This is a genomic window from Actinoplanes sp. NPDC049548, assembly GCF_040676695.1.
Lineage (GTDB): Bacteria > Actinomycetota > Actinomycetes > Mycobacteriales > Micromonosporaceae > Actinoplanes.
In genome coordinates, this window is record NZ_JBFAPM010000006.1 from 1 (window position 1) to 56,225 (window position 56,225).

The 56,225-nt window shown below is 72.0% G+C and carries 53 protein-coding genes (1 of these 53 running past the window's edge); 15 read left to right on the forward strand and 38 right to left on the reverse strand.

Translation table 11 applies throughout. The annotated features are described in order from the left end of the window. A partial coding sequence (locus tag AB0J80_RS13770; RefSeq protein WP_364704497.1) for a uracil-DNA glycosylase family protein occupies positions 1-389 on the reverse strand: 389 nt, incomplete at its 3' end. Positions 390-462: 73 nt separating this feature from the next. Beyond that, positions 463-1,809: an aminotransferase class I/II-fold pyridoxal phosphate-dependent enzyme gene (locus AB0J80_RS13775; protein WP_364704499.1), complete on the reverse strand. Its 1,347-nt coding sequence runs from the start codon at positions 1,807-1,809 to the stop codon at positions 463-465. Between the two features lie 46 nt (positions 1,810-1,855). On the opposite strand from AB0J80_RS13775, the gene AB0J80_RS13780 reads away from it, so the two are divergent. Both AB0J80_RS13780 and AB0J80_RS13785 read left to right on the forward strand, forming a co-directional pair. Further along, complete coding sequence (locus tag AB0J80_RS13780) at positions 1,856-3,094, forward strand: bifunctional pyridoxamine 5'-phosphate oxidase family protein/GNAT family N-acetyltransferase (RefSeq protein ID WP_364704500.1); 1,239 nt, start codon at positions 1,856-1,858, stop codon at positions 3,092-3,094. A gap of 345 nt (positions 3,095-3,439) precedes the next feature. After that, positions 3,440-4,246 carry a LysE family transporter gene (locus AB0J80_RS13785; protein WP_364704501.1) on the forward strand — a complete coding sequence of 269 codons (807 nt, stop codon included), beginning with the start codon at positions 3,440-3,442 and terminating at the stop codon, positions 4,244-4,246. A 424-nt stretch (positions 4,247-4,670) separates the two neighbouring features. Here AB0J80_RS13785 and AB0J80_RS13790 read toward each other — a convergent pair whose 3' ends face one another. From AB0J80_RS13790 to AB0J80_RS13820, 7 genes are all read right to left on the reverse strand, one after another. Then, entirely contained in the window at positions 4,671-5,468 is a 798-nt protein-coding gene (locus tag AB0J80_RS13790; protein ID WP_364704503.1) for a sporulation protein, read from the reverse strand. Between the two features lie 13 nt (positions 5,469-5,481). Next, positions 5,482-6,537: a hemolysin family protein gene (locus AB0J80_RS13795; protein ID WP_364704505.1), complete on the reverse strand. Its 1,056-nt coding sequence runs from the start codon at positions 6,535-6,537 to the stop codon at positions 5,482-5,484. Then, positions 6,534-7,829, reverse strand: coding sequence for a hemolysin family protein (locus AB0J80_RS13800; protein WP_364704506.1), 1,296 nt, complete (start codon positions 7,827-7,829; stop codon positions 6,534-6,536). Before AB0J80_RS13800 ends, AB0J80_RS13795 begins: the two co-directional genes overlap by 4 nt. Before the next feature lie 85 nt (positions 7,830-7,914). After that, entirely contained in the window at positions 7,915-9,420 is a 1,506-nt protein-coding gene (locus tag AB0J80_RS13805) for a M28 family peptidase (RefSeq protein ID WP_364704508.1), read from the reverse strand. Positions 9,421-9,527: 107 nt separating this feature from the next. Next, positions 9,528-11,216, reverse strand: a complete 1,689-nt coding sequence (locus AB0J80_RS13810; protein ID WP_364704509.1) for a protein kinase — start codon at positions 11,214-11,216, stop codon at positions 9,528-9,530. A 62-nt stretch (positions 11,217-11,278) separates the two neighbouring features. Then, positions 11,279-11,938, reverse strand: a complete 660-nt coding sequence (locus AB0J80_RS13815; protein ID WP_364704510.1) for a class F sortase — start codon at positions 11,936-11,938, stop codon at positions 11,279-11,281. Continuing rightward, positions 11,935-12,759 (reverse strand): DUF4397 domain-containing protein, encoded by an 825-nt coding sequence (locus AB0J80_RS13820; RefSeq protein ID WP_364704511.1) that lies wholly within the window; start codon positions 12,757-12,759, stop codon positions 11,935-11,937. The genes AB0J80_RS13815 and AB0J80_RS13820 overlap by 4 nt, the downstream gene beginning before the upstream one ends. 224 nt (positions 12,760-12,983) lie before the next feature. On the opposite strand from AB0J80_RS13820, the gene AB0J80_RS13825 reads away from it, so the two are divergent. Continuing rightward, positions 12,984-17,534, forward strand: a complete 4,551-nt coding sequence (locus AB0J80_RS13825) for an ATP-dependent helicase (RefSeq protein WP_364704513.1) — start codon at positions 12,984-12,986, stop codon at positions 17,532-17,534. A gap of 109 nt (positions 17,535-17,643) precedes the next feature. Here AB0J80_RS13825 and AB0J80_RS13830 read toward each other — a convergent pair whose 3' ends face one another. The 3 genes from AB0J80_RS13830 to AB0J80_RS13840 are packed head-to-tail and all read right to left on the reverse strand — an operon-like array spanning position 17,644 to position 19,306. Further along, entirely contained in the window at positions 17,644-18,411 is a 768-nt protein-coding gene (locus AB0J80_RS13830) for a hypothetical protein (protein WP_364704514.1), read from the reverse strand. Further along, complete coding sequence (locus tag AB0J80_RS13835) at positions 18,408-18,992, reverse strand: RNA polymerase sigma factor (RefSeq protein WP_364704516.1); 585 nt, start codon at positions 18,990-18,992, stop codon at positions 18,408-18,410. Before AB0J80_RS13835 ends, AB0J80_RS13830 begins: the two co-directional genes overlap by 4 nt. Continuing rightward, positions 18,989-19,306 (reverse strand): hypothetical protein, encoded by a 318-nt coding sequence (locus AB0J80_RS13840; protein WP_364704517.1) that lies wholly within the window; start codon positions 19,304-19,306, stop codon positions 18,989-18,991. Before AB0J80_RS13840 ends, AB0J80_RS13835 begins: the two co-directional genes overlap by 4 nt. Positions 19,307-19,396: 90 nt before the next feature. Between AB0J80_RS13840 and AB0J80_RS13845 the strand changes: the two genes are divergently transcribed. Together AB0J80_RS13845 and AB0J80_RS13850 are read left to right on the forward strand one after the other, a co-directional pair. Then, positions 19,397-19,525 (forward strand): hypothetical protein, encoded by a 129-nt coding sequence (locus tag AB0J80_RS13845; RefSeq protein WP_364704518.1) that lies wholly within the window; start codon positions 19,397-19,399, stop codon positions 19,523-19,525. Positions 19,526-20,099: 574 nt separating this feature from the next. Next, positions 20,100-21,593, forward strand: a complete 1,494-nt coding sequence (locus AB0J80_RS13850; protein WP_364704519.1) for an MFS transporter — start codon at positions 20,100-20,102, stop codon at positions 21,591-21,593. Here the strand turns inward: AB0J80_RS13850 and AB0J80_RS13855 are convergent. From AB0J80_RS13855 to AB0J80_RS13865, 3 genes are all read right to left on the reverse strand, one after another. Beyond that, positions 21,590-21,946 carry a VOC family protein gene (locus AB0J80_RS13855; RefSeq protein WP_364704520.1) on the reverse strand — a complete coding sequence of 119 codons (357 nt, stop codon included), beginning with the start codon at positions 21,944-21,946 and terminating at the stop codon, positions 21,590-21,592. The genes AB0J80_RS13850 and AB0J80_RS13855 overlap by 4 nt on opposite strands. A 6-nt stretch (positions 21,947-21,952) precedes the next feature. Next, a complete protein-coding gene (locus tag AB0J80_RS13860; RefSeq protein WP_364704522.1) occupies positions 21,953-22,486 on the reverse strand; it encodes a GNAT family N-acetyltransferase in 534 nt (177 codons plus the stop codon). A 96-nt stretch (positions 22,487-22,582) separates the two neighbouring features. Next, a complete protein-coding gene (locus tag AB0J80_RS13865; RefSeq protein WP_364704523.1) occupies positions 22,583-23,512 on the reverse strand; it encodes a TIGR03560 family F420-dependent LLM class oxidoreductase in 930 nt (309 codons plus the stop codon). 81 nt (positions 23,513-23,593) lie between these two features. Here AB0J80_RS13865 and AB0J80_RS13870 point away from each other — a divergent pair, with 81 nt between their 5' ends. Then, positions 23,594-24,379 (forward strand): SAM-dependent chlorinase/fluorinase, encoded by a 786-nt coding sequence (locus AB0J80_RS13870; protein ID WP_364704525.1) that lies wholly within the window; start codon positions 23,594-23,596, stop codon positions 24,377-24,379. A gap of 3 nt (positions 24,380-24,382) precedes the next feature. Then, complete coding sequence (locus AB0J80_RS13875) at positions 24,383-25,180, forward strand: DNA-formamidopyrimidine glycosylase family protein (protein WP_364704526.1); 798 nt, start codon at positions 24,383-24,385, stop codon at positions 25,178-25,180. On the opposite strand, the gene AB0J80_RS13880 is transcribed toward AB0J80_RS13875, so the two are convergent. Beyond that, positions 25,131-25,985, reverse strand: a complete 855-nt coding sequence (locus AB0J80_RS13880; RefSeq protein WP_364704528.1) for a helix-turn-helix transcriptional regulator — start codon at positions 25,983-25,985, stop codon at positions 25,131-25,133. The two genes, AB0J80_RS13875 and AB0J80_RS13880, sit on opposite strands and share 50 nt — an antisense overlap. A gap of 130 nt (positions 25,986-26,115) precedes the next feature. Here AB0J80_RS13880 and AB0J80_RS13885 point away from each other — a divergent pair, with 130 nt between their 5' ends. Next, the gene (locus tag AB0J80_RS13885; protein ID WP_364704529.1) at positions 26,116-26,847 is read left to right on the forward strand and encodes a dienelactone hydrolase family protein; all 732 of its coding nucleotides are present in this window, start codon (positions 26,116-26,118) and stop codon (positions 26,845-26,847) included. Continuing rightward, a complete protein-coding gene (locus AB0J80_RS13890; protein WP_364704530.1) occupies positions 26,844-27,251 on the forward strand; it encodes a carboxymuconolactone decarboxylase family protein in 408 nt (135 codons plus the stop codon). The genes AB0J80_RS13885 and AB0J80_RS13890 overlap by 4 nt, the downstream gene beginning before the upstream one ends. On the opposite strand, the gene AB0J80_RS13895 is transcribed toward AB0J80_RS13890, so the two are convergent. The 9 genes from AB0J80_RS13895 to AB0J80_RS13935 all read right to left on the reverse strand — a co-directional run bounded on the left by AB0J80_RS13895 (position 27,232) and on the right by AB0J80_RS13935 (position 35,940). Beyond that, positions 27,232-27,984: a hypothetical protein gene (locus AB0J80_RS13895; RefSeq protein WP_364704531.1), complete on the reverse strand. Its 753-nt coding sequence runs from the start codon at positions 27,982-27,984 to the stop codon at positions 27,232-27,234. The genes AB0J80_RS13890 and AB0J80_RS13895 overlap by 20 nt on opposite strands. 88 nt (positions 27,985-28,072) lie before the next feature. Next, positions 28,073-28,927 carry a PspA/IM30 family protein gene (locus AB0J80_RS13900; protein ID WP_364704533.1) on the reverse strand — a complete coding sequence of 285 codons (855 nt, stop codon included), beginning with the start codon at positions 28,925-28,927 and terminating at the stop codon, positions 28,073-28,075. Between the two features lie 411 nt (positions 28,928-29,338). Further along, positions 29,339-29,851, reverse strand: a complete 513-nt coding sequence (locus AB0J80_RS13905) for a helix-turn-helix transcriptional regulator (RefSeq protein WP_364704535.1) — start codon at positions 29,849-29,851, stop codon at positions 29,339-29,341. Between the two features lie 170 nt (positions 29,852-30,021). Further along, positions 30,022-30,519, reverse strand: a complete 498-nt coding sequence (locus AB0J80_RS13910; RefSeq protein ID WP_364704537.1) for a CinA family protein — start codon at positions 30,517-30,519, stop codon at positions 30,022-30,024. A 63-nt stretch (positions 30,520-30,582) separates the two neighbouring features. Next, positions 30,583-30,975 carry a PIN domain-containing protein gene (locus tag AB0J80_RS13915; protein ID WP_364704539.1) on the reverse strand — a complete coding sequence of 131 codons (393 nt, stop codon included), beginning with the start codon at positions 30,973-30,975 and terminating at the stop codon, positions 30,583-30,585. Then, a complete protein-coding gene (locus AB0J80_RS13920; RefSeq protein ID WP_364704540.1) occupies positions 30,972-31,238 on the reverse strand; it encodes a hypothetical protein in 267 nt (88 codons plus the stop codon). Before AB0J80_RS13920 ends, AB0J80_RS13915 begins: the two co-directional genes overlap by 4 nt. Positions 31,239-31,292: 54 nt before the next feature. Continuing rightward, complete coding sequence (gene pgsA / locus AB0J80_RS13925) at positions 31,293-31,889, reverse strand: CDP-diacylglycerol--glycerol-3-phosphate 3-phosphatidyltransferase (RefSeq protein WP_364704542.1); 597 nt, start codon at positions 31,887-31,889, stop codon at positions 31,293-31,295. After that, on the reverse strand, positions 31,886-33,355 hold the full coding sequence (gene rimO, locus AB0J80_RS13930; RefSeq protein WP_364704544.1) for a 30S ribosomal protein S12 methylthiotransferase RimO: 1,470 nt from the start codon (positions 33,353-33,355) through the stop codon (positions 31,886-31,888). Before rimO ends, pgsA begins: the two co-directional genes overlap by 4 nt. A gap of 26 nt (positions 33,356-33,381) precedes the next feature. Then, complete coding sequence (locus AB0J80_RS13935) at positions 33,382-35,940, reverse strand: DNA translocase FtsK 4TM domain-containing protein (RefSeq protein WP_364704545.1); 2,559 nt, start codon at positions 35,938-35,940, stop codon at positions 33,382-33,384. Positions 35,941-36,027: 87 nt separating this feature from the next. Here AB0J80_RS13935 and AB0J80_RS13940 point away from each other — a divergent pair, with 87 nt between their 5' ends. Next, positions 36,028-36,444, forward strand: coding sequence for a YbjN domain-containing protein (locus AB0J80_RS13940; RefSeq protein ID WP_364704547.1), 417 nt, complete (start codon positions 36,028-36,030; stop codon positions 36,442-36,444). On the opposite strand, the gene AB0J80_RS13945 is transcribed toward AB0J80_RS13940, so the two are convergent. From AB0J80_RS13945 to AB0J80_RS13970, 6 genes are all read right to left on the reverse strand, one after another. Continuing rightward, complete coding sequence (locus AB0J80_RS13945) at positions 36,373-36,777, reverse strand: DUF2784 domain-containing protein (RefSeq protein ID WP_364704548.1); 405 nt, start codon at positions 36,775-36,777, stop codon at positions 36,373-36,375. The two genes, AB0J80_RS13940 and AB0J80_RS13945, sit on opposite strands and share 72 nt — an antisense overlap. 75 nt (positions 36,778-36,852) lie before the next feature. Next, positions 36,853-38,208, reverse strand: coding sequence for a S1 family peptidase (locus AB0J80_RS13950; protein ID WP_364704550.1), 1,356 nt, complete (start codon positions 38,206-38,208; stop codon positions 36,853-36,855). A gap of 87 nt (positions 38,209-38,295) precedes the next feature. Continuing rightward, the gene (locus tag AB0J80_RS13955; RefSeq protein ID WP_364704551.1) at positions 38,296-39,984 is read right to left on the reverse strand and encodes a ribonuclease J; all 1,689 of its coding nucleotides are present in this window, start codon (positions 39,982-39,984) and stop codon (positions 38,296-38,298) included. A gap of 16 nt (positions 39,985-40,000) precedes the next feature. Then, positions 40,001-40,897 carry a 4-hydroxy-tetrahydrodipicolinate synthase gene (gene dapA / locus AB0J80_RS13960; RefSeq protein WP_364704553.1) on the reverse strand — a complete coding sequence of 299 codons (897 nt, stop codon included), beginning with the start codon at positions 40,895-40,897 and terminating at the stop codon, positions 40,001-40,003. A gap of 44 nt (positions 40,898-40,941) precedes the next feature. After that, a complete protein-coding gene (locus AB0J80_RS13965; protein WP_364704555.1) occupies positions 40,942-41,487 on the reverse strand; it encodes a DUF2752 domain-containing protein in 546 nt (181 codons plus the stop codon). Positions 41,488-41,518: 31 nt separating this feature from the next. Next, entirely contained in the window at positions 41,519-42,739 is a 1,221-nt protein-coding gene (locus AB0J80_RS13970; RefSeq protein WP_364704556.1) for a crosslink repair DNA glycosylase YcaQ family protein, read from the reverse strand. Positions 42,740-42,798: 59 nt separating this feature from the next. On the opposite strand from AB0J80_RS13970, the gene AB0J80_RS13975 reads away from it, so the two are divergent. From AB0J80_RS13975 to AB0J80_RS13985, 3 genes are read left to right on the forward strand one after another with little or no spacing between them, the layout of a single operon-like run. After that, positions 42,799-43,281: a GNAT family N-acetyltransferase gene (locus AB0J80_RS13975; RefSeq protein ID WP_364704558.1), complete on the forward strand. Its 483-nt coding sequence runs from the start codon at positions 42,799-42,801 to the stop codon at positions 43,279-43,281. 10 nt (positions 43,282-43,291) lie between these two features. Continuing rightward, positions 43,292-43,855, forward strand: a complete 564-nt coding sequence (locus tag AB0J80_RS13980; protein ID WP_364704560.1) for a GNAT family N-acetyltransferase — start codon at positions 43,292-43,294, stop codon at positions 43,853-43,855. 3 nt (positions 43,856-43,858) lie between these two features. Then, the gene (locus tag AB0J80_RS13985) at positions 43,859-45,811 is read left to right on the forward strand and encodes a glycogen debranching N-terminal domain-containing protein (protein ID WP_364704561.1); all 1,953 of its coding nucleotides are present in this window, start codon (positions 43,859-43,861) and stop codon (positions 45,809-45,811) included. On the opposite strand, the gene dapB is transcribed toward AB0J80_RS13985, so the two are convergent. The 6 genes from dapB to AB0J80_RS14015 all read right to left on the reverse strand — a co-directional run bounded on the left by dapB (position 45,800) and on the right by AB0J80_RS14015 (position 52,714). After that, entirely contained in the window at positions 45,800-46,558 is a 759-nt protein-coding gene (gene dapB / locus AB0J80_RS13990) for a 4-hydroxy-tetrahydrodipicolinate reductase (protein WP_364704562.1), read from the reverse strand. The two genes, AB0J80_RS13985 and dapB, sit on opposite strands and share 12 nt — an antisense overlap. Continuing rightward, positions 46,551-47,432, reverse strand: coding sequence for a phosphatase PAP2 family protein (locus AB0J80_RS13995; RefSeq protein WP_364705043.1), 882 nt, complete (start codon positions 47,430-47,432; stop codon positions 46,551-46,553). The genes dapB and AB0J80_RS13995 overlap by 8 nt, the downstream gene beginning before the upstream one ends. A gap of 86 nt (positions 47,433-47,518) precedes the next feature. Next, positions 47,519-48,853, reverse strand: a complete 1,335-nt coding sequence (locus AB0J80_RS14000) for a pitrilysin family protein (protein WP_364704563.1) — start codon at positions 48,851-48,853, stop codon at positions 47,519-47,521. 8 nt (positions 48,854-48,861) lie between these two features. Beyond that, positions 48,862-51,201, reverse strand: coding sequence for a polyribonucleotide nucleotidyltransferase (locus AB0J80_RS14005; RefSeq protein WP_364704565.1), 2,340 nt, complete (start codon positions 51,199-51,201; stop codon positions 48,862-48,864). 195 nt (positions 51,202-51,396) lie between these two features. Continuing rightward, positions 51,397-51,666 (reverse strand): 30S ribosomal protein S15, encoded by a 270-nt coding sequence (gene rpsO, locus AB0J80_RS14010; protein WP_364704567.1) that lies wholly within the window; start codon positions 51,664-51,666, stop codon positions 51,397-51,399. 115 nt (positions 51,667-51,781) lie between these two features. Continuing rightward, positions 51,782-52,714 (reverse strand): bifunctional riboflavin kinase/FAD synthetase, encoded by a 933-nt coding sequence (locus AB0J80_RS14015; RefSeq protein ID WP_364704568.1) that lies wholly within the window; start codon positions 52,712-52,714, stop codon positions 51,782-51,784. 81 nt (positions 52,715-52,795) lie between these two features. Between AB0J80_RS14015 and AB0J80_RS14020 the strand changes: the two genes are divergently transcribed. Next, positions 52,796-55,405, forward strand: a complete 2,610-nt coding sequence (locus tag AB0J80_RS14020) for a response regulator (protein WP_364704569.1) — start codon at positions 52,796-52,798, stop codon at positions 55,403-55,405. Next, a complete protein-coding gene (locus AB0J80_RS14025) occupies positions 55,402-55,812 on the forward strand; it encodes a response regulator (protein WP_364704571.1) in 411 nt (136 codons plus the stop codon). Before AB0J80_RS14020 ends, AB0J80_RS14025 begins: the two co-directional genes overlap by 4 nt. Here the strand turns inward: AB0J80_RS14025 and truB are convergent. Beyond that, a protein-coding gene (gene truB, locus AB0J80_RS14030; protein ID WP_364704572.1) for a tRNA pseudouridine(55) synthase TruB crosses the window boundary here: on the reverse strand, positions 55,809-56,225 show its end. It continues 465 nt past the right edge of the window; 417 of the gene's 882 nt are visible here — the last part of the coding sequence; its start codon lies beyond the right edge, outside the window; the stop codon is at positions 55,809-55,811. The two genes, AB0J80_RS14025 and truB, sit on opposite strands and share 4 nt — an antisense overlap.

Genomic DNA, 56,225 nt, shown 5'->3' on the forward strand with positions numbered 1-56,225 from the left:
CGCCCTCTCCCCGGTGACGAGAAAGCCGGATGGCACCTAGCAGTCGCATAGTTCTGTACGCTACCCTTCCAACAACGTCGGAACAACGTGACCGCGTTGGTGATGTACACGTTGCCGGGATCCATGCCGGCGTCGTCCACCGCCTCGCGCAACAGCCGGCCGGCCGGGCCGACGAAGGGCAGACCTTTCTGGTCCTCGACGTCGCCCGGCTGCTCACCGACGAACACGACGCGGGCGTCGGCGGCACCGCGGCCGAACACCGTCTGAGTCGCGTTCTGGTAGAGCTCGCAGCCTTCGCAGTGAGCAGCGGCGGACTTGAGCTCGTCGAGCTCGTGTGCGTTCGGCGGAACGAAATGCTGCGCCCCGATGGGAGCTTCGGTCCTCGGCATGTCACCGTTCTACCCGCTGCCCAGCCGTCCACGCCCGGCGGTATCCCCTGAACGGGGTGGAACAGGGGCGGCGTCATCGGCCCGGGCTGCTCACGGCAGGCGGGTGAAGGGCAGCGGCCACGGTCTCTGCCAGAGGCTCGATGGCGTCGTCGTCGAGCGGGCTCACAGTGATCCGTACTCCCGGTGGCGCGTCCATGCGGAACAGGGAGCCGGGAGCCACCGCATACCCCGCATCTCGGAGAGCGGTCACCAGACGGGTTTCGTCAGGAGTGCGTACCCATAGATTGATGCCGGTCCGACCGTGGACCTGGACCCTCCGGGAGGTCAGGGCGTCGTGCAGCGCGCGACGCCGACGGTCGTAGCTCTTGCCGGCGTCAGCGATCTGCGCCGCGACCGCCTTCTCCTGCCAGAGTCGGAGAAGCAGACGCTGCATCACTGTGGAGACCCAGCCGGTGCCGATCCGCATCCGGCCCTCCACGCGGGCGATGGTCGCCTCGTCGCCCGCCACCACCGCGACGCGCAGGTCTGGTCCGAAAGGCTTGGAAGCCGACCGGAGGAACGCCCACGATCTGGTTGCGCCGCTCAGGCAATGCAACGGTACGCCGGCGAGCTCGGCGGCGTGATCGTCCTCGATCAGGAGCACCTCCGGGCTGAGCGACAACGCCTTACGGATCGCGGAGGCGCGCTCGGCTGTCACGGCGGCGCCCGTGGGATTCTGGGCGCGGGCGGTGATGATGACGGCGCGCACGCCGGCCGCGAGCGCGCTGAGCAGACTGTCGGGAACCGGACCCTCGTCGTCGACAGCTACCGGCACTGCAATAAGGCCCAGCGCCGCGAGCAGGTCCTGGAGATTGGCCCAGCCCGGGTCTTCGATCGCGACCGGATCGCCCGGCCGCAGATGCGTCGTGAGCAGGCGCTCGATGGCGTCGAGGGCGCCGTTGGTGACGGTGACGGCCGCGTCGGCCACTGGGACGCCGTCGGCTTCGAGGCGGTCACGGGCCACGTCGATGAGCTCGGGCATGGCGCCGGCTGCCGCGTACCCGAAAGGGGAGCCGACCACATCGGACAGTGCGCGAAGATGCGGACCCAGAGCAGGCAAGAGGCGGACGTCAGGGTCGCCGGACGAGAGATCCAGCGCGCCGTCGGGGACGGGCAGTCGCATCGCCGCACGCGGGCCGGCGACCGGAGGCCGCCGCCTGATCCTGGTGCCACGCCGTCCGGAGGTCTCCACGATGCCTCGCTGGCGCAGGTCCTGATACGCCTTCGAGACCGTGGCCGGGCTGACGTGCAGCTCATCGGCGAGAACCCGGATCGGCGGGAGCGCATCTCCCCAGACCCAGTCGCCCCGCCGGACGCCCGCCTCGATGCTCGCCGAAATCGAAGCGGCGGTCGAGCCACTGACCTGATATTGTTCTGCCACAGCGATGATTCTGTACTAGTACAATGGCTTTGGCAAGGAGGCACCGGTGACCGACCTCTACCAGCCCACGGCGCGGACGACGGCGACCCGCTACCGCGATCGGATGCACTATGAACGCGACGCTGCGCACAAGATCTTGGACGAGGCGTACGACTGCACGGTGGCATTCGTGGTCGACGGGGAGCCCCGCGTTCTGCCTACGCTGCACGTTCGGGTCGGCGAGACGATATATCTGCACGCCTCGACCGGGGGCCGCCTCGGATTGACGGCACGTGCCGACGGCATCCGGGTCTGCGTGTCCGTGACCCTGTTGGACGGGCTCGTCTACGCGCGCTCGCAGTTCCATCACAGTGCCAACTACAGGTCGCTGGTGGCACACGGCACCGCGCACCCCGTCACGGACACCGGCGAGAAGGCCACCGCGATGACCGCCCTGGTGGAGAAGCTAGGAGCGGGGCGGGCGGCCGACAGCCGCCCACCCACAACCCGGGAGTTGGCCAGCACCGTCGTTCTCGCACTGCCGTTGGCTGAGGTTTCGGTACGGGCTCGCGCGGGTGGAGTGGCCGACGATCCCGAAGACCTCACGCTGCCGCACTGGGCGGGAGTGCTCCCGTTGCAACGCATCGCCGGCCCGCCTCAGCCGGATGCCGGAGTGAGCACGCCCCCGCCGGCTTACCTCGCCCGCCACCCGTCGCCGTGGACCACGGCGGAGCCGATGCGCGGGCAGCACGTCGCGCTGGAGCCACTCGCGCCCGGACACGTCGACGGACTACTGAACGCGCTTGCGGACGACGACGTCTGGCAGTTCCTGCCGTCGCCGAAGCCACGGACCCGCGAAGAGATGGCCGAGCACGTCGAGAGCGCTGCGCGCGGGCAGTGGGCAGGAGAGCGCGTCGCCTGGGCACAGTGCGACCCGGCCACCGGCGAAGTCATGGGAATGACCAGCTATCACGACGTGGACGAGGAACGAGCCTCACTCGGCATCGGACACACGATTCTCGGCCGCCGGTGGTGGCGCACCGGCGTCAACACGGAGGCGAAGCTGCTGCTGCTGGAACGGGCCTTCGAGGTGCTGGGGGCGGAGCGCGTGTTCTGGTACACGGACATCCGCAACGAGAGGTCGCAACGGGCGATCGCCCGGCTGGGCGCCAGCCGAGACGGGTTGATCCGGCGGCATCGGCTACGGCCGGACGGGACGTGGCGGGACTCGGTGATGTTCGCAATGACGGCGGACGAATGGCCGGGGGCCCGCGAGCGACTGCGGACCCGGCTGGCGGCTGCCTGACGGGCCGAGCAGACGGCGAGAAGCGCGGAGGGAGGCGAGGCGCGCCGAGCGGAACAGCAGGCGGACTGGCAGAGGTTGCGGCGGAACGGGCCTCGGGCGAAGCGCGACAGGCAGAATGCGGCCTGCTCGAAGCGCGACAGAGCGAACGGGTCCCACGCGAGGCGCGACAGGAAGAACGCGCCCCGCGCGAGGCACGACGAGCAGGAGACGCCCCACGCGAGGCACGATCCACGAGACCCCGCCGCACACCTGATGCCTGACTTGGGCAGCTCCGTGGGGAAGACCACAGCGTATTGGCCGAGCGGACCACTGCTGACCCGATCGCGGCGAACCGAGGATTAGAGCGTGCTGGGTATCACCGGATTCTGGACGTACGTGTTGGGCACCGTGGCCATCGTTCTGCTGCCCGGGCCGAACTCGATCTTCGTGATCTCCGTTGCCGCCCAGCGTGGCGTGCGGGCCGGGTATCGCGCCGCTTGCGGGGTGTTCGTGGGCGACACCGTTCTCATGGTTCTCGCCGCGGCGGGGGTTGCTTCACTGCTGAAGACATACCCGCCGATCTTCATGGTCGTGAAGTACGCCGGTGGCGCCTATCTCGCCTGGGTGGGCGTGGGCATCATCAGAAGTGCCTGGCGAATGGTGCGAGCCCGGGGCACGGCCACCGGCCGGACCGACGCGGCGGCCAGGGGCGCGGACCCTGCGGTCACGAGGCCTGCGGCCGACGGAGCTGCCGTAGCCAGCCAGGCCACCCCGGCCCACCCAACCAACAGGCCCGCGGCCGACGGAGTCGCCGCAGCCAACCAGGCCACCCCGCCCGCCGGGGCTCAGTCCGGCAAGACCCCCGGAACACAGAGGCCGTTCCGGCGGGCAGTGATCGTCAGCCTGCTCAACCCCAAGGCGATCCTCTTCGTCGTCTCGTTCTTCATTCAGTTCGTCGACCCGGGGTACGCGCATCCCGCCTTCTCTTTCCTCGTGCTCGGTGCGGTGCTGCAGTTCTTCAGCGCGCTGTACCTGAGTGGGCTGATCTTCGGGGGGCAGTTCCTGGCCGGGCAGTTCCGGCGGCGGCGCCGGCTGTCGGCTGCCGCTTCCACGGGGATCGGGATGCTGTTCGTCGGCTTCGGGATCAAGCTCGCTACCGCTAGTGCCGGCTGAGCGCGATGGGGCTGCCCGCCCCAGAGTGCGTCGAACACAGGCTGCACGCTGGCGCTGACGACCTTGACTGGTCGTTGACCCGCCTCACTACGCGGGGCAGTCACCAAACTCGCGCACACACAGCAGTTACAAACGTTGGAGACCAGACACGGCAGACGCAAATCCGGACGCGGCAGGCACCGGCGCAGACACGGCGGGCCTAAACGCTGAAGATCCAGGACCGCGTGGCCGAGCTCTTCGAGCTCGACCACCTGGCCAACGCCGCAAACGCTGGACACCCGACGCGCAGACGCAGACTGCGGAGACGGGGCCGCGACAGCCGCGTGGCACAGGTCGTGACACGGCGGCCGCCCAGCACAGGCCATCACACGGCGGCCGCCCGGCACAGGCCATGACACCGGCGGGCGCGAACGCCCGACTCCCCCTACCCCGCGTGCATTCCCCCGGCCTCCGGCAACCCGGGCGCCCCCGCCGGCAACGCCTCGCCGATCGCCCGCCGTACCTCCGCCTCCCAATCCCTCGCCGCCACCTCGAGGTGCCCGACCCGAAAGCTGGCGTACCTGTCCTCCGCCCGGTGCAGCAGCCCGCCGTGCTTCTCCAGCTCGAGAATCACCTCCACCCCCTCCGCATCCGTCACGAAGGTCAGCTCCATCTCATCCATCCCGACACCGCGCGGCGGGACGAAGGCGATCTCCTGGTAGAACGGCAGCTCCTGGCGTACCCCGTAGATCGCTCCTCGTTCGACGTCGGCGTGCCGGAAGGTGAAGCCGAGGCGGTGGACGGCGTCCAGCACCGCCTCCTGCGCGGGCAGCGGATGCACGCACACCACATTCACGTCGCCGTTGTCGACCGCCTTCTCCACCGTCAGCTCAGTGCGCAGGCCCAGGGACATTCCGCTGAGCTTTTTCCCGTACGCGTGGGTCAGGGGCGTCTCCCACGGCAGCGTGATGCTGAACGGGATGTCCTGGTGCTGCCCGGCCGCGAGGGTGAAACCCGCGGCGACCCACGCGCGGTGGAACTCGATGAGGGCGTCGCCGTCCTCGGCCTCGACGCGTGTCACGAGGCCCACCGCGAGGGTTTCGACCGCCACGTCGTAGTCCCCGCCGGTGAGGCGGACCGCTCCCAGGAGCTCGCCGCCCGGGTACGCGTCGGGGGTGGCGAGGGCCGTGTCGACGGTCGGGCCGCCTACGCCGAAGGCGCGCAGCACCTTTTCGAAGACCATCCCCGCACCCCTCTCAGCGCATGCGCCTGCCTACCGGTACGGGATCAGTCTCGTCGTCGAACTCGCCGATGACCTGCTCCAGCAGATCTTCGAGGGCCACGAAGCCCACTCTTTCCCCGCGACGGGTGACCATGGCGAGCTGCGCGCGGGCCGCTCGCATCGCCGTCACCGCGTCCGTGACCGTCGTGCCGGCGTCGAGGACGAACGGGGGGTCCATCAGGTCCTCGGCTGTCGCCGGGATTCCGGTGGTCGTGGCGCGTACGGCTTCGCGGACGTGGACGACGCCGACCACCTCGCCCGGGGGTGCGACCACCGCGAGCCGTGACCGTCCGCTGCGCAGGGAGGCTTCCTCCACCTCTGCCGCCGACGAGTCCGGGGCGACCGTGACGAGCTGCTCGTCCGGGATCAGCAGGTCGCGGACCTTCATCTCCTGCAGCTTCAGCATGCTGGTCAGCAGCTCGGTCTGCTCGGCTCCGATGAGACCTTCCGCCCGTGACCTCTCGAGCAGGATGTTCATCTCCTCAGGGCCGTGCGCCTGCGCGAGCTGGTCCTGCGGGTGCACGCCGAACGGCTTGAGCGCCAGGTTCGCCAGGGCGTTGAGGCCGAGCAGCGCCGGGCGGGCCAGCCGGACGAAGCCTCGGAACGGCAGGGCCAGCAGGGTCGCCGAGCGTTCCGGGTCGGTGATCGCCCAGCTCTTCGGCATCATCTCGCCGATGACCAGGTGCAGGAAGGTCACGACGACGAGCGCCACCAGGAGGGCGACGGCCGCGCTGGGGACGTCCGGGAGGCCGGCGGCGTGCAGCGCGGGGTGGAGCAGGTGTTCGATGGCGGGTTCGGCGAGCGCGCCGAGGCCGAGCGAGCACAGGGTGATGCCGAGCTGGGCGCCGGCCAGCATCAGGGACAGTTCGCGGCTGCCGTCGAGGGCGGCGCGGGCGGCGCGGCTGCCTTCCGACGCGGCGTGTTCGAGGCGGTAGCGCTTGCTGGCCACCAGGGCGAACTCGGCGGCCACGAAGAAGCCGTTGCCGATCAGCAGCAGCAGGGAGCAGATGACGGCCCAGGTGGTGCTCATGAGACCACGATCCGGACCGACTCGGGGACGTGGCGGTCCACGGAGAGCACCGCGAGGTCCGCTCCGGAGTCGAGCGACACCGAGTCGCCGACCTGCGGGACCCGGCCGAGGTGGGACATCACCAGGCCGGAGATGGTGTCGTAGTCCGTGCCTTCCGGGAGGTCGACGCCGGTGGCGTCGGCCACCTCGTCGATGCGCCAGCGGGCCGGGACGATCCAGGAGCCGTCGTCCTGGCGGGCCGGGGCGGGCTCCGGGAGGTCGTCCTCGTCGCGGATGGGGCCGACGAGCTCCTCCGCGATGTCCTCGAGGGTGATGATGCCCGCGAAGCCGCCGTACTCGTCGACGACGCAGGCGAGCTGGCGGTGGCCGGCGCGGAGGCGGTCGAGGACCGTGGGCAGGCGCAGCGAGGCGGGCACGAGCAGGGGCGGCACGGCGAGGGCCGAGATCGGGGTGGTGGCGCGGTCGGCCGGGGGGACGGCGAGGATGTCCGCTATCCCGACGATGCCGATGATCTCGTCCACGCCCGTACCGGATCGGACCGGGAAGCGGGACCGGCCCGTGCGCAGGAGGTGCACGACCTGCGATGCCGGGTCGGAGGCCTGCACGGTGTGGACGTCCACGCGGGGCACCATCACCTCGGAGGCCGTCCGGCGGCGGAAGTCGAGGCCGCGGTCGAGCAGGGCGGAGAGCTCCGGGTCCAGGTGACCCTCGGCGCGCGACTCGGCGATGATCTGCTCGAGGTCCTCCTCGGTCGCGCCCTCCGGCAGCTCCTCGATCGGCTCGATGCCGACGCGGCGCAGGAGCTTGGCCGCGGCCGCGTCGAAGAGCTTGATGACCGGGCCGAACACCTTCAGGTACAGCAGGGTCGAGCGGCTCAGCGCCTTGGCGATCCCTTCGGCGCGGGCGATCGCCAGGTTCTTGGGGGCGAGCTCGCCCAGGACCATCTGCACGACCGTCGCGATGACCAGGGCCAGCACGATGGCGACCGGCATGCTGACGGCCGCCGGCACGCCCGCCACGCCGAGCAGGCCGGCCAGGCCCTCGCCGAGGAACGGCTCGGCCACATAGCCGACGATCAGGGCGGTGACGGTGATGCCGAGCTGGGCGCCGGACAGCACGAACGAGAGACGCTCGGTGACGGCGAGGGCTCGGCCGGCGGCCTTGTCGCCCTGCTCGGCCTGCTGACGCAGGCGGCTGCGGTCGACGGCGACGTAGCCGAACTCCTGGGCGACGAAGTAACCCGTCACGGCCGTCACGACGACGACCAGCAGAAGGCCCACCAGGATCAACATGGCGGGGCCGGGAACCGGGAAGGCCGGGCATTGCCCGGCCTCATACTGCCACTCATCAGAAAAAGGGTAACAGCCCGGCGGAACCTCAGGACTGGGTGATCACGATGTCGTCGACGGCCGCCTCGACCAGGCTGGCGGTGCCCGCGTCGGCGGCCTCCACCTGCAGGCGGATGGTCTGACCTGCGTACGCGGCGAGGCTGACGGTCGCCTTCTGCCACGAGGCGGCCCGGTCGGCGGCAGCGCCGGCCTGGCTGAAGACCGTGGTGGCGCTGGTGCCGGAAATCACCTGCACGCGGAAGTAGTCGGCGCTCGTGGCGTTGTTCAGGTGCGCCAGGTACCAGGAGAAGGACAGTGACGATGCGCCGCTCGGCAGGGTGATCGCGGGTGAGCGGATCGTCGTGGTGCCGCCGTCGACGTCGTTCGCACCCGCGCTGGAGCCCGCGGAGGCGCCGGTCACCAGGTCGTTGGTGCCGTTGACCGTGGTGCCGAGCTGGGTGGCGACGCCGGACGAGGTTGCGGCGGGATCTCCCCGCTCCCAGGCTCCGGTCGTGGCGGTGTCTGTGCCCGCGGCGTTGGTGGTCCAGCCCTTGGCGGTCTCGAAGTCGTCGGCGAACACCGACGGGCCGGGCGGTGTCACCGTGCCGGCGGCCAGCGTCCAGACCGCGTACGCGATGGCGTCCGAGTTCCGGTCCAGCGCGGTGTCGTTGATGTTGGCACTCGTGTCGCAGGAGCGGTGGTAGCAGGCGTCGAACGCGGCCTGCGTACCGCCCCAGAGCTGGACCTGCGCGGCGGTCTTGCGGCCCTCGGCGCCGGTGAAGATGCCGCCCGCCGGGATGCCGGCCGCGATGAACGGGCCGTAGTCGCTGCGGCCGTCGAAGTCGGTGCCGCGGGTCGGTACGCCGATCGACGTGAAGTACGCCTCCAACGTGTCCTCGATCTCCGCCGAGCCCGCGGGCCCGGGGCCCGAGCCGGTGCCGTCGGAGTTGTCGCCGTCGTAGAGGAAGTAACCGGGGTTCGGCGAGCCCACCATGTCGAAGTTCAGGTAACCGGTGATGGCGGCCTTCTGCGCGGAGCTCAGCGAGTTCACGTACGCGGTCGAGCCGCGCAGCCCCAGCTCCTCGGCACCCCACCAGCCGAACCGCAGGTGGCGGCTGGGCTGGAAGCCGCTGCGGGCCACGGCGAGGGCGACCTCGAGGTTGGCGGCGGAGCCGGAGCCGTTGTCGTTGATGCCCGGACCCGCCGTGACGCTGTCGAGGTGCGCGCCGACCATCAGCGTGTCGTTGGTGTCGCCGCCCGGCCAGTCGGCGATGAGGTTGTAGCCGGTGGCTCCGCCGTACGTGAAGGACTGCTGCTGGGTCTGGAAGCCGGCGGCGTCGAGCAGGCCCTTCACGTAGGTGACCGATGCGAGGTAGCCGGGGCGGCCGTGGGCGCGGTTGCCGCCGTTGGCCGTGGCGATCGACTGCAGCTGCGCCAGGTGGTTCTTGACGTTCGCGAGCGGGATGTCCGGGGGCGCCACGGCGGCGGCCTGCGCCGGGGCCGCGGCGACGGTGACCAGCAGGGCCGTCGCGCCGATCAGGGGTAGTGCTCTCACAGGAGTCCTCCGCGGGCTCGGGTCGCCGTCGCCGAGGGTGTGGCGGCGGCCACGCCGAGCATTGCAGAGGTCACGGTCTATGAACTCATACCGTCTGGCCCATATCGCTAAGCGTCGGTGTAGAAGGTGCTGACGATCATCCCCCAGGTCGCGAAGTTTGCCGGCCAGTCGAGGTCGCGGGTCATCAGACCGAACGCGTAGCCCCGGCCGTCCGAGGCGATCCAGCGGGTCATCGCGTGCATGCGGACGCCGGTCGGGCCGTCGTACGCGTACTCCCAGTCGGCGGCGCGGGTGAGCGACGGCACCTTTCTGAGGGCGTACTGCTGATAAGCCGGCAGGTCACCGGCCGCCTTGAGCCGGGTGACCTCGGCGCGGCAGGCTTTGACCGGGTCACCCTTGGCGTTGCGTTCCGGGTCGACGCTCAGCACCCGCAGGTTGTCCGGGTCGCGGAAGCAGAGCGTGGTGCCGATCCGCTCGTAGGTCCAGCCGTCCGGCACCGCGATGTGGAAGTCGTCCTGGGTGAAGTAGGACCAGCCCTGGTAGAGCGCCCAGCCGTTGCGCAGCTTCTCCGCTCCGGACTGCGGGGTCCTGGGCAGTCCGGGCGTGGCCGGGCTCAGGCAGTTGACCGGGCTGAAGCCGCCCGCGCTGCCGCCGACGCCGGAGCGGGACGTGCTCTCGGGCAGGGTGGTGCCGGTCGCGCTGGGCGGTGCGACCGGGTCGTCGTCGCGCAGGACCAGGCCCGCGACCACGCCGCCCGCGCCGAGCACCGCCGCCGCTGCCACGCTCGCGACGAGCACCCGCGACCGGGAGCGGACCGGCACCTCCGGCGGGCGGGTTCGCTGCGCCGGAATCAGCGGTGCGCTGGGATGCGTCTCCACCCGCGCAGCGGCAAGCGTCGCGGCCCGCTGCAGCGGCGCGGCCTCGGCGTCGGGAGACCTCCTCGGCGACGGTACGACGGGAGCAAGCGTGACCGTGTCCTCCGGGGCGAGCACGGCGCGCAGCCGCTCCCGCACCTCCTCGCCGGTGAGGCGCTCCACCGGCTCGCGCCGCAGCAGGCCCATCAGCACCGGGCCGAGCGGGCCGGCCCGGGTCGGCGGATCCGGCTCCTCGGTCGCGAGCGCCATCAGGGTCGCCATCGCGCTCTCCCGGGCGAACGGCGAGCGGCCCTCGACGGCGGCGTACAGGGTCGCGCCGAACGACCACAGGTCCGACTCCACGGTGGACGCACCGTCGCGGGCTCGTTCGGGTGAGACGTACTGCGGGGAGCCGACGACCAGGCCGGGTCCGGTCACCGAGCCGTCGTCGACGAACGTCGCCAGGCCGAAGTCGGTGAGCACCACCCGGCCGTCGGTGCCGATGAGGACGTTGTGCGGCTTGACGTCGCGGTGCAGCACGCCGGCGCGGTGCGCGGCGGTGATCGCCTCCAGCACGTCGAGGCCGATACGGGCGGCCGCCAGCGGCGGATAGGGTCCGTCCTCGCCGATCACCTGGTGCAGGGAGCGCGACGGCACGTACTCCATCACGATCCACGGCAGATCCTCCGCGTGCACGACGTCGTAGATCTTGACCACGTGCGGGTGGTTGAGCCGGGCCGCGCTGCGGGCCTCGCGCAGCGTCCGGGTGCGCAGCCGGGCCTTCTCGTCGCCGGTCATCCAGTCCGGCGGGACGAACTCCTTGACCGCGACGTCACGGTCGAGCATCTCGTCGCGCGCCAGCCAGACCCGGCCCATACCTCCGGCACCGACCGGCTCGTGGAGACGATACCGACCGGCGATGAGCATCCGCCTGACCGCCATCGGCTCCCACCCGTCGCTTCGTATTCAGGATAGTCGCGGCGTACGGACGTCGGGAACCTCGATCACCCGGCCACCGCGTACACCACTAGATTGTCCCGGTATGACCGCAGGCTGCGGTCGAAGACTCCCCCGCACGTGATGAGCCGCAGTTGCCGATCCGGCGTCGGGCCGTAGACACGGTCGGTCGGGAAGTCCCTCTTCGGATACCAGGCCGTCCCGGTGACGGTGAACATGACCTTCGCACCGCCGCGGTCCACCTCGATCCGGTCGCCGACGTCGAGCTCCCGCAACCGGTAGAAGACGGCCGGCCCGCTCCTGGAGTCGACGTGTCCGGCCAGCACCGCCGGGCCGACGTCGCCGGGCACGGTGCCGTCGGCGTACCAACCGGCGCGCTCGTCGCCCTTCGGGGGCACCAGTTCGCCGTCCGCACCGAGATGCAGCGTCTCCAGCGCCGTGTCGATGCCCAAGGCCGCGACCCGCAGGCGGGTCGGTGGGCCGCTCAGCTGCGGCTTCGCGGTCCGGAAAGGGTCCGGCAGGCCTTCCGGTTCCGGCCAGTTCGACGGTACGCGCACAGCAGGCGCGACTGAATCAGGAGTGGTGTCGCCCCGCCGCCCCAGCTCGGCAGCGGGACGCGGCTCGCGCACGATCAGGTAGCCGGCCGCGACGACGAATCCGGTCAGCACGGCGACGGCCACGGGCAGGAGTGCACGCCGTACCGTCATCGCACCGTCCGCGGGCGCCGCCTGAGCACCACCACCACGCCACCGGCGAGCACGGCCGAGACGCCTGCCAGCAGCAATGCCATCGGCAGGGGCGAGCCCGGCCGGGTGCCACCGGCGCCCGTGGCCACTCCGCCCTGCGGGACGCCGCCCTGACGCGCCGCGTCGATGTGGAGCTCCGGCTTGAGGCCGCCGTTCTTGTCGTCGAGCACGAGCAGGGAATAGACGTTGCCCGCGCCGAGCGTGCACGGCAGGTCGCTGGCCCTGCCCCCACCGGAGGGCTGCACCTTCACCGTCCACTTGCCCGGGTTGACCTCGCGGTACGCGGTGGTGGTGGCGAACGCTACGCCGTCGGCGATGGACCTGCCGTTGGCGCCGCCCACGTCGAGCACGGGTGCGCGTACCGAAGCCTGAATGATCCTGATCTTCGACTCGTCCCGGCCGGGCAGCCGCAGGTCGTCCTTGAGCACGCGCAGGCCCAGGTCGGCGTAACGGCCCACACCGGCCACCGTGTACGCGGCGCCGTCCTCGACCGTGACCTGCGTGGTGAGCACCGGCGGCGTGCTCGCGGCGGCACCCGCCTTGCGCATCGCCACCGAGTAGGTCCCCGCCGGCAGCCGCAGATAGTCCGACATGGCGCCGTACGCGACGCCGTCGAACCGCTGCTGCTTGACGGTGCCGCCCTTGAGGTACACATCGACCGCCGGCGTGTCCGGCGAGAGATGCGCCAGGCGGACGTATCCGGCTCCGGCAGCCGCCGCGGGCGTCGCCGGTGCCAGGAAAGCGGCGAGCATGACGAGTGCGGCAGCGATGCGCTTCACCACGGAGCCTCCGTTCGGTCTCAGCGTCCGGCCTCAATGTGCTCTCCGTCACCAGACGCGCACCATGGTCCATCCGGCCGGGCCTCTCCGCCGGTCGGGCGCCCGGACTGTGACCCGGCGTCCGATTGATGCCCGTCGTGCCTGCCTGGTGCGCATCCCCGATTCGAAGCAGCGGCGCCGATGGATGTCCTCGACGTCGCGCATTTCTGTCACACCCCCGGGGCACCATGAGAGGCGTGTCAGACGTGCTGGAGCAGTTCGGCCTCGCCACCCGGGAGTGGTTCAAGGCCGCCTTCGCCGCGCCCACCGCCGCCCAGGCGGGGGCATGGGCGGCCATCGGGGCACGCCGCAATGCCCTCGTGGTCGCTCCGACCGGCTCCGGCAAGACCCTGGCGGCGTTCCTGTGGTCGCTCGACCGGCTCGCCCACGAGCCCGCGCCCGAGGACCCGAAGCACCGCTGCCGCGTCCTCTACGTCAGCCCGCTCAAGGCGCTGGCCGTCGACGTCGAACGCAACCTGCGGGCCCCGCTGACGGGCATCCGGCAGGCGTCGGGCCGGCTCGGCGTGCCGCCGCCGGACATCACCGTCGGCATGCGCACCGGGGACACGCCGGCCGACGAGCGCCGCAGCTTCGCGCGCACGCCGCCGGACATCCTGATCACCACGCCCGAGTCGCTCTTCCTCATCCTGACCTCCGCCGCCCGCGAGTCGTTGCGCGGCGTCGAGACGGTGATCATCGACGAGGTCCACGCCGTGGCCGCCACCAAGCGCGGCGCCCACCTGGCGCTGTCGCTGGAACGCCTCGACGCCCTGCTCGGGCGACCCGCCCAGCGCGTCGGCCTGTCCGCGACCGTGCGGCCCATCGAGGACACCGCCCGTTTCCTCGGCGGGGCCCAGGACGTCCAGATCGTGCAGCCCCGCAGCGCCAAGACCATCGAGGTCACCGTCCAGGTCCCGGTCGAGGACATGACCCGCCTCGACGAGGTGCCCGACACCGACGCGGACGATCCCGGCGCGGGGCGCCACTCGCCGTCCATCTGGCCGGCGGTCGAGGAGCGGGTGCTCGACCTCATCCAGGAGCACCGCTCGACGATCGTCTTCACCAACTCGCGGCGCGGCGCCGAGCGCCTCTGCGCGCGGATCAACGAGCTGGCCCTGGAACGGGCCGGCGGGGAGCTGACGCCGGCGCCACGGCCGCCGGCGCAGGTCATGGCCCAGTCCGGTGAGGCGGGCGGGGCGCCCCCCGTCGTCGCCCGCGCCCACCACGGCAGCGTGTCGCGCGAGGAGCGCAAGCAGATCGAGGAGGCGCTCAAGTCGGGGCAGCTGCCGGCCGTGGTCGCCACCTCCAGCCTCGAGCTGGGCATCGACATGGGCGCGGTCGACCTGGTGGTGCAGATCGAGGCGCCGCCGTCGGTCTCCGCCGGCCTGCAGCGCATCGGCCGGGCCGGGCACCAGGTCGGCGCGATCTCCCGCGGCGTGGTCTTCCCGAAGCATCGCGGCGACCTCGTCTCGTGCGCCGTCGTCGCCGAGCGCATGGGCGAGGGCGCGATCGAGGAGCTGCGCTATCCCCGCAACCCGCTCGACGTCCTCGCCCAGCAGGTCGTCGCCATGGTGGCGCTGGACGAGTGGCACGTCGACGAGCTCGCCGCTCTCGTCCGCCGCGCCGCGCCCTATGCCGAGCTGCCCGACTCGGCCCTGCACGCGGTGCTGGACATGCTCTCCGGGCGCTACCCGTCCACCGCCTTCGCCGAGCTGCGCCCCCGGCTGGTCTGGGACCGGACCACCGACCGGCTCACCGGCCGCCCGGGCGCCCAGCGCCTGGCCGTCACCAGCGGCGGCACCATCCCCGACCGCGGCATGTTCGGCGTCTTCCTGGCCGGCTCGGAGCGCGCGTCGCGCGTCGGCGAGCTCGACGAGGAGATGGTCTACGAGTCGCGCGTCGGCGACGTGTTCCTGCTCGGGTCGACGTCGTGGCGGATCGAGGACATCACCCCGGACCGCGTGCTCGTCTCCCCCGCCCCCGGAGCGCCCGCGCGCATGCCGTTCTGGAAGGGCGACGCCCTGGGACGCCCGGTGGAGCTGGGCCGCGCCATCGGGGCCCGGTTGCGGGCGCTGACCCGCGCCGACGACGACGAGGCCACCGCCTCGCTGCGCGACTCCGGCCTCGACGAGTGGGCGGCGAACAACCTCGTGGCCTATCTGCGCGAGCAGCGGGAGTCGACCCGCAACCTGCCCGACGACCGCACCGTCGTGGTCGAGCGCTTCCGCGACGAGCTGGGCGACTGGCGCATGACGGTGCACTGCGTCCTGGGCGCCCGGGTCAACGCGCCCTGGGCCCTGGCCATCGGCCGCCGGCTCGGCGAGCGGTACGGCGTGGACGGCCAGGTCATGCCCTCGGACGACGGCATCGTGGTGCGTCTGCCCGACACCGCCGAGGAGCCGCCGGGCGCCGATCTGGTGGCGTTCGACCCGGAGGAGATCGCCCAGCTGGTCGAGGAGTCGGTCGGCACGTCGGCGCTGTTCGCGTCCCGCTTCCGCGAGTGCGCCGCCCGGTCGCTGCTGCTGCCCCGCCGCGACCCGCGCCGCCGCCAGCCGCTGTGGCAGCAGCGGCAGCGCTCGGCCCAGCTTCTCGACGTGGCCCGCGAGTTCGCCGACTTCCCGGTGACGCTGGAGGCGGCCCGCGAGTGCCTGCAGGACGTGTTCGACGTGCCCGGCCTCGTCGGGCTGATGCGCGAGATCGCGGGCCGCAAGGTGCGCCTCGTGGAGGCCGAGACCCCGCGCCCGTCGCCGTTCGCCCGCTCGCTGCTCTTCGGATACGTGGGCGCGTTCCTCTACGAGGGCGACGCGCCGCTGGCCGAGCGCCGCGCCGCGGCCCTGGCTCTCGACTCGACGCTGCTCGGCGAGCTGCTCGGCCGGGTGGACCTGCGCGAGCTGCTCGACCCGGCGGTGGTCGCCGAGAGCGAGAGCCAGCTGCAGTGGCTGACCACCCAGCGCACCCCGCGCGATGCCGAGGACGCGGCCGAGCTGCTGCGCCTGCTCGGCGACCTGGCGCCGGAGGAGCTCACGGCCCGCTCGGTCGACCTCGCCTGGCTCGACGAGCTGGCGGCGTCGCGCCGCGCCATCCGCGTGCGCATCGCCGGCCAGGACCGCTGGATCGGTGTGGAGGACGCGGGCCGCTACCGCGACGCGCTCGGTGTCGCCCTGCCGGTCGGGGTCGCCGAGGCCTACCTCGAGCCGGTCGCCGATCCGCTCGGCGACCTCGTCGCCCGGTGGGCCCGCACCCACGGCCCGTTCGCGGCGGCGACCTGCGCGGCCCGGTTCGGCCTCGGCGTCTTCGTCGTCGAGCAGGCCCTCAAACGGCTCAGCGCGACCGGCCGGGTGGTGTCCGGCGAGTTCTCCCCCGGCGGCGCCGGCAGCGAATGGTGTGACGCCGAGGTGCTGCGGCTGCTGCGCCGGCGTTCCCTGGCCGCGCTGCGCCGCGAGATCGAGCCGGTGGCACCGCGGGTGCTGGCCGCATTCCTGCCCCGCTGGCACCAGATCGGCGGGAACGCCCGCGGCGTCGACGCGCTGGCCGCCGCGATCGAGCAGCTGCAGGGCGTCGCGGCGCCCGCCTCCGCGTGGGAGCGCCTGATCCTGCCGGCCCGCGTCGCCGACTACGCACCCCCGCAGCTCGACGAGCTCTGCGCCGGCGGCGAGGTGCTCTGGGCCGGCTCGGGCAGCATCGCGGGCGGCGACGGCTGGGTCACCCTGGCCTACGCGGACAGTGCCCCGCTGCTGCTCCCGCCCCCGGACGAGGAGCTGGCGCTCACCCCGCTGCACCAGGCGATCCTCGACGCCCTCGGCGAGGGCCAGGCGCTGTTCTTCCGTTCGCTCTCCGACCGCGTCGGGTCCACGGACGACACCGCCCTCGCCGCCGCGGTGTGGGACCTCGTCTGGGCGGGCCACCTCACCAACGACACGCTCGCACCGCTGCGGGCGCTCCTCGGCGGCAGCGGCGCCCACCGCGCCAAAGCCGCCCCGGCCCGCACCCGCTTCCGCCGCCCCGGACGGCCCACCATGCCGTCCCGCAGCGGCCCACCGGCCATGGCGGGTCGCTGGTCCCGCCTCCCGGACCGCGACCTCGACCCGACCCGCCGCGCCGCGGCCCTCGCCGACCTCCTGCTCGAACGCCACGGCGTCGTCACCCGCGGCGCGGTGATGGCCGAGGGTGTCACGGGCGGCTTCGCGGCGGTGTATCCGGTCCTCGGCGCCCTCGAGGAACGCGGAGCGGCCCGCCGCGGCTACTTCGTCGAGGGACTCGGCGCCGCGCAGTTCGCCGTCCCGGGCGCGGTCGACCGGCTCCGGGCCCTGTCCGAGCCGGCCGAGCTGACCAAGCGCGCCGGCACCACGGCGGTGGTCCTGGCCGCCACCGACCCGGCCAACCCGTACGGCGCGGCTTTGCCCTGGCCGGACCGCGTCGTCGACAGCGGCAACGGCGAGACGGTCCCGGCCGCGGGCCACCGCGCGGGTCGCAAGGCGGGAGCCCTCGTGGTCCTGGTCGGCGGTGACCTCGTCCTGTACGTCGAACGCGGCGGCCGCACCCTCCTGTCCTTCACCGACGACACCGAGGCGCTCGCGGCTGCGGGCCAGGCCCTGGCGGCCTCGGTCCGGTCGGGCGCCCTGGGACCGATGTCGGTGGAGCGGGCGGACGGGGAGTCGGTGCACTCCTCACCGTTGCGCGACGCCCTGACGGCGGCGGGCTTCCGGGCCACACCTCGGGGGCTGCGCCTGCGCGGCTGAGAACCCTTTGCAAACCAACTATCTGATGGTCATGACGCGTTTTGGCGTGCACGACGACGCTGTCGCGCCGCGCGGAGTGCAGCGTGACAGCGTCGACCCTTGGATCTCGCTAAATCACGCGATCATCGACCCGGTCGTCCGGGCGCTTCAGTCTCGCCTCCCTAAAGAGAAGGATGCGGAGAACGCGTTCAGCGTCGCGCCTGCGGCGGTAATCGCCCTCACCTGTCGCCGCTTTGATAGCGATCTGAACCATCGCGAAGTAGGAGGCGACCACCGTGATGAAACCGAGGCCCAGGATCAAGGTTGTCGTGCCGCTCCCGCGCAGGATGGACAAGCTGAACCCGATGAGCCACACGAGTGAGGTGGACGCAACCGCGATCGCCTGTCCCAGCTTGTGCCGACCTGTCACCCGCAGCTCGTAGCTGAGTGCTTGCTGTTCTTCGACGCTCGCAGCGTGCCGTAGCGCAAGTTCCCGTTCATGAGCCATGGTCAGCGCTTGCTGTTCGAGATTGTGACGAAGAGCGGTAGCTTCGAGTTCCAGGCGCCTTTCTTGAAGGGCCATGTGACGCTCTTGCAGGTGTAGCCACTGAGCGGCCAGTTCGGGAGAAAGCTCCCGCGCCGCTTGAAGGATATGCGCTTCCGCAGGTGCGGGGAGGAGACCGTCAGGTGTCCGCGCAGGTTCCGTGTCGCCCGGTGCCGCCTCGTCCTGCGCGGCGCGCGCTTCGTGTTCGTCGATCCAGGCGTCCAGTTCCGCAAGACCGGCTTCGACGTCGAACCGCTCCGCCGTCTCCGCCAGGTAGTCCGGCAGCGCCTGGTAGAGCTCGGTGAGGGAAATCCGGTCAACGGGCTGAGGGGTTTCATGCTGTTCGTCGCTCATCGTTCTGTCCCGTTCTCGTCGCCGTCCTCCAGGTCGATGAAGATCTCCCGCGCCGGGCCGACCTTCGCGGTGAGCTGCTTCAGGCCCGCTCGAACGTGCTCTCGGACCGTCGACTCGTCAATACTCAGTTCCTCGGCGATCTCGGTGATCGTCCACTCGTCGGCACGCAGGAAGAAGATCTTCCGGCGCCTCGGCGGCATCTCCGCGATCACCGCCCAACTCTGAATGAGAAGTTCTCTCAATAGAACACCCCGAAGGGAAGCCGCCGGCCTAGGTTTGCCCCCGGCAAGCTCGAGGTCAGTGTCGTCGGCCGGCCTCTCGAACCTGCCGGCGCCGCGGCTGAAGGTGTTCGCCACTTTTCGGTGGAGGACTCTGAAGAGCCATCGCCGCTGGTGCTCGGCGCTGAGACTCAGGAACGAGCTCCGCCTTTTCCACGCGTCGTGGAACGTCTCCTGGACGGCCGCCCACGCCAGCTGGTCGTCCTTGTTCGTACCCGCCAGCGCGACATTGCGCATGTGTTCGGCATGCTGCTCGAACAGCTCATGGATCTGCTGACGTTGCTCGCCCGAGGTGCTGCTCACCGGTCACCGCCCCGGAGCAGCTCCCGCTGGGTGCGAAGATCGTGGACGACGAGGTGGACCGTGGTCGGAGGTGGGTAGGGGCCGGCGCCGACCCAGATCGACATGGCGGGCCCCGCCATGCTCTTGTCCTGGAAAATCACGCTGCCTCCTGGGGCGTGAGCGAAGATGTGGTCGACGGTGATGCGGCGTTGCCATTCAGCAAGGAGCCGGTAAATCATCGAGAGGGTCATGAGGACGCCGAAGGCCCAAATTGCCTGAGCGCTCGGCAGCGCCATGAAGACCTTGTGGAAGAGCTCGGTGTTGGGGACCGTCATGCCACTACTTCCCGCGATCTTGTAAATGGCGGGGGTTCCTCCGGCAAGATTTTTACAGCTTCCCAAGCGGCGGCAGGGAGACGGGGCGCCGTGTCCAGTTGGTCCCTGGCGTACGGGATCCCAGGTCTGGACTTCGCCGCAGGTGCGGTGCTCACACCCATCTACGGTCCTACCCACCATGACGCCCAGCAGAGCTGGTTGCGGGCCGAGGTGCCGTAGGTGTCGATCTCCCGGGTACTCGCCGCCGCGGTCAGGTAGTCCTCCGAATGGGGGGCGGTTATCGCTGCGCCGATGGGTGCACCGCAGGCCGAGCTTCCGAAGTGGAACTGATCCGGATTCTGCGCGCGCCGAGGCGGAGTACGACGCCGTGAAGAGAGACGTCCGTGTGGCGTACAGGCTGTGGTGTCGTCGGCGTCCTGGGCGGTCGCCGCTTTTGCCTTTGGCTACACCGCCCGGTCGATCGCCATGCTGTTCACCTTCGGCGGCCTTGGCCTGTAGGCCCTGCTCAACGTTCTCTTCATCGCCCGCCGAGTAGGGGCGGTCAACCGGTCGCGCCCGGCCGCGGTCCGGTCGGGCGCGTCGGGACCGACGTCGGTGGAGCGGGCGGACGGAGAGTCGGTGCTCTCCTCGCCGCTGCGGGACCCCCTGACGGCGGCGGGCTTCCGGGCCACGCCCAGGCGCCTGCGCCTGCCCGGCTGAAACCGTTTGACGGCATCGATAGTCTGATCCTCCGTATCTCCGGCGGACCGTGAGGCGCGAGGGGGCCCTGCCCTCTCGAGTCTCAGGAGCCGTCATGCGCCGGGCGTCCGCCCTCTCCTTCCTCCTCGTCACCGTCTTCCTCGACATGCTCGGGCTCGGCCTGATCGTGCCGATCGTGCCCGCGCTCATGACCGCCGTCGCCGGGAGCGCCCGCGACGCCGTCCTCTGGTCCGGGCTGCTCGGCTCGGTCTACGGCATGCTGCAGTTCGCCATCGCCCCCCTGCTCGGGTGTCTGTCCGACCGGTACGGCCGACGGCCCGTGCTGCTCGCCTCGCTGGGCTGCCTCGGTGTGGACTGGCTGGCCCACGCGGTCTCCCCCAGTCCGTGGATCCTCCTGGTGTTCCATGCTCTCGCCGGCGCGTGCGCGGGAACGGGCACGGTGGTCAACGCGTACATCGCTGACGTCACCGAGCCCGGGGCGCGGGCTCGCGCGTACGGGCTGATCGGGTCCGCGTTCGGGCTCGGCTTCGTCGCCGGCCCCGCCATCGGTGGCCTGCTCGGCGGCGTCGACGTACGCCTGCCCTTCTTCGCCGCCGCCGCGCTGTCGTTCGCCAACGTCGCGTACGGCTGGTTCCTGCTGCCCGAGTCACGGCCGGGCGACCGGACGACCCCGCTCGCCTCGCGGGTGGCGAACCCGTTCGGCGCGGTCGCGGCGGTGCTGCGCCGGCCGGTGCTCGGGCCGCTCGCCTGGGCCCGCTTCTGCTCCGACGTCGCCCGCATGACCCACCAGTCGACGTGGGCGTTCTTCCTCACCTACCGGTTCGCCTGGAGCACCGCCCACATCGGCGTGGTGATGGCGGCGGCCGCGCTCGCCGGCGCGCTCGTGCAGGCCCGGGCCGTCGATCCGATCGTCCGCCGGCTCGGCGCCAAGCGTGCCGCGGTGACCGGCGGCGTGCTCGGCGTCGCGGCGCTCACGGGCACGGCGTTCGTGTCGGCGCCCTGGATGCTCCATGTCCTCCAGGCGGTCGGCGTGCTGGGCGCGATCGGCGGCACGGCGGCGCAGTCGTGGGTCTCTCGCACCGTCGGAGCCGACGAGCAGGGCACCGTGCAGGGCGCATTGACCGGGATGAGCGCCGTAGCGGAGGCCGTGGTGCCCGTTGCCGCCGGCACGGTGTTCGGTTGGTCGTTGGCGCACGGGTCACCGGGTCTGGTCTTCGTCGGTGCGGCCGTGTTCGCGGCGCTGTCAGCGCTCCTCCTCGCGGGCACGAGCTATGGTTCGCCGATGAGCGCGGGGCAGACCGAACTCCCGAAGTGGCAGAAGATCCGGATGCTGCGCGCCGAGGCGGAGTACGACGCCGTCAAGAAGGACGTGCGGGTGGCGTACGGGCTGTGGTGCGTGGTCGGCATTCTCGGCGGCCACCGCTTCTACCTCGGTGACACCGCCCGGTCGATGGCCATGCTCTTCACCTTCGGCGGGCTCGGCGTGTGGACGCTGGTCGACGTCTTCTTCATCGCCCGCCGGGTGCGGACCGTCAACCGTCGCCGCCGCGCCGCGGTCATGGCCCGATACGGCATCGTGGACTCCTAGCGGGTCACACAGAACTCGTTGCCGGCCGGGTCCCGCAACACCGCCCAGCCGGCACCGTCGGGCGAGCGACGATCGTCCATCATGGTCGCGCCGAGGCCGAGGAGGCGGTCCACTTCCGCGTCCCGGTCCCGGTCGCCCGGCTGCAGGCACACGTGCACCCGGTTCTTCACCGTCTTCTCCTCCGGCACCGCCTGGAAGAACAAGCGTGGCCCACCCGGCGGTTCGATGACGACCTCCTCGTCGCCCGGGGCGCACTCCGGGTGGACGGGGTGGCCGACCACGTCACTCCAGAACAGCGCCAGGGCGTACGGATCGGCGCAGTCGAACGACACGTTGCGGATGAACGACACCATGACGGGTCAGCGTAGGTCAGAAGTCGACGGCCAGCGCAGCGTGTACATCCAGTCCGGGCCGTCCTCGCCGGGTTCGTCCAGCTCTTCGCGGCGGCTCAGTCCCGCCCGGAGGGCGACCCGCTGGGAGGCGACGTTCCCGGGTCGCACGCGGGCCAGGATCGGCCAGTCGGCCAGGTGCTCGCCGGCCCAGCCGACCACGGCGGTGGCGGCTTCCGTGCCGAGCCCGTCGCCCCACACCGACGGGTCGAAGCGGTAGAAGAGGTTGAGCACCTCCCGGTCCCGGAACCGGACGATCTTGAGACCGCAGAAGCCGAGCGTGGTGCCGGACTGTTCCGGATGACGGACCACCCAGTAGCCGAAACCGTGCCGCCGCCAGTGCTGGTCCCATTTCGCGAAGAGGTCCTCGGCGTCCGCACGGCTCGCGAGCAGGTCCGACGGGTTGTGGCGGCAGCAGTCCGGGTCCGAGTGGATCGCGAAGATCGCGTCGATGTCGGATCGGACCGGTCGGCGCAAAGCGAGGCGTGCGGTGACAATCTCCACGGTTTGCGACTTTACGATCTAGCGCGGCAAGCCCACCAACGCGACACATACCGGCCGCGTCCGGTTGAGTAGCCGGACGGGGCCGAATGAGCAGGATCAGGCCAGCTGAGGCGCCACGGTGGCGGCTACCAGCTCGACGTGCCCCAGGTCGCTCAGGTCGAGCAGCTGGAGGTACATCCGCGACGCGCCGGCCTCCGCGTACCGGCCGAGGATGTCCACGACCTGGTCCGGGGTGCCCACGATGCCGCCGTTGCCGCGCATCTCGTCCACCTCGCGCCCGATCGCCGCCGCCCGGCGCGCGACCTCGGCGTCGTCGCGGCCCACGCACAGGACGGCGGCCGCCGAGAACTCCGGCGGGGTCTCGCGGCCGATGGCCCGGGACGCCTCGCGGACCCGGTCGTACATGGCGGGAAGGTCCTCGATCTTGCTGAACGGGGTGTTGAACTCGTCGGCGTACCGGGCGGCCAGGGCCGGGGTGCGCTTCTTGCCCTTGCCGCCCACGATGACCGGCGGGCGCGGCGACTGCGCGGGCTTCGGCAGCGCCGGGGAGTCCGACACCTGGTAGTGCTTGCCGTCGAAGCTGTAGCGCTCGCCCTGCGGCGTGGCCCACAGCCCCGTGACGATCTCCAGTTGCTCCTCGAGGCGGTCGAAGCGCTCCCCGAGCGGCGGGAACGGGATCCCGTAGGCGCTGTGCTCCGCCTCGAACCACCCGCCGCCCAGGCCGAGCTCGACCCGCCCGCCGCTCATCGCGTCGACCTGGGCGACGCTGATCGCCAGCGGGCCGGGCAGGCGGAACGTCGCCGAGGTGACCAGCGTGCCGAGCCGGATCCGCGAGGTCTGCACGGCGAGCCCGGCCAGCGTCACCCACGCGTCGGTCGGGCCGGGCAGGCCGTCACCGCCCATGGCGAGGTAGTGGTCCGAGCGGAAGAAGCCGTCGTAGCCCGCGTCCTCGGCGAGCTGGGCCACCCGGCGCAGGTCGTCGTACGAGGCGCCCTGCTGGGGTTCGGTGAAGATGACGAGACGCATGCCTCAACCCTGCCAGAGCCGGCGACGCGCCCAGGAGGCATGCCCGGCACAAAGCGTGCCGGGGCAGTAACGTAACTCCCCATGGGCTCCTATGGATGGATCAGCCTCACCACCGACTACGGCACGTTCGACGGTTTCGCCGCCGCCTGCCACGGGGTGATCGCGCGCCTGGCTCCCGCCGTACGTGTCATCGATGTCACACACCACGTGCCGCCGGCGGACGTCGCCCGCGGGGCCGCCGTGCTGGCGCAGACGGCGCCGCACCTGCCGCCGTCGGTGCACGTCGCCGTGGTGGATCCGGGGGTCGGCACCGAGCGGCGCGGCATCGCCGTCGGCACCCCGAACGGCCTGCTCGTCGGCCCGGACAACGGGCTGCTGGTGTGGGCCGCCGAGGCGCTCGGCGGACTGGACACCGTGGTGGAGCTGACCAACCGCGACTGGTTCCTCGGCGACATCTCCCGCACCTTCCACGGCCGCGACATCTTCTCCCCCGTCGCGGCGCGGCTGGCACTCGGCGAGCCGCTGACCGACGCCGGGCCGTCCGTCGACCCGAAGTCCGTGGTACGCCTGCCCGACCCGGTCGTGGCGATCGGCGACGGCTGGATCGAGGCCGAGGTCGTGACGGTCGACCGGTTCGGCAACGTGCAGCTCGCGGCCGGCGGCAGCATGCTCAGCGGCCTCGGCCCCGAGCTGGTGGTCGGCGGGGTCAAGGCGCGCCGCGCCCAGACGTTCGGCGACGCCGGCCCGGGCGAGCTCATCGTCTACGAGGACTCCGCCGGCCGGGTCGCCATCGCCGTCAACGGGGGCCGGGCCGTCGTTGTCCTGTCCGTGCGCCCCGGCGACGTGGTCCGCGTGGCGGAACGCTGAGACATGCCCGAGGGTGACACCGTCTGGAACACCGCGCGCGTCCTCGAGAAGGCGCTCCTCGGTGACGTCCTCACCGGCTCCGACTTCCGGGTGCCGCGGCTCGCGACCACCGACCTGACCGGCTGGACGGTCGCGGAGTCGGCCAGCCGCGGCAAGCACCTGCTGCTCCGCCTCACCCGCGACGACCGGGCCATGACCCTGCACTCGCACCTGCGCATGGAGGGCGCCTGGCGGGCGTACGCCCCGGGCGAGCGCTGGACCGGCCGCCCCGCCCATCTCATCCGCGTCGTGCTCAAGACGAAGCGGGCCGTGGCCGTCGGCTACCACCTGCACGAGGTGACGCTGGTCCCCACCGCCGAGGAGGACTCGCTCGTCGGGCACCTCGGCCCGGACCTGCTCGGCGACGACTGGGACCCCGCCGAGGCCGTGCGCCGCATCGCCGCGAAACCGCAGGCCAGCATCGCCGAGGCACTCCTCGACCAGCGCAACCTCGCCGGCGTCGGCAACCTCTACAAGGCCGAAACCCTGTTCCTGCGCGGCCTGTGGCCGTGGACACCGGTGGCCGACGTGCCCGACCTCGACGGCACGGTCCGGCTGGCACAGAAGCTCGTGGCCTCCAACCGGGGCCGCTGGACGCAGACGACGACGGGCTCCCTGCGCCGGGGCCAGACCAGTTACGTGTACGGCCGCAGAGCCCAGCCCTGCCGCCGCTGTGGCACCGCGATCGAGAAGGCGGACCAGGACGAACGCGTCACGTACTGGTGTCCGCACTGTCAGCCGAAGCCCGCCACATCGCCATGAGCTCGAGCGCCGCCTGATCCGGGCCGGCCGGGTCGGCGGAGAAGGCGACCAGCCGCTGCCCCGAGGCGCCCGGCACGTCGAAGTTCTCGTACCGCAGGGTCAGCTCGCCGACGAGCGGATGCCGGAAACGTTTCCGCCCGTGCGTACGCTCGCGGACGTCGCGCCCGGACCACAGCTCCCGGAACGCCTCGCTGCGCAACGTCAGCTCACCCACCAGCGTGGCCAGCGGCTCGTCGCGGGGATGACGCCCCGCCGCCAGCCGTAGCGCCCCGACGGTCGCGCGGGCGACATCACCCCAGTCGACGAAACGCTCGCGGGCAGCCGGGTCCAGAAAAGCGAACCGAGCAAGGTTGCGCTCGCGCGCGGACACCGCGTCGAAGTCGAAGAACAGCATCGCCGCCAGCCGGTTCCCGGCGAGCACGTCCATCCGGTAGTCGATCAGCAGAGCCGGCGTCCGTTCCATCAACGCCAGCAACTGGACGAGCTCGGGGCGGGCCCGCCCCGGCCGGGCGGAACGCGGCGCCGCAGTGGTGTACCGGGTCAGGTCGTGCAGGTGGGCGCGTTCCGTCTCGTCCAGCTCCAGGGCCCGGGCCAGCGCCTCCAGGACCTGCCCGCTCGGCCGGGTCGCCCGGCCCTGCTCCAGCCGCACGTAGTACTCGACGCTGATCCCGGCAAGCTGCGCCACCTCCTCGCGCCGCAACCCCTGCACCCGCCGGCGTGGGGAGACGTGCAGCCCGGCCCGCTCCGGACTCGTCCGGGCCCGGCGCGACCGCAGGAAGCGGCCCAGTTCACGGCGGTCATCCATGACGGACAGTATTCCCGCCCCCGGCCGCCCGAGGGTGGCCCTGCCGTTACCGGTAAAGCCAGGCTCTGGCCCGGCCTCCGACCTCGTCCCCAGCATGGTGTCCACCGCTCGAGACCGAAGGAGCTCCACCATGTGCCACAGCACCGACAGCCGGCCACCGGCCGGTCCGATCAGCGGCGGGGTCAGGGAGGGCGGCGGCGTCACGCTCACCTCCGCCGACGGTACGCGCTTCGCCGCGTACCAGGCCCTGCCCGAGCAGCCGAACGGCCGGAACGTCGTGATCCTGCCCGACGTCCGGGGCGTGCACGCGTACTACCAGGACCTGGCCTGCCGCTTCGCCGAGGCCGGTTTCGGGGCGGTCGTCGTCGACTACTACGGCCGTACCGCCGGCGTCGGCGGGCGCGGCGACGACTTCGCCTGGGAGCCGCTGCTCCCCCAGGTGCGCCCGGACGAGGTGGCTGCGGACGTACGCGCGGCAGCCGACCACCTGGCGGCCGCCAATCCCGGCGCAACCTTCACGGTGGGTTTCTGCTTCGGCGGCGGCCAGTCCTGGCGCCTCGCCGCAAGCGACCTCCCGGTTGCGGGGGCGATCGGCTTCTACGGCGACCCGGCGCACGTCGAGGACGTCGTCGACCAGATCTCGTCGCCGCTGCTCCTGCTCGTGGCGGGCGACGACGTCGCGACCACGCAGGAGCGGTTCCACCAGCTCGACGCCCAGCTCACCGACGCCGGCGTGCCCCACGAGATGTACGTCTACGACGGCGCCCCGCACTCGTTCTTCGACCGCTCGGCCGCCGCCTGGCGCGACGCCTGCGACGACGCATGGCGCCGCATCCTCGCCTTCACCGGCGTCGCGGCATGAGCGAGCGCCATACCCGCGGCGCCGCGCGGATCGCTGAGCTCGACGGAAACCACCCTCAGCCTCGCCAGGAGGCCTACCGGCTCCTCGCCGAGGTGTGCCCGGACCTGCCACGCCTCGCGGTCGAGTTCGCTTACGGCGACATCCATTCCCGGCCCGGCCTGTCCGCCGCGCAGCGGGAGCTCGTCACCATCGGTGTGCTCATCGCGCTGGGCGACACGGAGCGTCAGCTCGCCGCCCACCTGTCCGGCGCCCGCACCGTCGGCCTGGAACCGCACCAGCTCGTCGAGGCGGTGCTCCAGGCCCTGCCCTACGCCGGATTCCCCCGGACGGTGAATGCGATGGCCGTCGCGCGGCAGATGCTGAAGGACCGTGGAGAGCTGCCCGTCACGCCGCCGGGCGCTTGAGCTCGGACAGCCCCTCGGCCAGGCCGCGCAGCCGATCCGTCGCGTCGATGAGGCTGGTCAGGGCGGGATGCTGGGCGCTCACCGGGTGGCCGTCCTCGGCGACGTAGCTCGCCGCCGCGGCGACCAGCCGCTCGTAGGCGGACACGCCCTCGGTGAACTGCTTCGCCAGGCTCTCGTGGGACTCCTCGAGGACGGCGCGGCGGTCCGCCGGGGTCAACGGGAGGGCCCGCTCCACGCTGGCCACGCGCTGGCCGAGGTCGCGCAGCCACTGCTCGGCCACGGTCGCCTCGAGGACGGCGCCCTCGCCGGGGCCCGTCAAGCGGCCGGCGAGCCCGGCGAGGGTGGCGGAGGCTCGGTCCAGGCGGTCCCAGGCCTGCGCGACGGCCGAGCCGCGTAGCGCGTACCGGTCGCGCTGCCGGCGGATCTCCTGGACCATCTGGCGGCCGGCCGGGAAACGCTCGACCGCGGCGACAAGGCGCTGGCCGGGGAGGGCCGGCGGAGGCGCCGGCGGGGGTGGGACGGCGGCGAGCTCCCGATGGTCGCTCCACCGCCACCAGGCCAGCGCCACGGAGGCCCCGGCGGAGGCGGCCCAGGCGGCGTCGGCGATCCCGATCCCCGCGTACGGCGTGAGCACAGCGGTGGCCGCGGTCAGCCCACCTCCGATGACGCTCCACCGCCGCGCCGAGCCGCGCAGGCGCTTGAGCCGCCGGAAGTACCTGGTCCTCTCGTCCACCGTCCGCTCCCGTCTTCCGCTCGTGGGGCACCCGGCCCGGCCGGGCCTGACTGGGTCCGATGGCCGGGCCGGACAGCGTTCGGCGGGGTCAGCCTGCGGCTGTGGTGTCCCCGCGCTTGCTGTTCATGCTGGCCCGGATCTCGTCGAGGCGGGCGACACCGGCCGGGTCGGCCGCCGGCGCCTGCTCGACCGCCGGCTGGGCCGGGGCGCTGCCGAGCTTCTCGCCGGCCATGCTGGCCCGGATCTGCTCCAGGCGGGAGGAGCCGGCCATGTCGAGGCTCGACTTCTGCACCTCCAGCATGCGGCCCTCGACCGAGTTCGAGGCGAGCTCGGCGCGGCCCATCGCGTTGGCGTACCGCTGCTCGATCTTGTCGCGGACCTCGTCCAGGGACGGGGTGTTGCCCGGCGCGGCGAGCGACGACATCGACTCGAGCGACTTGGCGACGGTCTCCTGCATCTTGGCCTGCTCGAGCTGGCTGAGCAGGCGGGAACGCTCGGCGATGCGCTGCTGGAGCACCATCGCGTTGTTCTCGACCGCCTTGCGCGCCTGCCCGGCGGCGGCGAGCGCCTGGTCGTGCAGGGTCTTCAGGTCCTCCATCGACTGCTCGCCGGACACCAGCTGGGTGGCGAGCGTCTGCGCCGTCGACTCGTACTTCTGGGCCTCGGCCTCGTCGCCGCCGGCCCGGGCGCGGTCGGCCAGGACCAGCGCCTGCCGCGCCATGCCCTGCAGCTTCTCGACCTCGGACATCTGCCGCGACAGCTTCATCTCGAGCTGACGCTGGTTGCCGATCACGGCCGCGGCCTGCTGCACGAGCGCCTGGTGCTGCCGCTGGGCATCCTCGATGGCCTGCTGGATCTGCACCTTCGGGTCGGCGTACTCGTCGATCTTCGCGCCGAAGAGCGCCATCACGTAACGCCAGCCCTTGACGAACGGGTTCGCCATATCCGCGGTATCCCCTCAATGTCGCTGCATCGGACGCGCCACCGACGCGGGCCCGAGGGGTCTTCACGATGGCGCGGGCTCCATCGTGTCAGCTCCACGCCACCGGCGTCACGTGACCTCGGGGGGATCTCAGGGTGTTACCGGGGGATCCCCCACAACGAGGCTACGCGCCGATCGGCGTTCCGGCGACGCCACGGTCGGGCCGGTCGTGAGCAGCCCGGCCGGCACACGCCCGCCCGGCGCGGCGAGCGGCAGGGCCGGGACAGGAAAGACCGCCCAAGGAAGCCGAAAGCCCGCACACCCCACGCCGCCCGGCCGGCCTGAAGAGGGCCGCCGGGAAAGGGAACCGCCTGAGGAGCGCCGCCGGGCGCCGGCCCCACCCCGCCCCCGGGGAGAAAGGCCGGCGATGACTCAGGCGGCGTAGATCACGTCGCGCTCGCGCTTGCGGCGCGTGCGCAGGGTGGCCTTGAGCGGCGTGTCCTGGCGCACCGACACCGACACGGTGCCGTCGGTGGTCACCTGGCGCACCGGTGCCGCGTCCTTCGCCTGCTGCGCTGCCTGCGCCCCGGCGGACGCGGCCTTCATCGCGGCGGTGGCGGCCTTCACCGGCGTTTCCGGCGCCGATGCGGCGGCCGAGCCGGTCGACTGGGTGGGCGCGGTCTCCACGGGCACGAGCACGCCCTGCATGCCCTCCGCGAGCGCGAGGGTGTCGCTCACCTCGCCGAGCACCTCGGACAGGCGTGCGCCCAGGGCCTCGCAGATGGCGGCGAGCAGCTCGCTCGACGCCTCCTTCTGGCCGCGTTCGATCTCGGAGAGATATCCGAGGCTGACGTTGGCGGCGGTCGACACCTCACGCAGCGTGCGGTGCTGTCCCTGCCGACGCGCCCGAAGTGCGTCACCGATAACCCGGCGTAGCAGGACCATGGCACCTCCTCCTGCGGCGGGGCCGCCGGCAGCCGCCGGAGGCTTCCCGCAACCGTACCCGTTGCGGGCCACGCCGACATCCCGCCCCGCCGAATTCCGGGACGCCCGGGAAGCGCCGACTGCCCGCGGCGTAACTGACAACGATCATGACGTACGGGGAACGCGGACGCTCACGCCGATGTTCCCTCGCCGGATTGCCGCAGCTCATCGACCAGAAGCGAGAGGGCGGAGGTCATCGTCTCGTGCCGGATGTCGTCCCTGGAGCCGGCCAGCTTGAGCTCCTGGACGGTGGTGCGGGTGGGGCCCGCCACGGCGACGAAAACCATCCCGACGGGTTTACCGTCCTGCGGCTCGGGACCCGCGACACCGGTGGTGGCGAGACCCCAGTCGGCCCCGCAGCGCCCGCGTGCGCCCTCGGCGAGGGCCTTGGCGACGTCCGGGTCGACCGGGCCGCGGTCGGCGAGCAGGTCCTCCGGTACGCCCGCGAGCGAGTGCTTGAGCTCTGTCGCGTACACGACGAGCCCGCCGCGGAAGACCGAGCTGACCCCCGGGATCTCCACGACGGTGGCGGCGAGGAGCCCGCCGGTCAGCGACTCCGCCACCGCCAGGGTCTGCCGGCGTTCGACGAGTGCGTGTACGGCGGCTGCCGCGGCTACCCCGGTGTCCATGTCCCTCCTTGTGTTCGTGAGACACCGTCATATGCCCACATTCCACGCGAGTAGTCGGCCGGCTCACAGCCGGCGAATGACGATTCCCGGCTTGACCTGCGAGGCGAGGGAAAGGCGTGCGATGTCATCCGGATCGCTGGTGAACACGATGGCGCCACGGCTGAGCGCGAGGGCGACCACGACCGCGTCGACCACGTCCTTCGTCCCCGCCTTACCGCACAACACGCCGGCCGCCTTGGCCAGCTCCGATCCGACGGGGACGACTTCGCAGCTCTGCAGGAACCGGCCGAGCTGAACCTGACGGCGTGGATGGCGCCAGGCCTGGCTGACCACCACGGCCGGCACGAGAATCTGCCGCCCCTCCTCGATCGCGAGATGATGGATCGCCCACATCCTCCGGTCGTTGCCGTCGATCGCGATCAGTGCGCCGGCGTCGTAGACGTAGGGGAAGCTCACGCGGCCGCCGTCGCGGAACCGCTGTGTGCTTGGCTGTCGGCTGCGGCCATCTCCGCCTTGGCGGCGGCGAGTTCCTCCGCCGTGAAGGCGCCTTGTTCGGCTTGCCATTCGGCGACCAGTCGCTGCCCGATCCGCCGCCGCAGTTCCCTCTCGGCCGCACTCGCCACGAGCCTGGACAGCGGAATCCCATCCTCGAGCGCGGCTACCCCGAGAGCTTCGACAAGTTCCTCAGGAAGGGTGACCGTGACCTTCTTCGTCGCCATACGGGCACCATACATCGGTATGGCGATCGTATGGCAGGTCACCTTATCGGCCGGCTAGCCTCCGGCGGTGGCCTTCCGGCGGATGCGCACCGCCTGCAGGACGTAGTCGGCGCCGGTGATGAGGGTGACGATCAGGGCGGCCACCATGAGCCAGACGCCGATGACGTCGAACGGCTCGGGCACCGGCCACAGGAACCAGGCGATGGCCGCGATCTGCAGGGCGGTCTTCAGCTTGCCGCCCCGGCTGGCCGGGATGATGCCGTAGCGGATCACCCAGAACCGCAGCGCCGTCACTCCCCATTCGCGGAGCAGGATCAACCCCGTCACCCACCACGACAAGGTCCCGTACGCCGACAGCAGAACCAGCGCGCTGCCGGTGAGGGCCTTGTCGGCGATGGGGTCGGCCACCTTGCCGAACGAGGTGACGAGCTCGTACCGGCGGGCGATCCAGCCGTCCGCGAAGTCCGTCGCCGACGCGACGCAGAAGGTCAGGCACGCCGCGATGCGCCAGGCCGACTCCGTCATCTCGGACACGGCGACGACCACGACGAAGACCGGGACGAGCACGATGCGGACGGCCGTCAGCAGGTTGGCCGGGTTGTTGAGCGGGACCCGCCGGGAGGCGGCGACCGGCACCGGCTCGTCGGTCATGGCCGTGCGGTCCGGACCAGGGGGGCCGCCGAGATCATCTCGATCGGTACGGCGACCAGGTCGACGCCCTCGGTGGCGGTGACCCGGGCGCGCACGAGGTCGCCCGGTCGCAGCGCCGCCACATCGACCTGGGCGTCGCCGGCCACCAGGGTGGTGGAGCCGTCGACCTCGGGGGCCTGGTGTTCCGCCCGGCCCTCCACCTCGCCCGCGTCCACCGAGTCGACCATGACCTCGACCAGGGAGCCGAGGCGGTCCTCGGCGCGCTGGGCGCACAGCTCGTCGGCCAGGTCGCTGATCCGGGCGTACCGGCGTTTGATCGTGTCCTCGCGCACCTTGCCGGGCAGACCGGCGGCCTCGGTGCCGTCCTCGTCGCTGTAGTCGAAGACGCCGATGGCGTCGAGGCGGGCGTCGGTCAGGAAGCGGACCAGCTCCTCGACGTCCTGCTTCGTCTCGCCGGGGAAGCCGACGATGAAGTTGCTGCGCGCGCCGGCCTCGGGGGCGAGCGCCCGCGCCGAGGCGAGCAGCTCCAGGAAGCGCTCGGTCGAGCCGAAGCGGCGCATGCGGCGCAGCACCGGCTCGCTGGAGTGCTGGAACGACAGGTCGTAGTACGCCGCGACGCCGGGCGTGGTGGCGATCACCTCGACCAGGCCCGGCCGCGTCTCGGCGGGCTGCAGGTAGCTGGCCCGCACCCGCACGATCCCGTCCACGGCGGCGAGCTGCGGCAGCAGCTTCTCGAGCGCGCGCGGGTCGCCGAGGTCCTTGCCGTAGGAGGTGCTGTTCTCGCTGACCAGCACCAGCTCGCGGACGCCGGTCTTCGCCAGCCATTCCGCCTCGGCGAGCAGCTCCTGCGGGTCGCGGGACACGAACGCCCCGCGGAAGGCCGGGATCGCGCAGAAAGAGCACCGCCGGTCGCAGCCGCTGGCGAGCTTGAGGCTGGCGACCGGCCCGGTGTCGAGCCGGCGCCGCAGCACCGTACGCAGGTGGGCGGGCGTGTGCTCGTCGACGGTGGCGTGCCCGGGGACGACGACCTTGGCCGCCTGCCGGTTGACAGGGGTCAATGGCAGCAGCTCACGCCGGTCGCGCGGGGTGTGGGAGTCGAACCGCTCCCCCGCCAGCACGCCGTCGAGCCGGGCGGCGATGTCGGTGTAGTCGTCGAAGCCCAGCACGGCCTGGGCCTCGGGAAGGCTCTCGGCCAGCTCCCGCCCGTACCGTTCGGCCATGCAGCCGGCCGCGACCACCTTGGCGCCGGTGTCGGCGGCGGCGAGCAGCGTCTCGATCGAGTCCTGCTTCGCCTTCTCGACGAAGCCGCAGGTGTTGACGACCACCACGTCGGCGCCCTCAGCGTCCGTGCTGACCTGCCAACCTCCCGCGTCGAGGCGCGCGGCGAGCTCCTCGGAGTCGACCTCGTTACGGGCACAGCCGAGGGTCAGGAGAGCGACGCGGCGGGGGGAAGGAGTCACGGACACCCGACAAGGTTACCGGCACTCCGCGCTCAGTCGTCGAGGCGGAGGGTGGCGAGCGTCGCCTCCAGCTCGTCCGGCTTGACCAGCACCTCGCGGGCCTTCGAGCCCTCCGAGGGGCCCACGATGCCGCGGGTCTCCATCAGGTCCATCAGGCGGCCCGCCTTGGCGAAGCCGACGCGCAGCTTGCGCTGCAGCATCGAGGTGGAGCCGAACTGCGAGGTGACGACCAGCTCGATCGCCTGGAGCAGCACGTCCAGATCGTCGCCGATCTCCTCGTCGATCTCCTTCTTCTTGTTGGCGACCGGGGTGGTGACGTCCTCGCGGAACTCGGGCTCCCGCTGGTCCTTGCAGAACTTGACGACCTGGGCGATCTCCTTCTCGTCGACCCAGGCGCCCTGGATGCGGATCGGCTTGGAGGCGCCCATCGGCAGGAACAGGCCGTCGCCGCGGCCCAGCAGCTTCTCCGCGCCGGGCTGGTCGAGGATGACCCGGGAGTCGGCCAGCGAGCTGGTGGCGAACGCCAGGCGGGACGGGACGTTGGCCTTGATCAGGCCGGTCACCACGTCGACCGAGGGTCGCTGGGTGGCCAGCACCAGGTGGATGCCGGCCGCGCGGGCCAGCTGGGTGATGCGGACGACCGAGTCCTCCACGTCGCGCGGCGCGACCATCATGAGGTCGGCCAGCTCGTCGACGATCACCAGCAGATACGGGTACGGCTTCATGACCCGCTCGCTGCCGGGCGGGGCGACGATCTCGCCGTTGCGCACCTTGCGGTTGAAGTCGTCGACGTGGCGTACGCCGTTGGCCGCCAGGTCGTCGTAGCGCATGTCCATCTCGCGGACGACCCATTCGAGGGCGTCGGCGGCCTTCTTCGGGTTGGTGACGATCGGCGTGACGAGGTGCGGGATGCCCTCGTACGCGGTCATCTCCACCCGCTTCGGGTCGACCAGCAGCAACCGCACCTCGTCCGGGGTGGCCCGGGTCAGCAGGGACACCAGCAGCGAGTTGAGGCACGACGACTTACCGGCACCGGTGGCGCCCGCGATCAGGATGTGCGGCATCTTCGCCAGGTTGGCGACGACGAACCCGCCCTCGATGTCCTTGCCGAGCGCGACCAGCATCGGGTGGTGGTCGGCCGTGGCGGCGCGCGAGCGCAGCACGTCGCCGAGGGAGACGTTCTCGGGGTCGGTGTTCGGGATCTCCACGCCGACGGCGCTCTTGCCGGGGATCGGCGAGAGGATGCGCACGTCGGGCGACTTCACCGCGTACGCGATGTTGCGCGACAGCTGGGTGATCCGCTCGACCTTGACGCCCGGCCCGACCTCGACCTCGTAGCGGGTGACCGTCGGTCCCCGGGTGAAGCCGGTGACCTGCGCGTCGATGTTGAACTGGTCGAAGACGCCGGTGAGCGCCGCCATGATCTCGTCGTTGGCGCGGCTGCGGGACTTGGGTGGCGTGCCCTTGCCGAGCAGGTTCGGCGGCGGCAGGCGGTAGTCGCCGGGCACCGAGTTGATGTCGAGCTGCTCGGCGCGGGTGGGCAGCGGCGAGTGCTCCGGCGGCTCCGGGGCCTTGCGGCCGGCGGGCAGCTTGGCGCCGCGCGGCAGGGCGACCGTGTCGTGCAGGATCTCGTCCTCCGCGGCCTCCCCGCCCTCGTCCTCGCCCGGGGCCAGGCCGATGTCGGCGAGCGAGCCCTGGCGGCGCCGGGCGGGCCGGCGGCGCTTCGGCTCCTCGTCCTGGTCTTCGTCGCCGTCGTCGCCGAGGTCGGCCAGGCCGGGCTCGGGCAGCGGCGCGCGGGCGGTCGACCGGCCCAGCAGCACGTCGGTGAGGAGCAGGAGCCGCTCGGGGATCTTGTTGATCGGCGTCGCGGTGATGACCAGCAGGCCGAAGACGAACAGCAGGATCAGCAACGGTACGGCCACCCACGCGGTGACCGCCCGCTCGAGCAGCGAGCCCACGCCGTACCCGAGGAGCCCGCCGGCGCCGGTGAGCTCGTCCTCGGCGGGATGCCGGCTGATGTGCAGCAGGCTCGCCGTGGCGATCACCAGGGCGCTCCAGCCGACCACGGACCGGCCCCGGTGCTCGGGGTCGGCCGGCTTGCGCATGAAGCGGACGGCGCCGTACAGCAGGAGCAGCGGGAGCAGGACGCCCAGGCCGCCCAGGAAGAGCCGGACGGCGTCGGCGAGCCACGTGCCGACCGGGCCGGCGGAGCCCGCCCAGACCGCCACCCCGACGAGGATGGCGAGGCCGAGCATGAGCAGGCCGGCGCCGTCGCGGCGGTGCTCGGGATCGATCTCCTTGGCGGTGGCGGCCTGCCGGCCGACGCCGCGGGCGACCCAGCCGACGCTGTGGGCCAGGCCCATCCAGACGGCGCTGACCCCGCGGCCGACGCCGCCGGCGACGGCCGAGCCGACGCTGGGACGCGCCCGGGTGGCACTGCGTGCCCGGGTGCGCGCGGGAGGGGACTTGCGGGCCGGGGCGGCGGCGGCCTTGCGGACGGGCTGGCGCACCGGCTGCCGGGCACGCGCCGACGCGGAGCCGCCCTTGGACGCGGCACGGCCCCGGCTCGCCGGAGGAGTACGGCCCGCCATGTCCCTTACCGTAACGGTGCGGCGCCCGCGAGCCTGCGCGCCGCACCGTGACCAGGTTTCGCTTTTTCCCCGATTAGGATGATCACCATGTCCGCGCCCCTGCAGCCGCTGAGCCACGACCTGATCGTCTCGGCGCTCAACGCCCGCGAGTTCGCCCACTTCGTCGACGAGGACGGCGACGTCGGCGGCAACTGGCAGGGCTGCCTCGTGTACTTCTTCCGGCTCGGCAAGAACCAGGAGATCTTCCAGGTCCGGGCGCTGACCCATCCCGCGTTCAGCACCGACGACGTGCCCCGGCTGTACGCCTTCTGCAACGCCTGGAACCACGACCGGCTCTGGCCCAAGGCGTACGTGCACACCGGTGACGACGGGGTGGTGCACGTGGTGGGCGAGGTGGGCGCCGACTTCGAGCACGGCGTCACGCCCGAGCAGCTAGACCAGGTGATGGTCTGCGGCATCGCCACCGGCATCGAGCTGGCGGAGGCGGTTGCGGCGCTGAAGTAGCGCGAAGCCGGTCCACGAGATCAGGACGAGGGCGGCGACGACGAGCTGGGCGACCCACTCGTAGCCGTGCGGGTAGAAGACGCCCGCGGCGTGGTTGTCGAGGAAGCCGCCTTCCAGCGGCGGCTTGCCGAGGCCCTCCCGCCCACGGTCCTCCAGCCAGGTGAGCGGGCAGTAGAGCTTGGCCACGACGATGACCAGCAGCCAGAGCGCGGACACGGCCTGCAGCCAGATCAACCGGGGCCAGCGCCAGGCCAGGAAGCCGCCGAAGATGCCGAACGCCAGGAACGCGAAGTGCGCCCCGACGGCGGCCACGATCAGCAGCGAGTAACCCACATCTCCAAAGGTAGACACAGTGCTGCCCGCGCAGGACGGAGGATGACCTACGCGGGCAGCACGTCTTGGGGACCGTCAGTTCAGCCCGAGGATCTGTCCGAGCGGACCGCGGTGCCTGTGGCCATGGCCCCGACCGTTGCCGTTGCCGTTGCCGTTGTTGCCGGGCGGCTGCGTCGCCTCGGCGGGCGGAGGCGTGGTGGCCTCGGCGGGAGGCTGGGTCGCGTCGCCGCCGGTGTCGCCACCGCCGTTGCCGCCACCGCCGGCCGTGGTGAGCAGCGTCAGGTTGTTGCGCTGGAGGATCTCGTTGACCGGCTGGAAGAACGTCTCGCCGCCGACCTTGCAGTCGCCGGAGCCGCCCGAGGTGACACCCTGCGCCTGGTCACCCGAGAGCCACGGGCCGCCCGAGTCGCCGCCTTCGGCGCAGACATCGGTACGGGTGAGGCCGGTGACCGTACCCTCCGGGTAGTTGACCGTCTGGTTCTTGGCCAGGATCGTCCCGCAGAAGGTGCCGGTGGTGGAGCCGGACCGGCAGACCGCCGCGCCGACGGGCGCCTCGGTCGAGCCGCCGACCGGCAGCGCGTTGCCGTCGAAGTCGTCCACGAACGGCTGGAGCCGCACGTCGGCCTCGGTCTGGACGAAGCCCATGTCGGCGTTGCCCGGGAAGACCGACGCCTCCACCTCGCCCTGGGCCTGGTTGTCGAGGTCGGTGGTCGGGGTGCCCGCCTGGCCGCAGTGACCGGCGGTGATGAACCCGCCCTCGACCGCGAAACCGATGGAGCAGCGCGCCTGGGCATTGCCCAGGTTGATGAAGTACGGCTGGGCGCCGATCACGTCGGCGAGCGGGTGCGGCGTCGACCTCACCGTGACGACCCGCACCGCGGAGCCCGGTACGCCCGCGTCCTGGGCCAGGTCCTCGGCCCGGTCGGCGTCACCCGGCAGCGCCTGCACCACGACCTGGTTCGACGCCACGTCGACGTACCAGCCGGGCAGGTCACGGTCGGACTTCGTCGCCGCCGCGTCGAGCGCGCGCTTCGCCGCGTCCAGCTGGGCCACGCTGCGCTGCACCAGCTTGGGCTGGGCGCCGGCGGCGCGGACGTCGTCGGCCAGGCTCGCGTCGGTGATCGCGACGTTCAGCGTGGTGCCGTCCTTGCCCAGCCAGGAACCGCCGTACGCGTCACCCGAGGCACTGCGCAGCTGAGCGCTCACACCGCTGGCCCACTCGGCCCGCTGCACCCGGGCGGTGGCCTGGTCGGCGCTGAGGCCGAGGTCGCGCTTCATCGCGGCTAGCAGCTGCGGAGCCACCCCGTCCGCGGACTGCGCGGCAGGACGCCGGGACGGGGTGGTACCCGCCATGGACGGCAGGGTGAAGGCCACCGCTGCTCCCGCCGCCGTCACCGTCGCCGCGATCGCGACGACCGTTCTGCGCTGCATTCGGTACTCCCCTCGCATCGCGGTGCCGTGGGGGCGGCACCGTGCTCATCGATACGAAGGGGAGCCGGGAACAGTTCAATGCAAGTGTCAGACCTCGACGACGGTCGGGACGATCATGGGGCGGCGGCGGTACGCGTCGTTGACCCAGCGGCCCACCGTACGGCGCACGACCTGCTGCAACTGGTGGGTGTCGGTGATCCCCTCCTCCGCCGAGCGGTGCAGCGCGGCGGTGAGCAACGGGATCACCGGGTTGAACGCCTCCGGATCCTCGGAGAAGCCCTTCGCCATGACGCTGGGCTCGCCGACGACCTTGCCGGTGACGGAGTCGATGACCACGGTGGCGGAGATGAAGCCGCCGTCGCCGAGGATGCGCCGCTCCGTCAGCAGGGACTCGCTCACGTCGCCGACGGCGAGGCCGTCCACGTACACGTAGCGGTTCTTGACCCGGCCGACGTGCCGGGCGTGACCCTCGACCAGGTCCACGACGTCGCCGTCCTCGCAGAGCACGACCCGGTCGGGCGCGACGCCCGACTCGATGCCGAGCTGGGCGTGGGCGCGCAGGTGCCGCCACTCGCCGTGCACGGGCATCAGGTTGCTCGGGCGTACGACGTTGAGCAGGTAGAGCAGCTCACCGGCCGGGGCGTGCCCGGAGACGTGCACCTTGGCGGTGTCCTTGTGCACCACCGTGGCGCCCGCGCGGGCCAGCTGGTTGATGACCCGGTAGACCGACGTCTCGTTGCCCGGCACCAGCGAGCTGGCCAGCACCACGGTGTCGCCGGGGGCGATGGTGATGTGCCGGTGGTCGCCGGTCGACATCCGGCCGAGCGCGCTCATCGGCTCGCCCTGCGACCCGGTCGACATGAAGACGATCTCGTCCGGCGGCAGGCTCGTCGCCTCGTCCAGGCTGACCAGCAGGCCGTCCGGGATGCGCAGGAGGCCGAGGTCGCGGGCGATGCCCATGTTGCGGACCATCGAGCGGCCGATCAGCGCCACCTTGCGCTCGTACTCGTACGCCGCGTCCATGACCTGCTGCACCCGGTGCACGTGGGAGGCGAAGCTCGCCACGATGATCCGGCCGCGGGCCTTGCCGAAGATCGAGTTGAGCACCGGGCCGATGTCACGCTCCGGCGTCACGAACCCGGGGATCTCCGCGTTGGTGGAGTCCGACAGCAGCAGGTCCACGCCCTCGGCGCCGAGCCGGGCGAACCCGGCCAGGTCGGTGATGCGCCCGTCCAGCGGCACCTGGTCCATCTTGAAGTCGCCGGTGTGCAGCACCAGGCCAGCCGGCGTCCGCACGGCGACGGCGAGCGCATCCGGGATGGAGTGGTTGACGGCGAAGAACTCGCACTCGAACGGGCCCAACCGCTCCCGGCCGCCCTCCCGCACGGTCAGCGTGTACGGGTCCAGCCGCCGCTCGGCCAGCTTCGCCTCGACGAGCGCGAGCGTGAACTCGGACCCGACCAGCGGGATGTCCGGCTTCAGCGCCAGCAGGTACGGCACCGCGCCGATGTGGTCCTCGTGCCCGTGGGTGAGCACGATGGCCTGGACGTCCTCCAGCCGGTCCCGGATCGGGTCGAAGTCCGGCAGGATCAGGTCGACGCCCGGCTGCTCCACGTCGGGGAACAGCACGCCGCAGTCGACGATCAGCAGCTTGCCGTCGTACTCGTAGACCGTCATGTTGCGGCCGATGGCGCCGAGTCCACCGAGCGGTATGACACGCAGGGCGCCCTCGGGAAGCGGCGGAGGCGGATCCAGCTCGACGTGCGCTTGGCTCATGTGTTTCTTTCCGTTGTCAGAGTTCCACGCCGGCCGCTTGGGCGTCCTGGCGCAGCTGGTTCAGTTCCGCTTCGGTGGCGTCCACCAGCGGCGATCGCACCGGGCCGGCCGGGAGGCCCAGGGCGCGCAGGCCGGCCTTCACGAGAATCGTGCCCTGGGTGCGGAAGATCCCGGTGAACAACGGCAACAACTGCCGGTGCAGGGCGAGCGCCCCGGCGACGTCGCCGCGCTCGTACGCCTCGATCATGTCCAGAGTCCGCGCCCCGATGAAGTGCGTCGAGGTGCCGACGACCCCGACCGCCCCCACGGACAGCAGCGGCAGGATGGCCGCGTCCTCGCCGGAGTAGAACGCCAGGCCGGTCCGTCGCATGACGTCGGAGCTGGCGGCGATGTCGCCCTTGGCATCCTTGACGCCGACGATGTTCGGGTGCTCGGCCAGCCGGACGAGCGTCTCGGTGGCGATCGGCACACCGGAGCGGTGCGGGATGTCGTAGAGCAGCACGGGCAGCCCGGTGGCGTCGGCCACGGTCGTGAAGTGCTTGAGCAGCCCGGCCTGCGGCGGCTTGTTGTAGTACGGAGTGACCAGGAGCAGCCCGTGGGCACCGGCCTTCTCGGCGGCGCGGGCCAGCTCCACCGTGTGGGCGGTGTTGTTGGTGCCGACCCCGGCGATGATCCGCGCCCGGTCCCCGACCGCCTCGCCGACGACCCGGATGAGGGTCTCCTTCTCGGCGTCGGTGGTCGTGGGCGACTCCCCGCCGGTGCCGCTGAGCACGAGGGCGTCATGACGCTGCACGTCGACCAGGTGGGTGGCGAGCGCCGCGGCCCCGTCGGCATCGAGCGAGCCGTCCGCGGCGAACGGGGTCACCATGGCCGTGATCAACCGGCCGAAGGGCCGCGCGGGGTCGTGCGTCATACCGAACAACTTATCGGACGCTGCTTCGCGCCGCCGTGGGGCAGTCAGACGGCGAACGCGGTGAAGGGCGCCCAGGGCAGGTTGCGCAGGACGCTGAACACGGCCCAGGCCGCGATGAAGACCCCGATGACGCCCGGGGACAGGCTCAGCTGCGGGATCTTCCAGCCGAACAGGCGCTTCCCGGCCCAGGCGACGTACATGTACAGCAGGAACGGCACCGCGAAGACGAACAGCGCGTGGTGCCGGGCCGCCGCCGGGAGGTCGCCGTGCAGCAGATACCAGGCGGCGCGGGTGCCGCCGCAGCCCGGACAGGTGAAGCCGGTCGTGTACTTGAGCAGACAGCTCGGCGCCGCCCCGGCGTTCGCGTCGGCGGGGTGGGTGGCCAGCGTGTAGCCGACCGCGCCGGCCATGCAGACGAGCATCGCGGTGGGCGCCGCCCAGAGCGGCGAGCTGTGCCATGTGCGCTGGATGAAGCGGGTGACCCGGTCCTGCTGCGGCGGCGGCTGCGGATACGGATACCCGGCCCACGCCGGAACCTGCTCGGGCAGAGGCGAGTGCGACGCGTCGGGCTGCGAGGTCACACTGCTCATGGCGGCCACGGTACACCGGCCGGGCTCTTCGCTAGGAGCCCGCTTTCAGGGCCGACGTCAGCGGTCCGGCGAAGTCCCCCCGCTCCGGTGGCGCGATGGCGCTCAGCCCCAGCCACGCCGCGAGCCGGCGCAGCTCCGCCGCCAGCGCCTCCGCCGTCTCGTCCTGGTCCGCGGCCGGTTCGAGCCAGGCCGCCGGGATCTGCAGGACGCCCGCCTTCCGGTCGGCCTTGAGGTCGAGACGGGCCGCGAACCGGTCGCCGAGCAGGAACGGCAGCACGTAGTAGCCGTACAACCGCTGGGCGGCCGGGACGTAGATCTCGATGCGGTAGTTCATGGCGAACAGCCGCTCGGTGCGCCCGCGTTCCCAGATGAGCGGGTCGAAGGGGCTCACCAGGGTCGACGCGCGCACCCAGCGCGGGAGGCGGGCCTCGTGGTGCAGGTAGGCCTGGTTCTTCCAGCCCTTGACCGTCACCGGCAGCAGGACCTTGTCCTCGACCAGCTCGGCCAGCGCCCGCTTGAAGCCGGCGACCGGCAGACGGAAGTAGTCGCGCAGCTCCGGCTCGGCCGCCACGCCCAGCGCCCGCGCGGACATCTCGACCAGCGCGCGGAACGCCTCCTCCGGGGCGGGGGTGGGTGTCTCGAGGACTCTGCGGGGCAGCACGCGCTCGGTGAGGTCGTAGCGGCGGGCGAACGAGGTGGTGCGCTCGGCCGCGGTGACCTGGCCGGTGTAGAACAGCCACTCCAGCGCCTGCTTGACCGCCGACCAGTTCCAGCCCCAGTGGTCCTTGGTGCGCGGGACGTCGTGCTCGATCTGAGCAGCCGTCAGCGGTCCCCGGTCGCGGACGTCGGCCAGCACGCGCTCGACCAGCTCGGGCTGCTGGGTCGCGATGCGGACCATGCCGCCCCACGCGTACTCCTTGGCGCGCTCCATGCGCCAGCGGAACAGCGGCTGGAGGTCCACCGTGATCAGGGAAGCCTCATGGCCCCAGAACTCGAAGAGCTCCCGGGGGTCGCGGTAGGCGGCACGCTCCAGCAGCCCCGGATCGTACGGCCCCAGCCGGCTGTAGAGCGGCATGTAGTGCGCGCGCTGGAGCACGTTGACGGAGTCCATCTGGATCAGGTGCATGCGACGCAGCACCCGCCGCAGGTGGCGGCGATCGGTCGTGCCGCCGGGTGCGGGGTCGGCGAAACCCTGCGCGGCCAGCGCTATCCGGCGGGCCTGCGCGACGGAGAGAGATTCGGGAACGGCCATCGACCGAGACCCTAAATTATGGGTACGACAAGAACGCCGCGGCTGACGATGATGGGCGCATGCTCGAGATCCGCCCGCAGACCGACGCCGACATCGACGAGGTCGCCGCCCTGCACCTGCGCACCTGGCAGGTCGGGTACGCCGGCATCCTCCCCGCCGACTACCTCGCCGGCCTCGAGCACGAGGAGTTCGCGAGGCGTCGCAAGTACGGCACGACGCTGGTGGCGATCGACGACGACACCATCGCAGGGTTCGCCGCCGTCGGGCCGGACCGCGACGACGCCGGGCACGGCGAGCTCTACGCCCTCTACGTCGCCCCCGAACGGTGGAACACCGGTGCCGGCCGGGCGCTCATCGAGGCCGCCGGGAAGGAGCTGGCGGGGGCGTACCCGGACCTGCGCCTCTGGGTCCTCGAGGAGAACCACCGCGCGCGGCGGTTCTACGAGCGCGCCGGGTTGCGCGCCACCGGTGAGCGGGAGCTCTGGCGGCCGCACGGCATGAGCGTGGATCTGCCCGAAGTGCGGTACGCCAAGCCTCTGTAGGCTGCCTCGCATGGCACTCGGCTTCGTCCGTCCGGCCCGTCCCGAGGACGCCGGTGAGATCGCGCGCATCCAGCTGTCGACGTGGCGTACGGCGTACCGGCGGATGTTCCCGGCGCACGTGCTCGCGAACCTGGACGAGGCGTACCTGGCCCGGGGTTGGTCCGAGGCGATCGGGTCCGCGCCGTCGCCGCGGCACCGGGTGCTGATCGCCGTGGAGCAGAGCGAGTCGGCGCAGACGGTGGTCGGTTTCGCGGCCGCCGGCCCGGCCGACGAGCAGGCGCTGGCGCCGGAGGAGCCGCCGCTGGCGGACGGCGTCGCGGCGGTCACCGACCTGCTGGTCGAGCCGCGCTGGGGCCGGCGGGGGCACGGCAGCCGGCTGCTGGCCGCGACGGTCGACCTGTGGCGGGAGGACGGCTTCACCTCCGCGGTCGCGTGGGCGTACGACGCCGACGAGGCGATGAAGAAGTTCCTGACCTCGACCGGCTGGGAGCACGACGGCGCCACCCGCGCCCTGGACGTGGACGACATGCTGGTCAACCAGCTCCGCCTGCACGTCTCGCTGCATCAGTCCTGAGCCATGCAGCCGCTGCTGCACGACCTCGTCGTCGCCGTCGCGGCGCCCACGTCGGTGCTCTGCGGCGCCGACGGGCAGATCCGGGCGACCGGCGTCCAGGGCCTCTTCCACGCCGACGCGCGGGTCCTGTCGGAGGCGGTGCTGCGGCTCGACGGCGAGGAGCCCGAGCCGATCGGTCACGCCCCGGTTTCGGCCGGCAGCACGCACTTCATCGCGGTGGTGCGCCGGCCCGACGGCCCGACGGTGCACGTGCGGCGGACACGGATTCTCTCGCCCGCGCGGATGGAGGAGCGGATCACGCTCGAGGCGTCCGAACCGGTGACCGCCACCGTGACCCTCGACCTGGCCTCCGACCTCGCCCCGATGGCGGTGGTGCGGTCCGGCGGTCGCGGCACGCCTCTGCCGCCGCGTCCCGGCGACGGGTCGCTGAGCTGGTCGCGCGAGGGGATCACGGTCACGGCCGTCCATGACGGCACCGCGCCGGGCAGCAGGCTGAGCTGGGCGGTGACGCTCACTCCGGGCGAGACCCGGGACCTGACACTGAAGGTACGGGTGGACGACCCGTCCGCGGTGATCTCGGCACCGGTACGCGACCACGACTGGAGCCCGGCCCGCGTGACCTCGGGCGATCGACGGCTGGGCCGCCTCGTCGCCCGCTCCCTCGACGACCTGCGCGGTCTGCGGCTCGCCGACGGCGACGACACCTACCTGGCCGCCGGGGTGCCGTGGTACCTGACCCTGTTCGGGCGCGACAGCATCTGGGCGGCCCGGATGCTGCTGCCGCTGGGCACCGGCCCGGCCGTGGGCACCCTCCGCGCGCTCGCGCGCCGCCAGGGCCTGCGGCACGACCCGGTCACCGGCGAGGCGCCCGGCAAGATCATGCACGAGTTGCGGCGGGACGACCGGCACGGGCTCCCGGCCGCCTACTACGGGACGGTCGACGCCACGCCGCTGTGGATCAGCCTGCTGCACGACGCCTGGCGGTGGGGCCTGCCCGCGGACCGGGTCGCCGAGCTGCTGCCGCACCTGGACGCGGCGCTGGGATGGCTCGGCGGGTTCGGCGGCGGCTTCCTCGACTACCTGGACGCGAGCGGGCGCGGCCTCGTCCATCAGGGATGGAAGGACTCCGCAGACGCGATCCGGTTCCGCGACGGGCGCCTGGCCGAGCCGCCGATCGCCCTGGCCGAGGTGCAGGGCTACGCGTACAGGGCGGCCCTCGACGCCGCCGCGCTGCTGGACGCGTTCGAGCGTCCTGACGGCGATCGGTGGCGGGAGTACGCCGCCGCCCTCGCCACGCGGTTCCGGGAGCGGTTCTGGACCGGCGACGGCTACCCCGCCCTCGCGCTGGATCGCGACGGGCGCCCGGTGGACGCGCTGACCAGCAATATCGGGCACCTGCTCGGCACCGGCCTGCTGTCGCCGGGCGAGGAGCGGCCGGTGGTCGACGCGCTCAGCTCGGAGGCGATGGCCGGCGGCTACGGGCTGCGGACCATGTCCACGGCCGACCGCGGGTTCGCGCCGCTGTCGTACCACTGCGGTTCGGTGTGGGCCCACGACACCGCGATCGTGGCCGCCGGGATGGCTCGCGCGGGCTTCGGCCCGGAAGCCGCGACGGTGATCGACGGCCTGCTGACCGCCGCCGAGGCATTCGACTACCGGCTGCCCGAGCTGCACTCCGGACATCCGCGGGCGGCGCTGAGCCGGCCGATGCCCTACCCGGCGGCCTGCCGCCCACAGGCCTGGTCCGCGGCGGCCTCGGTGCTCATGCTCCAGGCCGTCCTGGGGCTCGAGCCGGACGTGCCGGGCGGGCGGGTACGGCTGGATCCGATCCCGGGGCTGCCGTTCGGCACCCTGGAGGTCTCCGGGCTCGTGATCGGCGGGGCCCCGGCCGGCGTCACGGTGGACGCGGCCGGCGCGGCGATCACCGCGCTGCCGCCGGGGCTCTCAGTCCAGTAGCGCGTCGAGGCCGACGGTCAGGCCGGGGCGGCTGCCGACCTGCCGCACCGCGAGCAGGACGCCGGGCATGAACGAGACCCGGTCCAGGCTGTCGTGGCGGATGGTCAGCGTCTCTCCCGCCGTACCGAAGAGGACCTCCTGATGCGCGACCAGGCCGGCCGCCCGCACCGCATGGATCCGCACCCCGTCGATGTCGGTGCCGCGGGCGCCGGCCATCTCCTCCTTGGTGGCGTCCGGCATCGGGCCCAGCCCCGCCTCGGCGCGGGCCGCGCCGATCAGCCGGGCCGTGTGACTGGCCGTGCCGCTCGGGGCGTCGAGCTTGCGCGGGTGATGCTGCTCGATGATCTCGGCCGACTCGAAGTAGCGGGCCGCGCGCGCCGCGAACTGCATCATCAGCACGGCGCCGATGCCGAAGTTGGGGGCGATGAGCACGCCGACGCCGGGCTTGCCGGACAGCCACGAGCGCACCTGCTCGAGCCGCTGCTCGGTGAAGCCACTGACGCCGACGACCACGTGGATGCCCTCGTCGATCGCCCACCGCAGGTTGTCCATCACCACGTCGGGGGTGGTGAAGTCGACGAGCACCCGGGCCCCGGCCTCGGCGGCGTCGACCAGCTTGTCGCCCCGATGAAGCCGCGCCACGAGGTCGAGGTCGTCGGCGCCGTCGACGGCCTTGCACACCTCGAGGCCCATGCGGCCGCGGGCGCCGAGGACGCCCACCCGGATCGGTTCACGCGCGTCAGTCACGCGATGAACTTACTGCACGCCGGCGCCAGGCCCGCTCGGCCGCCCCGACCAGCAGGAAGACCGCTCCCACGTACGCCCACCCGACCAGCACGTCGATCACGTAGTGCTCGCCCGAATAGACCAGGGTGAAGGTCATGGCCAGCGGGTACGCCAGCAGCAGCGGCCACCACCGCCGCCCCACCATCGGCAGGAAGAACGCCACAGCCATCAACGCGTACGCCGTGTGCAGCGACGGCATCGCGGCCACCGGGTTGGACGCCTCGACCTGCAACGCGTTGAGAGTGTTGCCGGCGCTGTGCAGGCCGATCGCGTTCCACCCGTTGGTGGAGATCCGCTCGACGTGGTCGGTGAGGTAGCCGAACTTCGCGGCCCACCACGGCGGCGCGGCCGGATAGAGGAAGTACGTGACCAGGCCGGCGACGCTGAGGGTGAACCAGCGGCGCATGAAGCGCGCCCACTGCTCCCGGCGCCGCAGCCAGAGGACCACGCCGATGGTCGGCACCGCGAGGAAGTGGGAGACGTAGACGAGCGAGACCACGACCTCCCACCACTGCACCACCCCGCGCTGATAGAGGTGTTGCTGAAGCCAGACGGTCGGGACGTGACCGCCGAACAGGGTCCGGTCGGTGTTGATCAGCTCAGTGACGTGCGGGGCGAACAGGTCGTCGGCGTAGCCGCGGGAGACGTTGTAGACGACCAGCAGCAACGAGATCGGCAGCCAGTCGCGCAGGAACAGCAGGTGCTGCTTCCACGGCAGGTCGCTGCGCCACGCGATGGTGGCCAGCCACAGCCAGCCGAACGCGATCAGCGGGTCGCTGGTCGGCACGCCGATGAAGTACGTGCCGACCGCGAACAACGCCGCCCAGACGAGCATGCCGATGACCCGGCGCTTGCGGCTGGGCGCCGGCGCCGACTCGTCGACGGGGGGCGGGGGGCTGAGGATGGTCACGGCGTCCCAGGCTAGCGGGCGGACGGAAACGCGCCGTCGTCGAACGGGCCGACCACGGCCAGTGACATCGGGCGGGTGAGCAGCTCGGCGGCGAGCGCGTTGACCTCGTCGAGGGTGACGGCGTCGACCCGGGCGAGCAGCTCGTCGACGCTCATCATGTCGCCGTAGAGCAGCTCGGACTTGGCCAGCCGGCTCATCCGCGAGCCGGTGTCCTCCAGGCCCAGGACGTACGTGCCCTTGGCCATGCCCTTGCCCCGGGCCAGCTCGGTCGCGCTGATGCCCTCCGCGGCGACCGCGGCGAGCTCGGAGCGGATCAGGTCGAGGACCTCCTCGGCCTTGCCCGGCGCGCACCCGGCGTAGACCGCGAAGACGCCCGCGTCGGCGTACTGGCTGCCGTAGGAGTAGACCGAGTACGCGAGGCCGCGCTTCTCCCGGATCTCCTGGAACAGCCGGCTCGACATGCCACCGCCGAGCACGTTGTTGAGCACGCCCTGGGCGAAGCGGCGCTCGTCGTCGCGGCCGAGGCCCTCGCAGCCGAGCACGAGGTGGGCCTGCTCGGTGTCGCGGTGGCGGACCACGGTGGTGGGCGGCTTGACCCGGTGCCGCTTCGAGCCGTCCCGGACGGCGGCCGGGGTGCCGGGGGTGTCCAGCGGCGTGCCCGCCAGCGCGGCCCGGACCAGGCGCACGACCTTGCCGTGGTCGAGGTTGCCGGCCGCGGTGATGACGATCTGCGGCGCCCGGTAACGGGCCCGGTAGAAGCGGTTGATCTGGCCGCGGGTCATCGGCGAGATGGTCGCCTCGGTGCCGGAGATCAGCCGGCCGAGCGGGGTGCCGGGGCCGAACATCGCCTCGGTGAAGACGTCGTGCACCTCGTCGCCGGGCTCGTCGTCGTGCATGGCGATCTCTTCGAGGATCACGCCGCGCTCGGTCTCCACGTCGGCCGGGTCGAGCACCGAGTTGGCGACCGCGTCGCAGAGCACGTCCACGGCCAGCGGCAGGTCGGCGTCGAGCACCCGCGCGTAGTAGCAGGTGTACTCCTTCGTGGTGAAGGCGTTCGTCTCCCCGCCGACGGCCTCGATCTCCGCGGAGATGTCCAGGGCCGTACGCTTCTCCGTGCCCTTGAAGAGCAGGTGCTCGAGGAAGTGCGAGGCCCCGGACAGCACGGACGTCTCGTCGCGCGATCCCACCCCCACCCACACCCCGAGCGAGGCGCTACGGGTGGTGGGAATCGACTCGGTGATGATGCGCAGACCGCTGGGCAGGACTGTGCGGCGCACGCCGTCCTGAAGGGTCTTGGTAATGGCACGGGCCGGCCTTTCGGCCGGCCCGCGGTTATTCGCTGTCATGTGGTGACTTAGCCGCGGTCGCCACCGCGGTCGCCACCACGGTCACCGCTCGGACGCGACCGGCGCCGGCGCGGCTGGTCGCCGCCCTCGCCACGGTCACCGCGGGGGGCACGCTCCTCGCGGGGCTTGTCCGACGCCGCGGGAGCGGCACCCTCGGGAGCCGCCTCGCCCTCGGGGCGGACCTTGTCGAGGTAGATCTTGCCGCGGTTGTCGATGTCCGCGATCGAGACCTCGACCTTGTCGCCGACGTTGAGGAAGTCCTCGACCTTCTCGACGCGCTTGCCGTCGCCCACCTTGGAGATGTGCAGCAGGCCGTCGCGGCCGGGCAGCAGCGAGATGAACGCGCCGAACGCGGCCGTCTTCACCACCGTGCCGAGGAACTTGTCGCCGACCTTCGGCAGGGTCGGGTTGGCGATGGCGTTGATCCGCTCCACCGCCGCCTCGGCCGCCGGGCCGTTGGTCGCGCCGACGTAGATCGTGCCGTCGTCCTCGATGGAGATGTCGGCGCCGGTCTCGTCCTGGATCGCGTTGATCGTCTGGCCCTTGGGGCCGATGACCATGCCGATCTTGTCGACCGGGATCTTCACGCTGGTGACCCGAGGCGCGTACTCGCTCATCTCGGCCGGGCTGTTGATCGCCTGGTCCATGACCTCGAGGATCGTGGCCCGCGCGTCGTGCGCCTGCTGCAGGGCGCCCGCCAGCACGTCGGACGGGATGCCGTCGAGCTTGGTGTCGAGCTGCAGCGCGGTGACGAACTCGCTCGTGCCGGCGACCTTGAAGTCCATGTCGCCGAACGCGTCCTCGGCGCCGAGGATGTCGGTCAGCGCGACGTACTGCGTCTTGCCGTCGACCTCGTCGGAGATCAGGCCCATCGCGATGCCGGCGACCGGCGCCTTCAGCGGCACACCGGCGCTCAGCAGCGACAGCGTCGAGGCGCAGACCGAGCCCATCGACGTCGAGCCGTTGGAGCCCAGCGCCTCGGAGACCTGGCGGATCGCGTACGGGAACTCCTCGCGCGACGGCAGCACGGGCACCAGGGCCCGCTCGGCCAGCGCGCCGTGGCCGATCTCGCGGCGCTTCGGCGAACCCACCCGGCCGGTCTCACCGGTCGAGTACGGCGGGAAGTTGTAGTTGTGCATGTAGCGCTTGGACTTCTCGGGCGCGAGGGTGTCCAGCGCCTGCTCCATGCGCAGCATGTTCAGCGTGGTGACGCCCATGATCTGCGTCTCGCCGCGCTCGAACAGCGCCGAGCCGTGCACCCGCGGCAGGATGCCGACCTCGGCTGTCAGCGGCCGGATGTCGCGCGGGCCACGGCCGTCGATGCGGATCTGCTCGCGCAGCACCCGCTGGCGGACCTCGGACTTGGTGACCGAGCGGAACGCCGCGCTGATCTCCTTCTCGCGGCCCTCGAAGCGCTCGTCGAGCAGCTCGTGCGCCTTGGTCTTGACCCGGTCGAGGGCCTCCTCGCGCTCCTGCTTGCCGGCGATCTTCAGCGCCTCGGCGGTCTCCTCGCGGACGGCCTCGACCACGGCGGCGTACACGTCGTCCTGGTAGTCGAGGAAGACCGGGAACTCCTGGACCGGCTTGGCGGCGACCTCGGCCAGCTCGCTCTGCGCGCGGCAGAGCTCGCGGATGGCCGGCTTGGCGGCCTCGAGACCGCTGGCGACGACCTCCTCGGTCGGCGCGGTGGCGCCGGCCTGGATCAGCTTGATCGCGTGCGGGGTGGCCTCCGCCTCGACCATCATGATCGCGACGTCACCGTCGGCGGTGACCCGCCCGGCGACGACCATGTCGAAGGTGGCGCGCTCGAGCTCCTCGAGGGTCGGGAAGGCGACCCACTGGCCCTCGACGTGCGCGATCCGGGTCGAGCCGACCGGGCCGCTGAACGGCAGGCCGGAGAGCTTGGTCGACATCGAGGCGCCGTTCATGGCGACGACGTCGTACGGGTGCTGCGGGTCGAGCGCGAGGACGGTCTCGACGACCTGGACCTCGTTGCGCAGGCCCTTGGTGAACGACGGGCGCAGCGGCCGGTCGATCAGGCGGCAGGTGAGGATCGCGTCCTCGCTCGGGCGGCCCTCGCGGCGGAAGAACGAGCCGGGGATGCGGCCGGCCGCGTACATCCGCTCCTCGACGTCGACCGTGAGCGGGAAGAAGTCGAAGTGCTCCTTGGGCGCCTTGCTGGCCGTGGTGGCCGACAGGACGGTGGTCTCGCCCAGCTGGACGATGACCGAGCCGGCGGCCTGCTTGGCGAGGCGGCCGGTGGAGAAGACGACCTCGCGGGTGCCGAACGACCCGTTGTCGATGACGGCGGTGCGAGTTTCGGTGCCGAGAGCTTTCTGCTCTGTCATGTGGTGCGGTACTCCTTCGTCGAGGACCCGGCGGTCTCTACAGCGCGGTTACAGCGTGGCCGGTCTTCGATCGAAGTGCCCGGGATTCAGCCCGGGAACCACTACCGAGGACCGGTGCCGTCTGACTGTGGCCGCGCGGGTCCGTGGGTTGGTGCAGTACGGGGGAGCGGCCACCGCGGCCACTCCCCCGTCAGGTCATCGGCGCAGGCCGAGACGCTCGATCAGCGTCCGGTAGCGCGCGATGTCCTTCTTCTGTACGTAGTTGAGCAGTCGGCGGCGACGACCCACCAGCAGCAGCAGACCACGACGGCTGTGGTGGTCGTGCTTGTGCACCTTCAGGTGCTCGGTGAGGTCGGCGATCCGCTTGGTGAGCATCGCGACCTGAACCTCGGGAGAGCCGGTGTCGCCCTCCACGGTCGCGTACTCGCCCATGATCTTGGTCTTGGTCTCTTGATCGAGCGCCATGATCTCCGTGATTCTGTGTTGCCGGTGAGTCGGTTTCCCCGCGGCCCGCGGCGTCGGGCAGGCAGGCGGGACCGTGGATCGAATAAGCCGATCCGCGCTCAACCCTACCAGCAGGTCAGCGGAGGAGCGCGCGGGTCTCCTCGACGTCCTGCCGGATCTGGGCCACCAGCGGCTCGATGCTGGTATATACGCGCTGCTCGCGCAGGTGGGCCACGAAGTCCAGGCTCACCCGCTCGCCGTACAGGTCACCGTCGAAGTCGAGAACGTACGCCTCGACCCGGCGCTCCCGGCCGGAGAACGTGGGGTTGGTGCCGACCGACACCGAGGCGGGCAGGGCGCCGCCGTGCTCGCCGCCGCGGATGAGGCGGGCCGCGTAGACGCCGTCGGCCGGGATGGCCGCGTACCGGTGGCACATCAGGTTGGCCGTCGGGAAGCCCAGCTCGCGGCCACGCTGGTCGCCGCGCACCACCACGCCGGCCAGCCGGTGCGGGCGCCCGAGCGCGTCCGCCGCGGCCTTCACGTCGCCGGCGTCGACGCAGCTGCGGATGTACGTGGACGAGAAGACCAGCCCGTCCTCCGTCACCAGCGGCGCCTCCTCGACGGAGAAGCCGAAGGTGCGGCCCAGCCGGGCCAGCAGGGCGAGGTCGCCGGCCGCCTTGTGGCCGAAGCGGAAGTTGTCGCCCTCGACGACCACCGCGGCGTGCAGCGCGTCGACCAGCACGTCGTGCACGAACTCCTCCGGACCGAGGTGCGAGAACGCCGGGGTGAAGGGCACCACGCAGAGCGCGTCCACGCCGAGCTGCTCGATCAGCTCGGCCTTGCGGACCGCCTCGGTGAGCACGGCGGGATGCGAGCCGGGGCGGACCACCTCGGCCGGGTGCGGGTCGAACGTCACCACCACCGACTGCAGGCCGAGGTCGCGGGCGCGCTTCACGGCGTACCCGATGATGGCCTGATGCCCGCGGTGGACCCCGTCGAAGACGCCGATGGTGACCACCGACCGGCCGAACCCACCCGGCACCGCTTCGTAGCCGCGCCACCGCTGCATCTTCCGCGCCTCCCCCTGTGCGTCCCGGGCGTAAGAGTATCGGTCTGCGCGACTGCCTGAAACGCTACAGTTGATGCCGATATGCGCGTCGACTGGAGTGCCGTCATCCTGCTCGCGGCGGAGTTCACCTTCGCCGTTCTCTTCGCGCGGGCACTGTTCGGCTACCTGCGCCGACGTGACCCGCTGCAGCGCGATGTAACGCTCGTCTTCGCCCCGTGCGCCGTGCTCTTCGGGCTGGACATCGCGCGCCAGCTCACCGACGAGACCATGCCGGTGTGGGTGAACTCCGTCTCACTCGCTCTGCTGCTGGCGCAGCCCTACCTGACCGTGCGCCTCGCGGGCCGGGTCCGATCGGTGCCGCCCTGGCTGCACGTCGTCCTGCTGGTGACCTACGTCGCCGTCACCGCGCCGCTGTTCTTCCTCGGCCGCCCGCTGCCGCAGAGCTGGGTGCTGCCGGCGGTGGGGTACTTCCTCGTCACCGAGGTGATCGCGGCCGCCCTGCTCTACGGCAAGGCCCGCTCCCGCACCGGCGCGAACCGTGCACGGCTGATCATCGCCGCCTGGGCCACCCTCACCTTCGGCATCATGATCGTCCTGCTCGGCATCAGCGGGTTGCCCGCCGTCGTGAACCGCATGCTGGCGCTGGTCTCCGGGCTCGGCTACCTGATCGCCTTCGAGCCGCCCCGCTGGCTGCGCCGGGCCTTCGGCGCCTCCGCCGCCCAGAAGGTCACCGAGCGGCTGCTGCGGGCCCAGGTCAGCACGCCGGAACAGGTCTGGCAGATGTACGCCCAGATCATGCGCGAGCAGACCGGGGCGGACGCGGTGGCCGTCCTGATGCCGCGCAGCGACGGCCTGCTGGTGCCCGCCGCCTACGCCGGGCCGGCCGAGCGCATCCCGGAGGAGCTGCGGTCCGCCGACCTGACGGCGCTGATCCGGGCCGGGCGCCCGGCCCGGCTGCGCGAGGGGAACCCGGCGCTGGTCCAGCACTTCGGCAACGATCTGGGCGACGATTTCGTCACCGTCCTGAGCATGCCGGTGCCGCCCGAGGCCGAGGGCGCGGTGCTGCTGTTCAACCGGCACCGGACCCTGTTCAGCGACGACGACCTGCGGCTGCTCGCCCTGCTCGGCGGGCAGGCCGGCATTCTCGCCGAGCGGCAGGCCGTCATGGCCGCGCAGAGCCGGATGGCGAGCGAGCTCAGCGCCTCGGTGGAGGCGCTCACCCGGGCCAGCCAGGCGAAGAGCGCGTTCCTGGCCAACATGAGCCACGAGCTGCGGACGCCGCTCAACGCGATCATCGGCTTCAGCGACCTCATGCGGATGGAGGAGCCGGACGGCGACCGGCGCCGGGTGCCCGCCGAGTGGGTCGACCACATCCACACCAGCGGCCGGCACCTGCTCGGCCTGATCAACGACATCCTCGACCTGGCCAAGGTGGAGGCCGGGCGGCTCGAGCTGCGGCTGGCCCCGCTGCGCGTCGACACCGCCGTCGAGGAGCTGCTCACCGGCCTGAGCCCGCTGATCACGACCAACGACCTGACCGTGGTCACCCACCTCGCACCGGCCACCGCGACGGCCGACCGGCTGCGCTTCCGGCAGATCGTCGAGAACCTGCTCTCGAACGCCATCAAGTTCACCCCGCGCGGCGGCCGGATCACGGTCACGACGACGGCCGACAGCGAGAGGGTGACCGTCACGGTCGCGGACACCGGCGTCGGCATCGCGCCGGAGGACCAGCAGAAGGTCTTCGAGGAGTTCCAGCAGGTCGGCGACCCCGACCGGCAACGCGCGGGCACCGGCCTCGGGCTCGCCCTCACCAAGCGCCTGGTCGAGGCGCACGAGGGCGAGATCTCGCTGACGTCGGTGCCGGGTGAGGGCAGTGCCTTCACCGTACGGCTGCCCGCCGCGCCCGTGATCAGCTCGTCCGCCCCCGAGGGCCCCGGCGCGGGCGCCCGGGTGCTGCTGGTCGAGGACGACCCGCAGGCGGCGGAGCTCATGCGGACCCAGCTCGACAGCGCCGGCTACCGCGTCGACGTGGCGGGAAGCGGCGAGGCGGGGCTCACCGCGGCCGGAGCGCACCCGCCGGACGCGATCGTGCTCGACGTGGCGCTGCCCGGCATGGACGGCTTCGAGGTGCTCCGGCGGCTCAAGGCCGACGAGCGGCTGGCCGGCATCCCGGTGTTCTTCGCCACCATCATCGACGAGCGGCAGGCCGGCCTGGCGCTCGGCGCCGACGACTACTTCGTGAAGCCGGTCGACCAGGCGGCGCTGCTCGGGGCGCTGGCCCGGACGATCGCCTGCCGCCCGGCGCCCCGCGTGCTCGTGGTCGACCACGACGACACCATCCGGAAAGCCATCGAGGACGGCCTGCGCGCCGGCGGAGCCGACGTGGTCGCCGTCGCGGACGGCCGGGACGGGCTCGCCAAGAGCCGCGAGGGCCACTTCGACCTCATCGTCTGCGACATGCAGGCCCGCGAGGTCGACGGCTTCAGCATGCTGGCGGCGCTCGAGCAGGACCCGGCGACAAAGCAGACGCCGGTGCTGGGCCTCACCCCGGGTGCCGGCGACGCATCGATGGTGGCCACGGCCATCGCAGGCGGCGTGGTCGCCACCGCGATGGCCGGCGGGGCCGGCTCGGACAAGCTCGCCCCGCTGCTCGGCGTACGCAACGACGTGGAGAAGGAGAAGCCGTGACGGCCGAGAACCCGCGCATCCTGCTGGTCGAGGACGAGGAACTGAACCGCACCCTGGTCAAAGCGGTTCTCGCGCGGGCCGACATCGAGGCCGTCCGCGACGCCGAGGTGATCGACGCCCCCAACCTGGCGGCGGCGCGCAGCCGGCTCGGCGAGCGCGCGGTCGACCTCGTCCTGCTCGACATGAACCTGCCGGACGGCCACGGGCTGACGCTCGCCGGCGAGCTCGCCGCGGGCACGGCGGGCGGGGGCCACAAGCGCCCGGCCGTGGTGGCGGTGACGGCGAGCGTGCTGCCCCAGGACCGGGCGGCGGCCCTGGAGGCGGGCTGCGACGGCTTCCTGGACAAGCCGTACGCGGCGGCCGACCTCGTCGCCGTCGTCGCTCAGCACCTTCCGGGCCGCTCCTAGGCCGGCCGCAGCACGATCTCGGCGCGGGCCCGGCCGCCGCGCTCCGACACGACGGCCAGCACGTCACCGTCCGGGGCGAAAACCGCGTACGGTCCCTCGATGCCGACCGGCTCGAGCGGCCCCCCGTGGCTCAGCACGCGGGCCTCCTCCGGTGTCGCCTCGCGGTGCGGGAAGGCCCGCCGGGCGGCCTGGGCCATCGGCAACGACACCACGTCCGGCGCGCGCTTCTCGAGCTGCTCCAACGTGGCCGCCTCGTCGAGCGTCATGCCGCCCACGGCCGTACGCCGCAGCGCCGTCAGGTGCCCGCCCACGCCCAGCCCGCGGCCGAGATCCCGGGCAATGGCCCGGATGTACGTGCCACTCGAGCACGTCACGTCGACGTCCACGTCGACGACCTCGCCCGGGCGCCGGAT

What these genes read in the sequence shown, in the direction of transcription:
- AB0J80_RS13970 (WP_364704556.1), bottom strand. Translation starts at nt 42,739, where the DNA reads ATGGCCGTTCCCGAATCTCTCTCCGTCGCGCAGGCCCGCCGGATAGCG.
- AB0J80_RS13810 (WP_364704509.1), bottom strand. Translation starts at nt 11,216, where the DNA reads ATGGCGGTCAGGCGGATGCTCATCGCCGGTCGGTATCGTCTCCACGAG.
- pgsA (WP_364704542.1), bottom strand. Translation starts at nt 31,889, where the DNA reads ATGACCGACGAGCCGGTGCCGGTCGCCGCCTCCCGGCGGGTCCCGCTC.
- AB0J80_RS13890 (WP_364704530.1), top strand. Translation starts at nt 26,844, where the DNA reads ATGAGCGAGCGCCATACCCGCGGCGCCGCGCGGATCGCTGAGCTCGAC.
- AB0J80_RS13965 (WP_364704555.1), bottom strand. Translation starts at nt 41,487, where the DNA reads ATGAGCAGTGTGACCTCGCAGCCCGACGCGTCGCACTCGCCTCTGCCC.
- AB0J80_RS14020 (WP_364704569.1), top strand. Translation starts at nt 52,796, where the DNA reads ATGCGCGTCGACTGGAGTGCCGTCATCCTGCTCGCGGCGGAGTTCACC.
- AB0J80_RS13985 (WP_364704561.1), top strand. Translation starts at nt 43,859, where the DNA reads ATGCAGCCGCTGCTGCACGACCTCGTCGTCGCCGTCGCGGCGCCCACG.
- AB0J80_RS14000 (WP_364704563.1), bottom strand. Translation starts at nt 48,853, where the DNA reads ATGACAGCGAATAACCGCGGGCCGGCCGAAAGGCCGGCCCGTGCCATT.
- AB0J80_RS13800 (WP_364704506.1), bottom strand. Translation starts at nt 7,829, where the DNA reads ATGTTGATCCTGGTGGGCCTTCTGCTGGTCGTCGTCGTGACGGCCGTG.
- rpsO (WP_364704567.1), bottom strand. Translation starts at nt 51,666, where the DNA reads ATGGCGCTCGATCAAGAGACCAAGACCAAGATCATGGGCGAGTACGCG.
- AB0J80_RS13955 (WP_364704551.1), bottom strand. Translation starts at nt 39,984, where the DNA reads ATGAGCCAAGCGCACGTCGAGCTGGATCCGCCTCCGCCGCTTCCCGAG.
- AB0J80_RS13815 (WP_364704510.1), bottom strand. Translation starts at nt 11,938, where the DNA reads ATGACGGTACGGCGTGCACTCCTGCCCGTGGCCGTCGCCGTGCTGACC.
- AB0J80_RS13875 (WP_364704526.1), top strand. Translation starts at nt 24,383, where the DNA reads ATGCCCGAGGGTGACACCGTCTGGAACACCGCGCGCGTCCTCGAGAAG.
- AB0J80_RS13790 (WP_364704503.1), bottom strand. Translation starts at nt 5,468, where the DNA reads ATGGTCTTCGAAAAGGTGCTGCGCGCCTTCGGCGTAGGCGGCCCGACC.
- AB0J80_RS13920 (WP_364704540.1), bottom strand. Translation starts at nt 31,238, where the DNA reads ATGGCGACGAAGAAGGTCACGGTCACCCTTCCTGAGGAACTTGTCGAA.
- AB0J80_RS13880 (WP_364704528.1), bottom strand. Translation starts at nt 25,985, where the DNA reads ATGGATGACCGCCGTGAACTGGGCCGCTTCCTGCGGTCGCGCCGGGCC.
- AB0J80_RS14005 (WP_364704565.1), bottom strand. Translation starts at nt 51,201, where the DNA reads ATGACAGAGCAGAAAGCTCTCGGCACCGAAACTCGCACCGCCGTCATC.
- AB0J80_RS13850 (WP_364704519.1), top strand. Translation starts at nt 20,100, where the DNA reads ATGCGCCGGGCGTCCGCCCTCTCCTTCCTCCTCGTCACCGTCTTCCTC.
- AB0J80_RS13905 (WP_364704535.1), bottom strand. Translation starts at nt 29,851, where the DNA reads ATGGTCCTGCTACGCCGGGTTATCGGTGACGCACTTCGGGCGCGTCGG.
- AB0J80_RS13940 (WP_364704547.1), top strand. Translation starts at nt 36,028, where the DNA reads ATGTCCGCGCCCCTGCAGCCGCTGAGCCACGACCTGATCGTCTCGGCG.
- AB0J80_RS13935 (WP_364704545.1), bottom strand. Translation starts at nt 35,940, where the DNA reads ATGGCGGGCCGTACTCCTCCGGCGAGCCGGGGCCGTGCCGCGTCCAAG.
- AB0J80_RS13825 (WP_364704513.1), top strand. Translation starts at nt 12,984, where the DNA reads ATGAGAGGCGTGTCAGACGTGCTGGAGCAGTTCGGCCTCGCCACCCGG.
- AB0J80_RS13840 (WP_364704517.1), bottom strand. Translation starts at nt 19,306, where the DNA reads ATGACGGTCCCCAACACCGAGCTCTTCCACAAGGTCTTCATGGCGCTG.
- AB0J80_RS13855 (WP_364704520.1), bottom strand. Translation starts at nt 21,946, where the DNA reads ATGGTGTCGTTCATCCGCAACGTGTCGTTCGACTGCGCCGATCCGTAC.
- AB0J80_RS13995 (WP_364705043.1), bottom strand. Translation starts at nt 47,432, where the DNA reads ATGCTCGTCTGGGCGGCGTTGTTCGCGGTCGGCACGTACTTCATCGGC.
- AB0J80_RS13980 (WP_364704560.1), top strand. Translation starts at nt 43,292, where the DNA reads ATGGCACTCGGCTTCGTCCGTCCGGCCCGTCCCGAGGACGCCGGTGAG.
- AB0J80_RS13900 (WP_364704533.1), bottom strand. Translation starts at nt 28,927, where the DNA reads ATGGCGAACCCGTTCGTCAAGGGCTGGCGTTACGTGATGGCGCTCTTC.
- AB0J80_RS13870 (WP_364704525.1), top strand. Translation starts at nt 23,594, where the DNA reads ATGGGCTCCTATGGATGGATCAGCCTCACCACCGACTACGGCACGTTC.
- dapA (WP_364704553.1), bottom strand. Translation starts at nt 40,897, where the DNA reads ATGACGCACGACCCCGCGCGGCCCTTCGGCCGGTTGATCACGGCCATG.
- AB0J80_RS13795 (WP_364704505.1), bottom strand. Translation starts at nt 6,537, where the DNA reads ATGAGCACCACCTGGGCCGTCATCTGCTCCCTGCTGCTGCTGATCGGC.
- AB0J80_RS13830 (WP_364704514.1), bottom strand. Translation starts at nt 18,411, where the DNA reads ATGAGCGACGAACAGCATGAAACCCCTCAGCCCGTTGACCGGATTTCC.
- AB0J80_RS14015 (WP_364704568.1), bottom strand. Translation starts at nt 52,714, where the DNA reads ATGCAGCGGTGGCGCGGCTACGAAGCGGTGCCGGGTGGGTTCGGCCGG.
- AB0J80_RS13865 (WP_364704523.1), bottom strand. Translation starts at nt 23,512, where the DNA reads ATGCGTCTCGTCATCTTCACCGAACCCCAGCAGGGCGCCTCGTACGAC.
- AB0J80_RS13885 (WP_364704529.1), top strand. Translation starts at nt 26,116, where the DNA reads ATGTGCCACAGCACCGACAGCCGGCCACCGGCCGGTCCGATCAGCGGC.
- AB0J80_RS13975 (WP_364704558.1), top strand. Translation starts at nt 42,799, where the DNA reads ATGCTCGAGATCCGCCCGCAGACCGACGCCGACATCGACGAGGTCGCC.
- AB0J80_RS13910 (WP_364704537.1), bottom strand. Translation starts at nt 30,519, where the DNA reads ATGGACACCGGGGTAGCCGCGGCAGCCGCCGTACACGCACTCGTCGAA.
- AB0J80_RS13950 (WP_364704550.1), bottom strand. Translation starts at nt 38,208, where the DNA reads ATGCAGCGCAGAACGGTCGTCGCGATCGCGGCGACGGTGACGGCGGCG.